This is a genomic window from Micromonospora solifontis, from assembly GCF_003725545.1.
Taxonomy (GTDB): Bacteria; Actinomycetota; Actinomycetes; order Mycobacteriales; family Micromonosporaceae; genus Micromonospora; species Micromonospora solifontis.
On the sequence record NZ_RJLN01000015.1, the window covers coordinates 1 to 57,671 of the forward strand.

Consider the following 57,671-nt stretch of genomic DNA (forward strand, 5'->3'; position numbering starts at 1 on the left):
GGGCGGCCGGTGGAGGCGGAGCGGTGGCTGTCGTCGGGGTGGACTCGGCGCGCGGGGCCGGCAGGGCCGGTTGCCGGTCCAACCCTGGCGTGAGCGGGGTGAGGGCCGGATCCGAGCGGAGGATCCGCCCGTGCAACCCCTGGAGCACCTCGCCGGGCTCGATGCCGTACTCCTCGCGGAGCAGCCCCGCGAACTCCCGGTAGGCGGCCAGCGCCTCCGCCTGCCGCCCGCTGCGGTAGAGCGCCAGCATGAGCTGCTGGCGCAGCCGTTCCCGGACCGGAAACTCACGCACCAGGTCGACCAGTTCACCGACCAGCTCGCCGTGCCGGCCGCTGGCCAGCTCCAGCTCGACCCGGGTCTCCAGGGCGACGGCGCGCAGTTCGACCAGCCGGTGCCGGGCGGAGTCGAAGAACGGCCCGGCGAACCCGGTGAACGGCTCGCCCTGCCACAGCTCCAGGGCGGCGGTCAGCTCCGCCAGCGCCTCGGCGGTACGCCCCGCGGCGTGTCCCTGCCGGGCCCGGTGCACCCCGCGCTCGAAGCGGACCGCGTCCACCGCCTCCGGCGGCACCCGCAACAGGTACCCGGCGTCGGTCAGGGCCAGCACCTGCCCCGGCGTACGCGGGGACCGCTCGGGCTCGAGCACCCGGCGCAGCCCGGCGACGTACTTCTGCACCACGTTGGGGCCGTTCGCGGGCGGCTCCTCCGGCCAGACCGCGTCGACGATCTGCCCGGTGGGCACCGGACGGCCGGCGGAGAGCAGCAGCACGGCCAGCACCGCACGCTGCTTGCCGGGACCGAGGTCGAGCGGGCGGTCGGCGTACCAGGCGCGCTGGGGACCGAGGAGCGCGAAGCGCAGCCCCGCGGGGTCCGGCGGCACCTGCGTACCTGACATGCGACTTTCCGCTCCTGACGCCCCCGACGTGGCCGGACGGCAGGGCCCGGCAGCCGGACCGCAGCATATCGGCAGCCGAACCGCCGTGGCCGCCCGCAGCATCGTCATCGGCAGAGGCCACGGAAGCGAGAAAGAGAACAACGATGACACAGGCAACGGGCAGCACCCGGACCGTCCGACGGACGATGGGCACGGTCGCGGCCGTGCTGGCCGCCACCACCCTGCTCGCCGGATGCGGACCGAAGAGCGACCCGGCCGCCGCGCCGGGGACCCGCCCGGCGGCCAGCCCGAGCGCCGACCCGAAGCAGGCGCTCCTCGCCGCGGTCCCGGACGAGCGCGCCGGTGCCTTCCGGTTCACCGGCAAGGACTCGTCGGGCGACATGAGCGGGCGGATCGACCCGGCGGCGAAGGCCATGGAGTTGCACATGGTCGCGCCGCCCGACAAGGACGGCATCACCGCGAAGATGTCGTTCCTGATCATCGAGGACAGGGTCTGGATGAAGGCGAAGTTCAGCGGCCACCCGGGCCTGCCGAAGTTCCCCGACAAGTGGATGGCGCTGGACCCGGCCAAGCTCACCGACGCCGACGCCGTGCCGAGCTACGACGGCGCCGACCAGGGCAACGCCGGCCCGCTCCTCGACGCGGCCACCTCCGTCGAGCAGCAGGGCCCCGGGAAGTACGCCGGGTTCATCGACGTGACCGGCGGGGAGGCAGCCAAGGCGCTGGACGACGGCGAGGCGGCGGCGCTCGGTGAGGCCGGCCGGCACGTGCCCTTCACCGCCCAGGTGGGGCCGGACGGGCACCTCACCTCGCTGGTGCTGTCGATGCCGGCGGCCGGGAAGCGCGGGGCGTACCGCTACGTCGTGAACTACGCCGACTACGGCAGCACGCCGAAGATCACCGTGCCGACCGGGAGCGCCGCGACGAAGGCGCCGTCCCTGGCGTACGAGCTGCTGAACAGCTGACCCACGACCCGCGGGGACGGCGGCGCACGGGGGCCGTCGCCCCCGGGGCGAAAGCGGGGGCCCCTTGTCGACACACGTGTGTCGACAAGGGGCCCCTCCTTACCTCCTAGCGGCCGAGGACGGAGCCGCCGTTGACGCCGAGCACCTGGCCGGTGACGTAGCCGGCGGCGGGGCTGGCCAGGTAGCGGACGGCGGCCGCGATGTCGTCCGGTACGCCGGCCCGACCGACCAGGGTGGCGGCGACCCGCTTGGCGTGCCCGTCGGGCGTCATCCGGTCGCCGAAGAACTCGGTCTCGGCGACGTACCCGGGGCTGATCACGTTGGCCGTGATCCCGTCCGGGCCGAGCTGGGCCGCCAGGTCGTACGCCCAGCCGTGCAGGGCCGCCTTGGCCGCCGAGTACGGTCCGGCGCCGCCCCGTTGGGCGGCGATCGAGCTGATCAGGAGCACCCGGCCGCCCGGCCGGCGCAGGGCGGGCAGCAGCGCCTCGGTGAGCAGGACCGCGGTGAGCACGTTGGCGTCCAGGTTGGCCCGCCACCAGGCCGCCACGTCGGCCAGCGTGTCGGTGACGCCACCGAGGTAGCCGCCGGCGTTGTTGACCACCACGTCGACGGTCCGCTCCCCCACCGCCGAGACGACCCCGGCGAGTTGCGCCGGATCGGTCAGGTCGGCGGTGACGGCGCTGACCGCCGCCGGCCGCCCGCACTCCGCCGAGATCTGCTCCGCGGCGGACAGCAGCACGTCCGCCCGCCGCCCCACGATGAGCACCTCGAACCCGTCCGCGACGAGCCCCCGGGTGACGGCCGCCCCGATCCCGGTCCCGCCCCCGCTCACCACCGCCAGCCGGTCCCCCATGATTCCTCCCATGCCACCGACACTCCGTCGATCATGAGGTTAGCCGGCCTTTCGTCGGCGTGGCGTGCCGCTAACTTCATGATCGACGGAAAGGGGGTGCGGGGGGTGGGGGTCAGGGGCGGCGGGAGAGGGTGGTCAGGAGGGGGTGTAGGCGGGTACGGAGGCTGGCCAGGCCGCCGGGGAAGAAGTACACCGCCAGGATGAAGACCGTGCCGAGGACGAACAAGGGCTGGGACAGGGGGTGGCTGAGGAAGGCGGGGAGGCTGTTGACCGCGTCGCTGCTGCCGAACGCGGTCAGCCGGTGGTCCAGGTACATGTAGAGGATGCCGCCGAGCACCGGGCCCCAGCGGGTGCCGGGACCGCCGAGCACCACCATGACCAGCAGCGACAGGGTCAGCTCGGACGAGGTCACGTGCGGGGACGCGCCAACCAGTAGGGAGTAGACCACCCCGCCGGCGCTCGCCAGCCCGCCGGCGAGGGTGAACGCGACCAGCTTGAACCGGTACGGGTCGAGCCCGAGCACCCCGATCCGCCGCTCGTCGTCGCGCAGCCCGGCCAGCACCCGTCCGGTCGGCGACATGCTGACCCGGTGCACCACGAAGACCACCAGCGCCAGGTACGCCAGCGCCAGCCAGTAGAGATTGACCGTGTTCGCCACCCCCACCAGGGCCGACGGCAGCCCGGAGACGTCCAGCGTCAGCCCTTCCTCGCCGCCGGTGAGCCCGCCGAAGTTCCGGGCCACCAGGATCGCCCCGACCTGCGCGAAGGCCAGGGTCACCATGGCGAAGGCGATCCCGACGGTACGCAGCGCGACCGCGCCGAGCAGCGCGGCGAGGATCGTCCCGCCGACGACGGTGAACAGCGCCGCCTGCCACAGCGGCAGCCCGACCTTGGTGACCAGGATGGCGGTTCCGTACACCCCGACGGCGAAGAACAGCGCGTGCCCGAAGGAGAGCATGCCGGTCCGCCCGAAGAGCAGGTCGTAGCCGGCGGCCAGGCCGCCGAAGACCAGGCAGATGGCGAGTAGCTGCAGGGTGCCCGGCGAGTTCAGCGGCCCCTCGAAGACGCCCGGCAGGTTGACCGTCGAGTACGGCAGAATCACCGCCACCACCAGGGCGAGCAGCGGCAGGTACGGCCGCAGTCCGTGCCAGCGGGCGTGCCCCGGGGTCAGCTCGTCGGGCACCGCCGCGGGCGGCGCCGGTACCTCGGGACTCTTGACCTCGGTCATGCCGTTGCCACCTTTCCGGCCAGCCCCTGCGGACGCAGCAGCAGCACCACGGCGAGCAGCCCGACCACGCAGAGGTCCCCCAGCCCGGTCGTGCCGTAGTAGTTGACGAACTGTTGCAGCAGCCCCACCACGACCGCCGCGTACGCGGACCCGACCACCGAGCCCATCCCGCCGATCACCACCACGATGAACGCGAAGATCAGCAGCGAGCCGCCCTGCCCGGGCGAGACGGTGCCGAAGTAGACCCCGCCGAGCGCGCCGGCCAGCGCGGCGGCGGCGCCGCCGATCGCGAAGACCAGGGTGAACGCCTTGCGCACGTCGATGCCGAGCGCGGTCACCATCTCCCGGTTCTCCACCCCGGCCCGGATGACCAGGCCGTACCGGGTGAACCGGAGGAAGGCGAGCAGCCCGCCGAGCACCAGCACTGCGGCGATGATCAGGAGCAGCAAGGCGTTGGACACCTTGGCGCCAAGGATCGAGGTGACCTCCCGGGTCCAGGCCGGGCGGTCGAACGGCCGGGCGTCCGCACCCCAGGTGGCCTGGAGCAGGGCCACCCCGGCCAGCGAGAGGCCGACGGTGACCAGCACCTGCTCGATGGTGCGGGAGTAGAGCGGCCGGATCAGCACCAGCTCGACCAGCACCGCCACCACCGTTCCGGCCAGCACACCGAAGGCGACCGCCAGCACGAACCCGAACCCGTCGGGGCCGGCGCCGGGCAGGTTGCCCGCCGCCCACCAGGTCGCGTACGCGCCGACGCCGAGGAACAGGCCGTGCGCGAAGTTGAGCACGTCGGCCAGGCCGAAGACCAGGGAGAGGCCGGAGGCGACCAGGAAGTAGAGCGCCGCCAGGCCGAGCCCGGTCAGCGTCAGCAGGATGACCGTGTTCACGCTGCGCCGTCCTTCGCTCGCGACTGCGGGGCTCGCAGACCCGACTCGCTCCTCGCGCTCGCCGGCACCTCGCCGGAGCCGACGCCGAGCAGCGACTTGGTCAGCGCGGTCTCCAGCAGCAGATCCTGGGCGTTCCCGGTCCAGGCGACCCGGCCGGCGGAGAGCACCACCGCGTCCTTCGCCAGCCGGCGCACCACGGCCAGGTTCTGCTCGACCAGCAGCACCGGCACGGATTCAGCCACCCGTTCCAGCACCTCGGCCACCTCGGTCACCACCTTCGGCGCCAACCCCTTGGTCGGCTCGTCGACCAGCAGCAGCCGGTTGTCGTTGAGCAGCACCCGGCCGATCGCGAGCATCTGCTGCTGCCCGCCGGAGAGCGAACCGGCCCGTTGCCGTCCGCGCCGGTCCAGCTCGGGAAAAAGCGCGAAGACCTTGTCGTACGCCGGGGTGGTGCCCCGCCGTTCGGCGAGCCGCAGGTTCTCCGCGACGGTGAGCCCGGCGAAGACGCAGCGGTCCTCCGGCACGTACCCGAGGCCACCGCGGACCAGCCGGTGGGTGGGGCGGGCCAGCAGGCTCTGCGCACCCATCCGGATGGTGCCGCGGACCTCGCCGTTGCGGGGGGTCAGGCCGACGATCGCGCGCAGCGTGGTGGTCTTGCCGACGCCGTTGCGGCCGAGCAGCACGGTGACCCCGGTCGGCGCGACGTCGAACGACACGCCCTGCAGGATGTGCAGCCCGGCGATCCGCACGGACAGGTTCTCCACGCTGAGAATTGGTTCGACGCTCACAGCGACTCCCCCAGGTACGCCTCCTGGACGGTGGCGTTGGCCATCACCGTGTCCGGGGTGTCGCAGGCCAGCAGCGCGCCGTGGTGCATCACGGCGATCCGGTCGGCCAGTTCCAGGATCACGTCCATGTGGTGCTCCACCATGAGCACCGACCGGCCGCTGTCGCCGGTCAGCGACTTGATGACGCTGACCAGCTCGGGCACGTCCTCGGCGCTGACCCCGGCCATCGGCTCGTCGAGCAGCATCACCCGGGGCTCGCCGGCGAGCAGCAGGGCGATCTCCAGCTTCCGCTTCTCGCCGTGGGCGAGGGTGCCGGCCAGGGCCGTACCCCGGTGGTGCAGGCCGACCCGGTCCAGCGCCGCGTCGGCGGCGGCGGCCACCTCCCGGTCGGCCGCCGCCCGCCGCCACAGCTTCATCGAGCCACCCCGGTGCGCCTGTACGGCGAGCCGGACGTTCTCCCGGACGGTCAGCGAGCCGAAGACCGAGGACGCCTGGAAGGTGCGTCCGAGGCCGAGACGGGCCCGCTTGTGCGTGGGGAGTTCGGTGACGTCCTCCCCGTCCAGCAGGACCCGCCCGTCGGTGGGCCGGCGCAGGCCGGTGATCAGGTTGAACAGCGAGGTCTTGCCGGCGCCGTTCGGCCCGATCACGCCGAGGAACTCCCCGGGCGCCAGGTCGAGGTAGACGGAGTCGACGATGGCGACCTCACCGATCCGCCAGGTCAGACCGCGGGTGGCGAGCACGCGTCAGCCCTTCATCTGGGTGACCGGCGGCGCGGTCTCGTCACCGGTCAGGGTCTTCTGCGCGGTGGCGGTGTACGCGGTGCCGCTGCCGGACAGCTTGGCCTGGTACATCGGCTGGAGCAGCGCGTGGTCCTCGGCCCGGATGGTCATCTGGCCCTTGACGCTGTCGAACTGCCAGCCCTCCAGCGCCTTGATCATCTTGTCCACGTCGTCGCCGCCCTCCTGCGCGGCGCGGACGATCATCTGGGCGGCGGCGAAGCCGTCCGGGTGGAACAGGTCGATCACGCCGCCCGGCAGCTTGGCCTTGGCGGCCTTGGCCGCGTCGTTGTCGCTGGCGCCGTCGAAGTAGTGCGCCAGGAAGGAGATCTTGCCGCCGGCGGCGCCGAAGGTCGGCCACGAGGCCCGGAGGTCCAGCCCGGTGACGACCGTGGTGGAGGCCAGGACGCCCTGCTGGTCGAGGGTCTGCCACATGGCCGGGGCGGTGGTGCCGGCCCAGGCGACGAAGAGCAGGTCCGGCTTGGCGGCCTTGATCTGGCTGGCGAACGGGGTGAACTCGGTGGCGCTGGCCGGGGCCCGGATGCCGGTCACGGTCGCGCCGGCACCGCCGATGACGTTCTTGACGGCGGCCTCGTTGGCGTCGCCGAACGCGCCTTCCTGCGCGAACACGACGACCTTCTTGCCCTTGGCGTCGCCGATGAAGGACTTGGCGGTCACCACGTCCTGGTACGACTGCCGGCCCGAGCGGAAGGTGTACTTGTTGACGCCGGTGATGGCGTCCGTGGCGGCCGGGCCGGAGATGAAGAGCACCTTGTTCTGGGCGGCGATCGGGGCGACCTGCAGCGCCACGCCGGAGGAGCTCGACCCACCGATGATCTTGTAGCCCTTGCCGATCAGGTCCTTGGCCGCGGAGACCGCCTTGGCCGGGTCGCCCGCGTCGTCGACCTCGGTGATCTCGATCTTCCGGTTGCCGACCTTGCCGGTGCCCTTGGTGGCGTAGTCGAGGCCGGCCCGCAGCCCCTCGATGTACTCCTTGCCGTAGCTGGCCAGGGGGCCCGACTGGGCGTAAACCAGGCCGACCTTCACCGGCGCGGCGTCGCCGCCGCCGGAGGCGGTGTCCTGCGGGCTGCCACAGGCCGTGGCCGCGAGCGCGGCCGCCATCACCGTGGCGGCGGAAAGGAACACCCGTCGCGTGTGCCGGATCGTCATTGCGACTCCAGGTGGGGACAGGGGGAATGTCAGTTGTCGGCTCACGCTAGAAGTGACGTCACCCACGGGCTATGTGGCTGGAACACACAAGTGAGCGAGGAGGGGTGGCCGGTTGTTACAACCACCAACTGGCGGTGGGCGGATCCCCCGACCCCGGTGGGCGAAGGCACCATCCACGGAGGTACGGCTGTGTCGCGCCCCGCCACCGCATCCGGTACGCGCGGCGGCCCGGCGGATCACTCCGCCGGGCCGCCGTGGTAGGCGTAGAGATCAGATGTGCAGGCGGCTCCGCATATGGGGAGTAATTCCCTCGGATGGTGGACCGGATCTGCGTCAGCGGCGCCGGAGCGGACCACAGGCGCCGTCGTGGTCGGCCGGCAGCGGGCAGCGCCGGCCGCCGTCGAGCACCCGGTCGCACCAGACCCAGTGGCGTACGGACTGCTCGTCCTCCCTCGACACGGTCGTTCCGCCCCGCTCGACGTCCGCCAGGAAGCCGAGCGTGCGGCAGATGGAGCGGGCGAAACCCCGCGCCCCCGGCGTGAAGCGGGACTGCCAGTTCCGCAGCGCCCGCTTGATCCGGACGTTCTCCTCGGCGGTGCGGGCCACCTCGCGGCGGGCCAGCGCCAGGTCGCCGGCCACCCGGTGCAGGAAGGCGTGCACCTCGACCGGATCGAGCCCGCGCCGCACCGTGCGGAAGTTCCGCTCCCGGACCTGGCCGACGGTGAGCGGCCGGCACGACTCCGAGCGGTACCAGCCACCGTTCGGGGGCCGGCCACCGGCGGCCCGCCGCCGGAACAGATCGAGCACCTTACGCACCACACCCTCCTTCAAGACCTGGAAGGCGGCCCGCCCGCGGACAGGGGACGCGGCCGGGCCGCCGGCCCCGGGACCGCAGCCCTCATCGGCGGTACGACCCCGGAGCCCACCCGAGGTCCGACCCCGCGGTTTGCCGAACCAACCGGAGCCGGACATGCTGAGGCTACCCAAAATGTTTGTGTAGGTTGACCCTCTCGATGCGACACGCCAGTTGTTGCAGTTACTGGTGCAGCCCCGGCATGATCGAGGATGCCGAACCAACCGGAGTCCTCATCATGCCCACAGCCGAACCGCCCTACCGCACGATCGCAAACGACCTCACCGCGAAGATCAAGTCTGGCGAGTTGAAGCCCGGCGACAAGCTGCCCTCCACCCGGGAGCTGGCCGAGGCCTACGGCGTCCACATGAACACCGCCTCGCGGGCCCTGTCGCTGCTGCACGACCGCGAGCTGATCACCGGACATCCGGGGCGCGGCACCTACGTGGCCGAGCGTTCCGGGCAGTGAGCTCTCACCGCCTGCAAACCTGATGACGTGAACGACTCAGCGCTTGAGTCGTTCACGCCATCAACTCGAAAGGCAGCGGGAGGCAACCCCGGCGCCGCCCGCCCGGCACCGGCCCTCGGACCGGTCCGGTCGGCAGTTGCCCGGTTCCTGACCTGCCGGTGCGGCTCGGGACGGAAGATGACCTGGTGCGCCGCCTGCTGCGTCATCCCGTCCGGCTGGTGCCGCTCGGGTTCCTGGCGGTGATCCTGCTCGGCACCGGCGTGCTGATGCTGCCCTGGGCCACCAGCCGGGAGGAGTACACCCCGTTCGTCACGGCGCTTTTCACCTCCACCTCAGCCGTCTCGGTCACGGGGTTGTCGGTCACCGACACCCCGAACTACTGGAACGCGTTCGGCCTGACCACGATCACCGTGCTGACCCAGATCGGCGGCCTGGGCATCCTCACCGGCGCGGCGCTGGTGATCCTGGCGGTGTCCCGGCAGCTCGGCCTGCGCAACCGGCTCCTCGTGCAGGCCGAGACCGCCGAGTTCGGCATCGGCGACGTCCGCTGGCTGCTGATCCGGATCGCCGGCACGGTCTTCGTCACCGAGGCGCTGATGACCGTCGTGGTCGCCGGCCGCCTCTGGCTGCGCTACGACTACGGCTTCCGGTCGGCGCTCGGCAACGCCCTCTTCCACTCGATCGAGGCGTTCAACAACGGCGGCTTCACCCTCTACTCGGACAGTCTGGTCGCCTTCGGCGAGGACCCCTGGGTGGCGCTGCCGCTGAGCCTGGGCGCGATCATCGGTGGACTCGGCTTCCCGGCACTCTTCGAGGCCGTCCGCGAGTGGCGACGGCCGGCCGGCTGGACGATCGCCACCAAGCTGACCATCTGGGGCAGCCTGGCGCTGGTCGGCCTCGGCTTCGGTTACCTGTTGCTCGCCGAGTGGACCAACCCGTACACCATCGGCACCTACAGCGCCTGGGGCAAGGTGCTCGCCTCGTTCGCCCAGATCGCGTTGAGCCGGACCGGCGGCTTCGACGTGATCAACATTGCCAGGCTCAGCGAGGAGAGCTACCCGCTGTTCATCGTGCTGATGTTCATCGGCGGCGGCAGTGCCAGCACCGCGGGCGGGATCAAGGTCTCCACGTTCTTCCTCCTCGCCTTCGTGATCTGGGCGGAGGTGCGGGGCGAACCCGACGTCACCGTCGGCGGCCGGCGGATCGCCAACGCCAGCCAGCGGCAGGCGCTGACCGTGGCGCTGCTCAGCGTGGCCCTGGTGGTCGGCGGCGCGGTGGGGCTGATCCTGCTCACCGAGGGCGTACCCAACTTCGCCGCGATCTTCGAGGTCACCTCCGCGTTCAGCACCACCGGGCTCTCCGTCGGCCTCGCCCCGCGACTGCCGGAACCCGGCAAGTACCTGCTGACCGCGCTCATGTACATCGGCCGGGTCGGCCCGCTCACCCTCGGGTCGGCGATCGCGTTGAACACCCGGCGACGCCTGTACCGCTACCCGGAGGAGCAACCCATTGTCGGCTAGGAAGACGGACGAGAACGACATCGTGGTGATCGGCCTGGGCCGGTTCGGCTCCCACCTGGCCGGCTCCCTGGCGCGGCTCGACCATGAGGTGCTGGCCATCGACCGCAGCCCGGAGCGGGTCCAGCGCTGGTCAGCCGAGCTGGACCGGGTGGTCCAGGCGGACGCCACCGAGGAGGGCGCGCTGCGCCAGCTCGGCGTGGCCGAGTTCCAGCGGGCGGTGGTCGCGATCGGCGCCTCCGTCGAGGCGAGCGTGCTCACCGTGCTGGCCCTCACGGAGCTGGGCGTACCGCAGATCTGGGCCCGGGCCACCTCGGAGAAACACGCGAAGATCCTCGCCTCCGTGGGCGCGCACCACGTGATCTTCCCGGAGGCGGAGACCGGCGAGCGGGTCGCGCATCTGATCATCAGCAAGATGCTGGACTTCATCGAGTTCGACGACCAGTTCGCCATCGCCAAGGTGCGCGTACCCGGAACGATGGTGGGGCGGTCGCTGCGCGACATGCCCCCGGCGGAGCGGTGCGGGGTGATGGTGGTCGGCGCGAAGCTCCCCGGCGAGCCGTTCCGCTACGCGACCCCGGACACGGTGCTCCGCCCCGACAGCGTGCTCATCGTTGAGGGCAGCATCACCCAGGTGCAGCGCTTCGCCTCGCTCGGCTGAGCGTCACTTCTTGCCCTTGCCGCCGTGACCACCCCCCTTCGGCTGCTTCACTTTCCTTTTCCCTTGCCGTCGTCCTTGCCCTTCGGGGGCTTCGCCGGCTTGGCCTTCCCGCCGCCGGGGTTGGGGGGCGAGCCGCTCTTCGCGGTGGTGGTCTTCGTCGGCGGTCTGGTGGTCGGACTGGCGGGCGACACGGTCGTCGGGACCGAGCCCGCGACCCCGGCGACCTGCACGCCGCAGGTGCGGTCGCCGACCTTGAACTCCACCGGCAGCGGGTTCACCCCGGTGTAGCTGCCGGTCAGCGACACCTTCTTCGACGCCCCGGGGGCCAACGCCGCGTCCGCGGCGGGCGGCTGGAGCAGCACGGTACGACCCTGCTGGCGCACCGCCGGCTCGGCCTTCGTGACCGTCTGCTTACCCGGGAAGGTGAAGCTCATCGTCCAGTCCCGCAGCTCCCGGCGCCCGGTGTTGGTGAGGGTCAGGTCGGCGGTGAAGTCCTTGCCGGTGTCCCGGCGCAGCACGTAGTCGACGGCGCACGGGGTCGGCTCCGGCAGCGCCATCCGCGCCTCGGTCGGCTCGACCCCTCCGCTGGCCGAGCTCTTCGAGGTCACCCCCCAGATCGAGGCGGTGACCGCGATCAGGCCCACGGCCGCCACCCCGGCCTCCACCCGGCGCCGCCGCGCCGCCGCCTTGCGGGTACGGGTGCGGACGGCCGAGAAGGGCAGTGCGTCGGTCTCCGACGACCAGGGCAGGATGGTGGTGCCCGCGTTCTCCAGCAGCGCCGGGTCGAACTGGCCGAGCGCCGGGGAGACCGGCACGATCGCCGCGATCCCGGCCGCCTCGGCGAGGGTACGCGCCACCTCGGCGGTCGCCGGGCGGTCCTCGGGGCGCTTGGCCAGGCAGTGCCGGACCAGCTCCTCGACCTCGTCGGGCAGCCCGACCACCGGGGGCATCGGGTCCGGCTCGTTGTACATGTGCGCCCGGAGCATCTGGGTGGTGGTGCTGGCCTGCCAGGGCAGCCGGCCGGTGAGCATCCGGTACAGCAGCAGGCCGACCGCGTACACGTCGGTCGCCGGGGAGACCTGGCCGTTGTCCAGCCGCTCCGGCGCCAGGTACGCGGGCGTGCCGAGCAGCGCCCCGTCCGGCCCCTTCTCGCTCTCCCCGACCAGCGCCGAGATGCCGAAGTCGACGACCTTCACCCCGGTGGGCGTGAGCATGACATTGCCCGGGGTGACGTCCCGGTGCACCACGCCCCGGGCGTGCGCGGTGGCCAGCGCCGAGGCCACCTCCGCGCCGATGGTCACCGCCTCCCGCCAGGGCAGCTGCCCGCCACGGCCGAGCCGGGTGCTCAGCGGACCGCCGTCGACCAGCTCCATGACCACGTACGGCACGGTCAGCCCGACCTGCTCGGACTCGCCGTAGTCGTACACGTTGGTGATGTTGGGGTGGCACAGCCGCGCGGCGGCCTGCGCCTCGATCCGGATCCGGTGCCGGAACGCCTTGTCGCTGGCGAGCCGGGAGGCGAGCACCTTGACCGCCACCTGACGTCCGAGCACCTCGTCGTAGCCGCGCCAGACCACCGACATGCCGCCCGCACCGAGCTGCTCGACCAGCCGGTACCGCTCACCCAGCAGCTGCGCGCCGCCCCGTTCCGCTGTACCCATGGTCGGTCCTGTTGCCCGAGGTCGGCCCTCGTACACCTGGTGGGTCGGAATCGGTCAGAAATGTCACCCGTTCAGGCGGTCGCGAGAAGTTGGTCCACCGGGGCGTAGTCGTCGGTCAGCACCAGCGTGTCCCCGACGAACCCGGCCAGCTCGTCGCCGTGCAGCAGCATGGCCGGCTCGGGCAGCAGCGGCAGCTGGGCCTGGATCCGGGCCAGCGGCAGCGGCGTGTCGGCGGCGACGATCAGGAAGTTCGCGCCGTGCTGCCCGGCGATCGCCCCGGGCGGGGCGATGAGCGCGACGTGCCGGAACTCGGCGGCGACGGTGGCCAGCTCGGCCCGGATGAAGCGGTCCGGCGGCAGGTCGATGACGTTCTGCACGTAGATCCCGCCGGGGCGGAGCACCCGGCGGACCTCGGCGGCCATCTCCCGGGTGGCCAGGTGCCAGGGCACCACCAGGTGCCCGAAGGCGTCCCCGACGATCAGGTCCCGGCTGTCGGTCGGTTCCGCGCCGAGCAGGATCCGGGCGTCCCCGACCCGGGCGCGCAGCCGCGGCCCGGTGCGTACGCCCAACTCCCGCCGGTCCAGGTCGACCAGGCCGCCGTCGATCTCGAAGACCAGGTTGTCGCTGCCGGGTCGGGTCGCGGCGACGTAGCGGGGGATGGTGAAGCCACCGCCGCCCAGGTGCAGCGCGTCCAGGGGCCGGCCCGCCGGCGCGGCCAGGTCGGCGACCAGGCCGATCCACTGGGTGTACGCGTACTTCAGGTGGGTCGGGTCGGCCAGGTCGACGTACGAGTGCTGCGCGGAGTTGAGGTAGAGGTAGCGGCCCTGGGTCCACTGCTCGTCCACCTCGACCCGGGCGCAGTGGTACGCCGTCTCCACGTCGCACGGGTTCGGCGCGACGGCGGAGAGCCCCGCCCCGGCCAGGCCCAGCACCGCCAGGGCGGCCCTGGTCCGGCCCCGACCCGGCAGCCCGGCCCTCGCCCGCCGCCGCAGGTACGCCCCGAGCACCAGCCCGGTCACCCCGAGCACGGCGGCCAGCCCGAGCACGATCGCCGTGCTGGGCAGCGCCGCCACCAGCACGAAGCCGGTGACCAGGGTGGCGGTGATGCCGCCGAGCGTGCCGATACCGGAGAGCCGGCCCACCACCTGCCCGGTCCGGCGCAGGTCGGCGAGCTGGAGCTTGACCACCAGCGGGGTCACCCCGGCGAGCAGCGCCGCCGGCAGCAGCACCGCCAGCGCGGTCAGCAGCAGCACCGCGCCCGCCGCGCCGCCGCGCAGCGCCTCACCGGCGTACCGGACGACGGGCAGGGTGACCGCGGTGGCGATGCCCGCCAGCACCAGCGCCGGGGCGAGCAGCGTGCGCGGGTCCCGGCGGTCGGCGAGCCAGCCACCCATCCACGCCCCGTACGCGATGGCGCCCAGCGCCATGCCGATGACCGAGCTGGTCACCTGGAGGGTCACCCCGACGTACGGGCCGACCAGGCGGAGCGAGACGGTCTCCAGGACCAGCACCGCCCCGCTGGAGAGGAAGACCAGGAACGGGGCCAGCCCGTTCGGCAGGGCCCGGGGCGGGGTCGGCGCGGCCGGCGCGGACTCCGCCAGGACGTCGGACGATGTGCTGCTCACCGTCGCGATGTTACGCAGCGTCGCCGGCCACCCGGGTCAGTACATCGAAATATGAACATGGTTTGTGTGGTCGGCGGCCGGGCTGCCGCCGCCGCTGTACGCCCGCCAGCCGGTGTTCGGCATCCAGATCTGCCGGTACCAGATGACGTACATGATGCCCAGCCGGCTGGCGTTGTTCTTGGCCCAGCTCGCCAGGCTGTCCCCGTACGCCTTGTCCCCGCCGGTGGCCGAGACGTCCTCGAAGCCGTTCTTGGCGGCGGCGAAGTCGCAGGCCCGGCCCTTGGGGTGTTCGCCGTCGCCACCGCTGCGGTGGCAGGAGACGTAGCGCTTGTAGCCGGCCGCCTGGGCCTGCTGGAGCATGTGCAGGGTGCGCGGGGTGATGCAGCCGTCGGCCGGCGTCGGGTCGTTCACCGAGCAGGACTCCGACGGCCAGGAGCCGTCCGGGTTGCGCGGTGCCGGCTTCGCCGACGACGAGCCGCCGCTGAACCCGGACCCGGCCCCGGAACTCACCTTGGCCAGGGCGATCTCGGCGTCCCGCTTCTTCTTGGCCAGGATCGCGAGCTGCTTCTGCTGCTCCCGGACCTCGGTGTCGATGGCCAGCTTGGCCTGGGAGGCCTTGACCTTGGCCTCGTTCAAATCGTGCAGCCGCTTGCTGTCCCGCTGCGCCATCACGTCCAGCTCGGCGGCGCGCTTGAGGAAGTCGTTCGGGCCGGAGCTGGCCAGCAGCACCGACACCGGGGTGAGCCGGCCCACCCGGTACGACTGTGCGGCCACCTCGCCGACCTGCCCGGTCAGCTCGACCAGGCGTACCTCGAGCTGCTTGTACTCCACCGCGAGCGCGGCCTGCCGGCGCTTCGAGTTGTCCAGCTTGTTCTTGGCCTCGATGTGCCCCCTGGCCGCCGCGTCGAGGGCGGCCCGCAGCTGCTTGCTACCGCCCTCGTTGGGCGCGCTCGGGCTGGGTGCCGCGGTGGCCGGCCCGGCCGGGGCGAGGCCCGCGCCGAGCAGCAGAGCCGTCGCGCTGAGCAGCGCGAGCAACGGCCGGCGGACCCGCCGCCGGATGAGCCTGGTCCTGGGCACGAAAGCGTCCTTCCGTCGACCGCCGGCCCCCGGTCGACACTCGGCGCGGCGGCGGCTCCACCGGCGCCGGACGGCGGCCTGCTGGCGGAGACCGCCGGTCACGATACCGGACCACGCGCGCCGCGCCAGGCCCCCGACCTGCGAGGGTGGCCGATGTCGACGCAGCGTGCCGGCGCCCTCCGGCTGGCGTGACGATCATGGGCGGGCGACGGACGACGGGCGACGGGCCCTTGTCGCAGCCTTTCGAGCTGACATCACCAACGACTCACCAGTTCGCCCGCTACGGCGAGCGGGCGGCACGACGCGGCATCGCGGCCGAGTGCCGGCTGTCGACATGGGCGATGAGTCGTTTACGACATCAGCTCGAAAGGCGGCCCCGACCCCAACGACGCCTCGGCGGCTGACGGAAAGAGCGCGCACGGCCGGTCCGGCCGGACGCCGCGCCGCGACCGGTCAGCCGGCGAGCAGCGCGGAGCGGACCTCGTCCCAGATCTCCGGGCTGGCCGCCACCAGCAGGCCCCGGCCGTCGTCGGCCGGGCGGTAGTCGGTGCCGTCGAAGCGCCGGGCCACCCCGCCGGCCTCGCGCACCAGCAGCGTGCCGGGGGCATGGTCCCAGGGAAGGGTGCGCCAGAACAGGACGAACTGCTGGGCGCCGGTGAGGATGTCCAGGTATTCCCGGCCGGCGCAGTGCTGGCCGGGGAGCAGCTCGCCGATCCGCGCGCCGCCCGCCTCCACGGCCCGCCGGGCGTCCGGGGGGAGGAACCGGGTCATCGCGGTGCCGCGCAGCGCGCCGACCTGCGGTGCGGGCCGGTCGTTGCGCACGGTCGCGCCGTCCAGCCGGGTGCCCGCGCCGGTCCGGCACGCGGCCAGCGTGCCGTCCAGCGGGTCGTACACCCAGGAGGCGACCGGCGCGCCGTCGGTCAGCAGGGCCACCATCAGCGCGAACGGCCGCCGGCCGGCGGCGAAGTTGGCGGTGCCGTCCACCGGGTCGACCAGCCAGACGTCGCCCGCGCCCCGCAGGTGGCGCAGCAGGTCCGGGTCCTCGGCGACCGCTTCCTCGCCGACCACCACGGAGCCGGGGCGCAGCTGCCGCAGCCGGGCGGAGATGAACTCCTCGGCCCGGCGGTCGGCGACCGTGACCAGCTCGCCGGGCGCCTTCTCGGTGATGTCCGCGTCGTCGAGCCGCCGGAACATCGGCACCACGACCGTCGCCGCGGCCTCCCGCAGCAGCGCGCCGACGTCGTCCAGCAGCCGGTCAGCCACGCGGCGGCAGCTTGACCACGCTGACGAAGAACTCGTCGATCTGGCGGACCACCGAGATGAAGCGCTCGAAGTCCACCGGCTTGGTCACGTAGGCGTTGGCGTGCAGCTGGTAGCTGCGCAGGATGTCCTCGTCGGCCTGGGAGGTGGTGAGCACCACGACCGGGATCCGGCAGAGCTGCTCGTCCTTCTTGATCTCCTCCAGCACCTCCCGGCCGTCCCGGCGGGGCAGGTTCAGGTCGAGCAGGATCAGGTCGGGGGCCACCGCGTCCGCGTACTGGCCCTCGCGCCGCAGGTAGGCCAGCGCCTCGGCGCCGTCGGAGACGACCGTGAGGCGGTTGCGGAGCTTGTGCTCCTCGAACGCCTCCTGGGTCATCAGCACGTCGCCCGGGTCGTCCTCGACGAGGAGCACCTCGATCGGGCTTTTGCCGTCTGCCGGCGCGGTCATCCCACCGTCTCCTTCATGCCACCCGTTGTTGCCGCAAGCGTGCCATCCTCACCGTCGACGGTCGCCGCCGGCTCCCCGGGGAGCGCCGGCAGGGTGAACCGGATCGCGGTGCCCTCCCCGGCGTCGGTGTCCACCCAGACCCGACCACCGTGGTACTCCACGATCTTCTTGACGATGGCCAGGCCGATGCCGGTGCCCGGGTACGCGTCCTTGGAGTGCAGCCGCTGGAAGATGACGAAGATCTTGTCGGCGAACTCCGGCTCGATCCCGATGCCGTTGTCCTGGCAGGTGATCTCCCACTCGTCCTCTACCAGCCGGGCCGACACGTGCACCCTCGGCGGCACGTCCGGACGGCGGAACTTGATCGAGTTGCTGACCAGGTTGGCCAGCAGGTTGGTCAGCAGCGGCTCCTCGCCCCGGATGACCGGCAGGTTCTCCCAGGTCAGCTCGGCGTCGGCGTACTGCCGGGCGGCGTCGGTCTGGGCAGCCACGTCACCCATCACCTTGTTCAGGTCGACCTCGGTGAAGCCCGTGGTGAGGCGGCCGATCCGGGAGAAGGCGAGCAGGTCGTTGATCAACCGCTGCATCCGCTGCGCCCCGTCGACGGCGAACGAGATGTACTGGTCCGCGCGCTCGTCGAGCTGGCCCGAGTACCGCCGCTGCAGGAGCTGGCAGAAGCTGGCCACCTTGCGCAGCGGCTCCTGAAGGTCGTGCGAGGCGACGTACGCGAACTGCTCCAGGTCACGGTTGGACCGGGTGAGTTCCTCAGCCTGCTTCTGGAGCTGGCTGTTGACCCACTCGATCCGTTCCCGGGCCTCGCGTACCTCGTCCAGCTCGCGGGCGATCTTCTGCCGCATCGCGTCGATGTCGTCGGCGAGCCGGCGGAACTCCGGCGGGCCGTCCCCCTCGATGTGGTGCCGGTAGTCGCCGGCGACGACCTCGCGTACCTGGCCCACCAGGCCGGCCAGCGGCCGGATCAGGATCCGGTCCAGCGAGACCAGGGTGACGACGCCGGCCACCGCCACCACCAGGGCGGCGATGATCAGCAGCGCGACCAGCAGGTTGCTGGTGGCGTTCACCTTGCCGGCGGTCTGCTGCCGGACGGCGAGGATCTCGTCCTGGAGCTTGTCGACCGCGGCCCGGATGCCGTCGAACCGCTGCCGGGTCTGGTCGGTGATGAGCGCCTGGCCGGCGGTCGGCCCGCCCCGCTCGGTCGCGCTGATCACCGGCTGGGCGACCTCGGTCCGCCAGCCGTCCGCGCGCTGTTCGACGACGGCCAGCTCGCGCAGCACGGCCGGGTAGTCGGCGGCCAGCTTCCGCATCTCGCTGACCGTGCCCTGCTCACGCTTCAGGCCGTCCGCGTACGGGGCCAGGTCCTTGCGGTCGGCGTTCACCGCGTACCCGCGCACGGCGGTCTCCTGGTCGAGCAGCGCGCTCATCAGCTCCTGCGCCTGGACCCGCAGCGGACCGGTCCTGAGCAGCACCGCGTCGATGTTCTGCCGGTTCTTCGCCGCGATGGCCGCCTCGGCGGCGGCCAGACCGAGCAGCAGGACCAGCACCACGCCGAGCAGCGCGAGCACCCGGCGGCGCAGGGTCCAGCCGCGCTGGTACGACTTCACCGGCCACCGCCCCGGGTGACCAGCAGCATGGCGACGTCGTCGGCGAGCGGGCCGCCGTTGAGCTGCTCGGCCCGGCCGACCAGCCAGGCGGGCAGCTCGGCCAGGGACACCGACCGGTTGGCGGGGTCGGCGAGCAGCCCGGTGAGGCCGGCGACATCCAACCGGTCGTCACCGGTGCCCACCCGGCCCTCGATGAGGCCGTCGGTGTACATCAGCAGGGACCAGTCATCTGCGTCGAACTCCAGGTCGAAGGCAACGGGCCGGCGGGGCCGTACGCCGAGCAGCAGGCCACCCTTGGCCGGCACCGGGGCGACCTTACCCCCGCTGAGCAGCAGCGGCGGGGGATGACCGGCGAGTCTCACCGTGGCCCGGTTGGCCGCCAGGTGGAGCCGGGCGGTGGCGACCGTGGCGAAGATCTCCTGCAGCCGCCGCTCACTCATCAGCACCTGCTCCAGAGCGGGCAGCACCTCGTCGTCCGGCACCCCGGCCAGGATCAGCGCCCGCCAGGCCACCCGCAGCTCGACGCCGAGCGCCGCCTCGTCCACGCCGTGCCCGCAGACGTCCCCGACGATCAGGTCGATCCGGTCCGGCCGGGTCTGCACCACGTCGAAGAAGTCCCCGCCGATCAGCGCGGCGTGCCGGCCGGGGCGGTAGAAGGTGTGCACCGACACCTGGTCGGTGGTCATCAGCGGCTGGGGCAGCAGGCCCCGCTCCAGGCGGGCCGACTCGGCCTGGCGCAGCTCGACCTCGCGCAGCCGGCGGGCGTTCTCGTCGGCCCGCTTGCGTTCCACCGCGTAGCGCAGGGCGCGGGCCAGCAGCACCCCGTCGACCTGCCCCTTGACCAGGTAGTCCTGGGCACCCTCGGCGACCGCGACGATCCCCAGGTGCTCGTCGGAGCGGCCGGTGAGCACGCAGACGGCGGCGCCGCTGGCCATCTCCAGCACCTGGCGCAGCCCGTCCAGGCCCTGCGCGTCGGGGAGGCCTAGGTCGAGCAGGACGCAGTCGACTCCCACCACCCGCTGCCGGGCCTCGCTGAGGCTGGTGGCGACCAGCAGGTCGATCATGGCGTTGGTCTCGGCGAGCAGCTCACCGACCAGGAAGGCGTCGCCCTCGTCGTCCTCGACCAACAGGACCCGGAGCCGCTCACCGGGCGGCAGGTTGGCGTGCAGCCCGGCACCGGCGTACGGCACGACGGAGGGACCGGCCAGACCGGTCCCCCGGTGCGGCCGGGTCACCGCCGCGAGACGCGGGAGTTCGCTGGTGATGTCGGGCTCCTTCCGAGTGCCCTGCTGATCCTGTATCAGACAACGGTCCCACACAACACGAGTGGCGTCGCCGGCCGGGCGGGGCGTGCCGCCGCCGGTTCCGGGGGTGCAGGATGATGCCACCCCCGAACCACCCCGAGGAGTTCCCGTGGGCGTACCCCCCACCCGCCCCGCCGACCGGGCGCTGGCCCGGCCGCGCCGCCGGCCGCTCGCCGCGGTCGTCGCGCTCGCCGCGCTGCTGGCCGTCGGCGCGGGCGTCCTGGTCGACCTGGCCACCCCGGCGCCGCGCCCGGCGAGCGCGCCGGCGGGCGAGTTCAGCGCCCAGCGGGCGTACGAGAACGTCAAGGTCATCGCGGCCCGCCCGCACGTCGCCGGTAGCGCGGCCAACGACCAGGTACGGGAGCACCTGGTCGGCGTCCTGCGCGGCCTTGGCCTGAAGACCGAGGTGCAGGACGCGGTCGCGCCCGAGGCCGGCCAGCTCAGCGGCGCGGCCGGCGGGGCGACCCTGGCCCGGGTACGCAACGTGGTGGCCCGGCTGCCCGGCACCGATTCGACCGGGCGGGTCTTCCTGGTGGCCCACTACGACTCGGTGCAGTCCGGTCCGGGCGGCAACGACGACGCGGCCGGCACCGCCAGCATCCTGGAGGTGGCCCGGGCGCTCACCGCCGGGCCGCGCCCCCGCAACGACATCGTCCTCGTGCTCACCGACGCCGAGGAGGCCTGCCTCTGCGGCGCCTCCGGCTTCGCCGCCGACCATCCGCTGGCCCGGGACGGCGGGGTGGTGCTCAACCTGGAGGCGCGCGGCTCCACCGGGCCGGTGATCATGTTCGAGACGTCCCGGAACAACGCGAAGCTGGTGGACGTCTTCGGGCGGGCCGCCCCGCACCCGGTGGGCACCTCGTTCGCGGTGGAGATCTACCGGGCGCTGCCCAACGACACCGATTTCACCGCGTTCCTGGATCACGGCTTCGTGGGGCTGAACTCCGCGTACATCGACGGGGGCGCGGTCTACCACACGCCGCTGGACACCCCGGCCACGATGGACCGGGGCAGCCTCCAGATGCACGGCGACAACGCGCTCGGGCTGGCCCGCGAGTTCGGCCGTACCGACCTGCGCGACCTGAGCTCCGGCCACGACGCCACCTACTTCCCGGTGCCGGGCGGGCTGGTCCGCTACCCCGGCTGGCTCACCCTGCCGCTGGCCCTGCTCGCGCTGGTCGCCGTCGGGGCGCTCGGCTGGCTGCTGCGCCGGCGCGGCCGGGCCACCGCCGGGCGGCTCGCGGCGGGCTTCGGGCTGGCCCTGGCGCCGATCGTGGTCGCCCCGCTGGGCGCGTGGCTGCTCTGGACCGCGATCACCACGATCCGCCCCGGGTACGCCGAGCTGCTCGACCCGTACCGGCCGGTCTGGTACCGGCTCGCCGTGGTGGCGCTCGCCGCCGCCGTCCTGTTCACCTGGTACGCGCTGACCCGCCGCCGGGTCGGCCCGGCCGCGCTGGCGTTCGGCGGGCTGGCCTGGCTGGCCCTGTTCGGGGTGCTGCTCGCCGTGCTGGTGCCCGGCGGGGCGTACCTGGCGACCCTGCCCGCGCTGGCCGGCGCGCTCGCCGGGCTGGTGGCGCTGCGCACCCGGCTGGACGGCCCGTGGCCGGTGGTCGCGGTGACGCTGGCCGGCGCGGTGGCCGTGACCATCCTGCTGCCCACCGTGGTGCTGCTCTTCCCGGCGCTGGGCATGGCGATGGGCGGGGTGGCGGCGCTCTTCGCGGTGCTGCTCGGGCTGGCCGCGCTGCCGGTGGTCGACCTGCTGCACCCGCAGGCCGGCGGTCAGCGGGGCCTGGTGGCGCTGCGGGCCCGCCGGCTCGGCGCGGTGCCGGCGCTCGCCGCCGCGCTCGCGGCCGTGGTGCTCGCCGGGGTCGGCCTGGCCGTGGACCGCTTCGACGCCACCCATCCGGTGCCCACCCATCTGATGTACGCCCTCGACGCCGACACCGGAAAGGCGCAGTGGCTCAGCCACGAGGGCGACCCGCAGCCCTGGACCGACGGCTACGTCGACGGCGAGACCGCCGTGCGGGAGAGCTTCCCCGGGCTCGGTGACGGCGAGCTCCGGGCCGGGCCGGCACCGGCGGCGAGCCTGCCCGCCCCGAAGGTGGAGCTGCTCTCGGACACCCGCTCGGGCCAGGAGCGGATCCTTCGGCTGCGGCTCGTCCCGCAGCGCGTGGTGCGGATGACCTCGCTGCACGTCGACTCCGCCACCGCCGTGATCAAGGCGGCCACGGTGGGCGGGCGCGACGTGCCGGTGAAGACGCTGGGCGCCCGCTGGGGCTTCGGGATCGTCTTCCACGCCCCGCCGCCGGAGGGCGTCGAGGTGACCCTCACGCTGACCTCGAACGTCGAGCGGGTGCGGTTCCGGGCGATGGACGCCAGCGACGGCCTGGACCAGCTCCCCGGCTTCCGCCCCCGCCCGCCCGACGTCGGGGTGGTCGGCTCGCACACCTCGGAGATGCTGGCGGTGGCGAGGACGTACGAGTTCTGAGCCCGGTCGAGTATCGGTGAAATCGATCATCCGTACGGCGAGGGCTGACCGATGTTCGGCCCCTTGGGGTCCTTGACCGTTGCCGGTTCAATCGACCGGAGAACATTCGGTGATCAGCAAGTAGCTGGCGGTGAGGCATGTTCACGCTCGAGCAGTACACTCCGCTTCCGCGCCTGCTCGACCAGCTCGCCGACGCGATCGCTCCGCTGCTCACCGCGAACGGCATCCACTGGCAGACGCTCGACGAAGAACAGTGCCGGCAGCTCGCGCTACAGATCCTGAACCTGGTGCCGGTGCTGTGGATCTGGGACAACGTCGAGCCGGTGGCCGGCTTCCCCTCGGTAGCCGACTCGGCCTGGTCACCGGCGGAGCAGCGAAAGCTGGCCGACTTCCTGCGCGACGCGGCGAACACCCGAGCCAAGGTGCTGCTCACCTCCCGCCGCGACGAAAGCCGCTGGCTGGGCGAGCTGCCCGTACGGGTCGAGCTGCCGCCGATGCCGATGCGCGAGCGCACCCAGCTCACCCGGGCCCTGGCCGAGCGGCACGGTCACCGGATCAGCGACGTCGAGGACTGGCGTCCCCTGCTGCGCTACACCGCCGGCAATCCCCTGACCATCACCGTCCTGGTCGGACAGGCACTCCGCGAGGGGTACACCAGCCGGGCCGACCTGGAGCGGTTCGTCGACCGACTGCGCGCCGGCGAGGGTGACCTGAACGACGACCGGACGCAGGGGCGCGACCGGTCGCTGGCCGCCTCGCTGAGCTACGGCTTCGCGACGGCCTTCACCGACATCGAACGCGCGCAGCTGGGCGTGCTCCACCTGTTCCAGGACACCATCGACGTGGAAGCGCTCACCTTCATGGGCAACCGGCGCAATCCGTACCACGTCGCGGTGCTGGCCGGACTCACTCGTGAGGCCGGGGTCGACCTGCTGGACCGTGCCGCCGACATCGGTCTGCTCACCGCCCTCGGCGGTGGCTACTACGCCATCCACCCCGCGCTGCCGTGGTACTTCCGCCACCTGCAGGCCAGCGCCGGCCCGGTCGAGCTGGAGGCCGCGTACACGGCGGTGATGGCCGAACTCGGCGACTTCTACATCAACGAGTACAGCCGGGGCCGGCACCAGGTCGTCAACGCTCTGCTGCCGGAAGAGGCCAACCTGCTGCATGCCCGTCGGCTGGCCCGGCGCGCCGGACGCTGGTCCCACGTCATCAGTTGCATGCAGGGGCTGGCCGCCCTCTACACCCATCTCGGCCGCAAAGCGGAGTGGGCCCGCCTGGTCAACGAGCTCGTCCCGGACCTGGTGGACCCCGCCACCAACGGCCCCCGGCCGGGCCTCGACCTGGAATGGTCGATGCTCACCGGCTACCTCATCCGGATCGCCAGGGACGCCCGGGACTGGGCCACCGCGGAACGCCTCCACCGCTCGGTGCTCCCGTACTACCAGGAACGCGCGGCCGAGGCCCTCAACAAGGCTCCGGACCAGCTCACCCAGGAGGAACAGATGTGGATCCGCACCCTCGCCGTCAGCGAGGAAGGGCTCGGCCACATCTTCCGGGATCAGGGAAGGCCGGAGTGTGTCACCCACTACGAGCGGGCGGCCACCCTCTTCCGCCGCATCGGACGCGGCCGTGAACAGGCCGTCCTGGCGTTCAACCTCGGGCACGCCTACAAGGACGTCGCCGCGTTGCGGGACCTGGATCAGGCAGAGCACTGGTACCGCCGCGCGCTGGAACTGATGGACGAGTCCGACCTGATGGGGCGGGCCAACGCCATGATGCAGTTCGGTTCGATGGCCTACGAGCGGTTCGCCGAGGCCCGTAGGGCCGGCGGGCGCGGCCGGGCCGAGTTCGATCACCTGCAGGCCGCCATCAAGGCGTACCAGCAGGCGCTGGCCATACTTCCCGCGGACGACGTCACCGGCCTCGCGACGATACACAACCAACTCGGCATCATCTATGGCCTGCTCGGCGCCACCGAGGCCGCCCTGAACCACTATCAGCAGTCGATCCGCTACGAGGGGCGGGCGAACAACCGATACGGCGCCGGTCAGAGCCGGTTCAACATCGCCGTCCTGATGAGCCAGCACGACCGCATCGGCGAGGCGCTGCTCTACGCCCGCGCCGCGATGCGTGACTTCGAGGCGTACGGCACGGCCGCCGCGGAGGCGGTCGAGCGGGTCCGGCACTTCATCGGGGAACTCTCCGACGACGACAGCGCCACGGCCTGACCCGAGGGGCCTACCGGCGGGTGCACCCGATCACCGGTTCGGCGGTGCTGTTCGCCACCGCCAGCGATCCCTTGCAGTGCCACTCGGGCGTCACCGCCTCGACGTTCAACGTCGGGTAGTCGACGACCGGCCGCGCCGTCAGCGATACGGTCACCGTGCGGGTCGGGCCGACCAGGGCTGACTCGCGGGCCAGCGACACGCGGCTGCCGTCCGCGCGCACCCCCGTCAGCTCGGTGCGCAGGACCGCATCCGGGTCGACGCCGGTCATACCCACCCGGGCCGTCAACACCGCCTCGGTCCCCGTTCCGGTGAGTCGGAGCGACAGGGTCGGGGCGTCTCCGCTCCGGTCCGTCAGAGCGACGACGGATGCCGTACCGGCGAGCAGCACCGCGATCATGGTCAGGCAGCCGGCCGCGACCACCCCCCACGCCCGGCCGAACTCCCGCCGGTACCACCCTTCGACCTCGGCGAGGTTGCCCAGGGCGACCCGGTGCCGGGGAAGGCGCAGGAGCAGTGCGCCCAGCGCCAGGACCACGGCCGCCACGGCCGCGACCACTGCGGCGACCCCCAGCACCTTCGCCGACCGCGAACCGGCGACCTGCCCGCCCGCCACCAGGCCCAGGCCGGTCACCAGGGTGCCGACCAGGCTGATGGCGGTCACTGCCCGGCGGGCCCGCTCGTCGATCCGGGCCAGTGATTTCGCCGGTACCAGCTCAGCCGCGGCCTCTTCCCACAGCAGGTCCCCGCGGCTGGCCGGCACGCCTACCGCCGGCGCCGGACGGGCGGGGTCCGGCGCGCTCTGCTCCGTGCTCGGGTGATCGGTCACCGGAGATGTCTCACCGGGATTGGACCGTGCCGGTGAAGCTGAGCCGGTGCGAGGACGACCCGGGCCCGCCGGGACACGTCACGATCACCCGGAACTGCTTTCCCTGGCGGCCCATCAACGCCGGCGTACGCTCCGCCAACTGCTCCTGCACCAGCTCCGTGAGGTCCAGGTCGTGATCGGCGCACCGGTACTCCTGCGGCGTCAGGTCCACTCGGCAATGCTCGCACACCACGCGGCCACCGGGTCACTCGCGGACTCACCTCTCCCGCGTCCTGCACTCGCTGAGTCCGAACAGGACGGAAGCGCTGGTCGGGCCCATCGGCGAAAGATCATTAACTTTTAGTTGATCAAAGGAACTTATTGTTATCCGACAACCACCCGCCTGGTTGATCAACAACGTGCGGCCGCCGTGCCAACCTCTGCCGGGCCGCTCTCGTCACGGGGGAGCGTCACGTACGAGTCGAAAGGCACAACCACATGTCGCAGCAGGACCAGGCCCCTCAGCCGGGCACCCCGACCCCTCCGCCGGGGTTCGCTCCCGCACCCCCGCCGAAGAAGGGGATGTCGACGGGCTTGAAGGTCTTCCTCATCATCGCCGGCCTGGCCGTTCTGCTCTGCGGCGGTGGCTTCGTGGCCTGCACGGCGCTGGTCGGCAAGGCGGCGAACGACGTCAGCAAGGAGCAGGACGCGAAGGCCGGGCACGTCAAGCTGACGTCGTGTGAAGGGGAAGCCGCGGGCAGCGACCTCCTGGCGAACGTGAAGTTCGACGTCGAGGTGAACAACGCCAGCAAGAACCAGAACACCTACTTCATCGACGTGTTCGTCCTCGACGCCAAGGGCACCCGGGTCGGCAACACCACCACCATCGTCTCCGACGTGCGGCCGGGCCAGAAGGCCGTCGAGGAGGGCATGGTCGTGCTGAGCCAGAAGGTGACCGGCAAGATCACCTGCAAGGTCGACAAGGTCTCCTGACCTCGACGGCACGCGCGGCCCCGGTGGGTGTGTCCCGCCGGGGCCCGCTCACTTCCAGCGGAAGTGGACGAAGAGACGGCCGAAGTTCTTCGAGTCCTTCTCGACCCGGTGGTAGAGCTGCTTCACGTCCTTCTGGTCGAGGAAGCGCAGCACCTTCTTCTTCAGCTGGCCGGAGCCCTTGCCGGGGATGATCTCCACCAGGGTGGCCTTCTTCGCCACCGCCTCGTTCATGATGTCGCGCAGGGCACGGTCGATCTCGTAGCCCCGGTTGTAGATGTCGTGGAGATCGAGCTTGAGCTTCACGAGCGACCGCCGGCGACCTTGCCCTCCACCCGGCGCAGCGCGGCCGTGTAGTCGGCGTTGGTCGAGTACATGGCCGCCGCGATGCGCAGGTGCCGCAGCGCGTCGGCGGGCCGGTTCATCCGCTCCAGGGTGCGGCCCAGCACGTGGTGCGCGTAGTGGTCGCTCGGGTCCCGGTCGACCAGCTCGCGCAGCTGCTCCTCGGCCCGGTTGAGCTGGGCCGACTGGAAGTACGCACGGGCCAGCAGCTGCCGGACCGAGGAGTTGCCGGGCTCCGCCTCGACGATCGGCTCGAGCAGCCGGGCCGCTCCGGTCGGGTCACCCGCTTCGAAGAACATGGTCGCCCGCCGGTACTCCGCCAGAAGATCCACTCGACCCACCCCCTCGTGTCGCGCCGCCCTTTGTCCGACGCTGACACAACACCAGCCGTATCGCGAGTGTTCCTGCGGCGGAAATCGGACTCACGGGGTCGGGTCGTACCGGTCGCCGACGAGTTCCCAGGCCCGGACACCGCCGACGATCCCGGCCGTGTTCGGCACGACCACGACGTCGTCGCCCATCCGGGCCAGTTGTTCCGGCCGGATCAGCCGGGAGTTCCCGCCGCCGAGGTAGAGCCGGTCCCACCGGAAGACGGGGCGCAGCCCGTCGACCACCTGCCGGATCCGCCGCGACCAGAAGGCGTCCCCCAGCCGCCGCCGTTCCGGCTCGCCCACGTACGTGTCGTAGGTGGTGTTCCAGCGCACCGGCGCGTGGGACAGCTCCAGGTGCGGCGCGAGCACCCCGCCGTCGAAGAGCGCGCTGCCCAGCCCGGTCCCGAGGGTCAGCACCAGCTCGCACCCGGTGCCGGCGACCACTCCCGCGCCGTGCACCTCGGCGTCGTTGAGCACCAGCGCCGGGATGCCGAACGCCTCCGCGAGGGCGCTGCGCGCGTCGTACCCGGACCATTCGGCGACCAGCCCCGGATCGACCTTGCTGCGCGGGCCGGAGCGGGTGACGTAGTGCGGGGTGGCGACCACCACGCCGTGCCGGATCATGCCGGGCATCCCGACGGTGAGCCGGTCCGCGGCCGGCAGCCGGCCGCCCAGTTCGAGCAGCGTCTTGACGAAGAGGGCGGGCGGCAGCGGGTACGGCGTGGGCACGCGCAGCGCCCTGGCCCGCATCGTGCCCGCGGCATCCAGGACGGAGGCCTTGATCCCGCCACCGCCGCAGTCGATCGCCAGAGTGGTCACCACGGGAGTGAGTCTCCCTCACCTCCGTCGTGGCGCGGGGCCCGGTCGATCCGATCCGCGCCTCGGTAGGCTCGGACCCCTCATGAGCGCTACGTTGATCGCCAAGGACCTGACCGCCGGACACGGTGACCGGCTGCTCTTCGCCGACCTGGACCTGATCGTCGCCCCGGGCGACGTGATCGGGCTGGTCGGGGTGAACGGCGCCGGCAAGTCGACGCTGCTGCGTACGCTCGCCGGGCTCCAGCCCCGCGAGGAGGGCTCGGTGTCGTTGAGCCCGCCCACCGCCACCGTCGGCTACCTCCCACAGGAGCCGGAGCGCCGGCCCGGCGAGACCGTCCGCGACTTCCTGGCCCGGCGGACCGGGGTGGCCGCGGCGCAGACCGCCCTGGACGCCGCCACCGAGGCGCTCACCGCCGGGGCCGCGGGCGCCGACGACGCGTACGCCGGGGCGTTGGAGCGCTGGCTCGACCTGGGCGGCGCGGACCTGGACGAGCGCGCCGAGCAGGTCGCCGCGGAGCTGGGGTTGACCGTCGACCTGGACCACCCGATGACCGCTCTCTCCGGCGGCCAGGCGGCCCGCGCCGGGCTCGCCTCCCTGCTGCTCAGCCGCTACGACGTGTTCCTGCTCGACGAGCCCACCAACGACCTGGACCTGGCCGGACTGGACCGGCTGGAACGGTTCGTCACCGGGCTGCGGGCCGGGACGGTGCTGGTCAGCCACGACCGGGAGTTCCTGACCCGGACGGTGACCCGGGTGCTGGAGCTGGACCTGCACCAGGGGCAGGTCCGGCACTACGGCGGCGGCTACGCGGCGTACCTGGAGGAGCGGGAGGTGGCCCGCCGGCACGCCCGCGAGGAGTACGAGGAGTACGCCGACACCCGGGGCGAGCTGGAGGCGCGGGCCCGGATGCAGCGCGCCTGGATGGAGAAGGGCGTCAAGAACGCCCGGCGCAAGGCCACCGACAACGACAAGATCGGCCGCAAGTTCCGCGCCGAGTCGACCGAGAAGCAGGCGGCAAAGGCCAAGCAGACCGCGCGGCTGATCGAGCGGCTGGACGTGGTCGAGGAGCCGCGCAAGGAGTGGGAGCTGCGGATGGAGATCGCCGCCGCGCCCCGCGCCGGCGCCGTCGTGGCCTCGCTCCGGGGCGCCGTCGTACGCCGGGGCGGCTTCACCCTCGGCCCGGTGGACCTCCAGGTCGACTGGGCCGACCGGGTGGCGATCACCGGGGCGAACGGCTCCGGCAAGAGCACTCTGCTCGCGGCCCTGCTGGGCCGACTCCCCGTCGACGAGGGGTACGCGGCGCTGGGGCCGGGGGTGGTGGTCGGCGAGGTCGACCAGGCCCGGGGACTCTTCCTCGGCGACCAGCCGCTGGTGGACGCCTTCGGCGCGGCCGTGCCGGAGCTGACCCCGGCCGACGTGCGGACGCTGCTGGCCAAGTTCGGGCTGCGCGCGGACCACGTGCTGCGGCCGGCGGCGACCCTCTCCCCCGGCGAGCGCACCCGGGCCGCGCTGGCGCTGCTGCAGGGGCGCGGGGTGAACCTGCTGGTGCTGGACGAGCCGACCAACCACCTCGACCTGCCGGCCATCGAGCAGCTGGAGTCGGCCCTGGCCACGTACCCGGGGACCCTGCTGCTGGTGACCCACGACCGGCGGATGCTGGACGCGGTGAGCGTCAACCGGCGGCTCCGGGTCGACGCGGGACGGATCGCCGAGGATTGATCCGTGCCGACCCGGCCGCGCGGGGTGAGAATGACCCCATGCTCAAGTGGGAGTACGCGCTGCTGGTCCGCCGCCGCCAGGCCGCCTCGACCGACATCGGGTGGGAGGTCGTCTTCATCTGGTACGGCCCGGACGGCTCGATGGTCGACGTCACGCCGTACGGCGACACCGCGCTGGCCCACCTGAACCGGGCCGGTGACCAGGGCTGGGAACTGGTCGCGATGAGCGAGGACCCGTCCCTGCCCGGCAACAACGAGCTGCACCGCTACCACCTCAAGCGGCCCAAGGCCGCCGCGCCCCAGCCCCGGCAGCGGATGCGCGGCGGGCGGACCACCCGCCGCACCATCGCCGGCTGACCGGGCACGCCGCGCGCGGCGGCGGCTCCGAGGCGTGCGCTCGGCGACCCCGTTGCGCCCCGGCGACCCCGTCGCGCCCTCCCCCTCGCGCCGACCGGACAAACTCTTTAGAGCGACATGTCGTGGAGACATGAACATGTCTGACAGACATGTCGCTCTCAGGAGTCTCCCCGGCCGGCCTCGTGACGGTCGGTAGCGGACGTGACGGCGGCGGTCCCGCCCGGCCGGCGAGGCCCCGCCGCCGGGCCGGGCGGATGGCTCCGCCAGCGGTGCGGCACTCGCACACGGCGATGCAGCCGCGGATCCAGGCATACCGGGCGTGGATGCGGGTATCGCGCCGCCCGGAGGTGGCGCATGGTGGCGATGGCGCATTCCGCACCCTCGGCCGAGCGGCTGGCCGTGGTCGACGGCTTCCTCGCCGAGGCGTGGGCCGACCTGGCCGCGCACGACGACCGGCTCCGCGGGCTCGCCGTCGAGGTGCGTTTCGACCGGGGGGTGGCGCACCTGGACGGCGAGGTCGCCGAACCGGCCCAGCTCCGGCTGGTCCGGGACCTGGTGGGCCGCCTGGCCGGGGTGCTCGGCGTGTGGTGCCGGGTGGCCGTCGCCGGCCGTGCCCCGGTGGTGGTCGACCTGGGCTGCGGCGCGACCAAGCAGTGGCCGGGCAACCTGGGCCTGGACATCTACCCGGCCGCCGGGGTGGACGCGGTGGCCGACCTGTCCGGCGCGCTGCCGCTGGCCGACGACTCGGTCGACGTGTTCTTCGCGGTGCACATCCTGGAGCACCTGATCGACTTCCTGCCGCTGTTGGACGAGTGCCACCGGACGCTCCGGCCGGGCGGCGTGCTGCACGTGATGAGCCCGTGGTGGCGGCACGTGAACGCGGTGGCCGACCCCACCCACGTACGGCTGCTGGACGTGCAGACGTTCAAGGGCATCTGCGGCCAGCGGCCGCCGGGCACCCCGCGCTGGTATCCGCTGCACGTCGGGTGCGACGGCGCCTCCATCTTCGCCGACCTGACCCCGCTGCCCCCCGACGCGCCGCCCCCACCCAGGGCGCACCTGGCCCGCTTCTTCGACTGATCGGCGGGAGCGCCCCGGCCGGTCAGGAGTGGGCGGGGGCGCTCTCCCGGCGGACGAGACGGTAGGGGGCGATCAGCTCGCGCGGTGGGGCGCCCGCGTCGCCCGCGAGGCGGGTGGCGAGCAGGTCGACGGCGAGACGGGCGATGCCCTCCTTGTCCGGGGAGACCGTGCTGAGGGTGGGGATCGAGAACCGGCCGTCCTCGATGTCGTCGAAGCCGGCCACCGCCACGTCCTCGGGCACCCGGAGCCCGGCCTCGTGCAGGGCGCGCAGCGCGCCGAGGGCGAGGGTGTCGTTGAAGCAGAAGACGGCGTCGGGGCGTACCCCGGTGGTGAGCAGGTGCCGCACGGCGGCCGCGCCGTCCGCGCGGTGCCAGGCCGGCGCGGGCGCGACCAGGCGCTCGTCGTAGCCGATGCCGGCCTCGGCCAGCGCGGCGGCGTAGCCGGCCAGGCGGAGCCGGGCGCTGGCGCCCTCGGGGGTGCGCTGGGAGCCGATCGCGGCGATCCGGCGGCGACCCAGGCCGATCAGGTGGGCGGTGATCTCGCGGGCGGCGGCCACATTGTCGATCATGACGTGGTCGGCCGGGCCGTGGTCGACCCGCTCGCCGAGCAGCACCATCGGCATTCCGTCGAGGCCGGCGAGGTCGTCGGCGGTGAGCGCGAGCGGGCTGAAGATCAGGCCGTCGATCATATGGTCGCCGATCCCGCTGGCCGCCTTCCGTTCCTGCTCCGGCCCGCCGCCGGTCTGGTCGATCAGCACCGTCCAGCCGTGCGCGGCGGCGGCGGTGACCACGTGCCGGGCCAGCTCGGCGAAGTACGGGATGTCCAGCTCGGGCACGGCCAGGGCGATCACGCCGGTCCGGCCCTTGCGCAGGTTCCGCGCGGACAGGTTCGGCCGGTAGTTCAACTCGGCGATGGCCTGTTCGACCCGGGCCCGGGTGTCCGGCCGGACGTGCTCGTAGCCGTTGACCACGTTGGAGACGGTCTTCACCGACACGCCGGCCCGTTCCGCGACGTCCTTGAGCCTGTGTCGCACCCTTCCTCCCCTGTCGGCGCTGCCGGCACTGTACCGCGTCGCACCCTCTTTACAACGTTGGTTACAACGTTGTAGAAACCTGAGGTACGGGGTGACCGAGGTCACCCCGGCCCGGTATGAGGAAAGGTGGCACCCCGTGCGCGACGCACAGCTGACGATCGACCCGGCCTTCGCCATCGGGACGGCCGACCGCCGCCTCTTCGGCTCCTTCGTCGAGCACATGGGGCGCTGCGTCTACGGCGGGATCTACGAGCCCGGGCATCCCACCGCCGACCCGCGCGGCTTCCGGCGGGACGTCCTGGACCTGACCCGTGAGCTGGGCGTCTCGGTGATCCGCTACCCCGGTGGCAACTTCGTCTCCAGCTACCGCTGGGAGGACGGCATCGGCCCGGTCGGCGACCGGCCCCGCCGGCTCGACCTGGCCTGGAAGACGATCGAGACGAACGCGTTCGGGCTGGACGAGTTCATGACCTGGGCGGCCGAGGCCGGCGTCGAACCGATGATGGCGGTCAACCTCGGCACCCGCGGCGTGCAGGAGGCCTGCGACCTGCTGGAGTACGCCAATCACCCCGGCGGCACGCAGCTGTCCGACCTGCGCCGCAAGCACGGCGCGGAGCAGCCGTACGGGGTGCGGCTCTGGTGCCTGGGCAACGAGCTGGACGGCCCGTGGCAGGTGGGGCACAAGACCGCCGACGAGTACGGCCGGCTCGCCGCCGAGACCGCGCGGGCCATGAAGCTGATCGACCCCTCGATCAGCCTGGTGGCCTGCGGCAGCTCCAACCGGGGGATGGCGACCTTCGCCGCGTGGGAGGCGACCGTCCTGGAGCACACCTACGAACACGTCGACTACATCTCCGCGCACACCTACTACGACCCGTCCGACGGGGACCGGGCCAGCATCCTGGCCTCCGCGGTGGACATGGACAACTTCATCCGCGAGGTGGTCGCCACCGCCGACCACGTGGCCGCCAAGCAGCGGCAGCGACGCCGGCTGAAGATCTCCTTCGACGAGTGGAACGTCTGGTACCAGTCCCGCCTCCAGGCCGACCTGGACCGGCGGGGCTGGGTCGAGGCGCCCGCCCTGATCGAGGACGACTACACCGCGGTCGACGCCGTGGTGGTCGGCGACCTGCTCATCACCCTGCTCCGGCACGCGGACCGGGTCGGGGTGGCCTGCCAGGCGCAGCTCGCCAACGTGATCGCCCCGATCCGTACCCGCACCGGCGGGCCGGCCTGGCGGCAGAGCATCTTCCACCCGTTCGCGCTGACCGCCCGGTACGCCCGCGGCACCGTGCTGCGCACCGAGCCCGTCTCCCCCAGCTACGAGACGAAGCGGTACGGCGAGGTGCCGGTGCTGGACACCGTCGCGGTCCGGGACGAGGAGACCGGGGACCTCGCCGTCTTCGCGGTCAACCGCGGTCCGAACGACCTCGCCCTGGACCTCGACCTGCGCGCCCTGCCCCGGCTCTCCGGTCGATCGCACACCACCCTCGCCGCCGGCGCCGAGCCGGCGGCCATGAACACCGAGGCCGAGCCCGAGCGGGTGACGCCCCGGGAGATGAGCACCCCCACCGTCGAGGGTGGTCGCTGCACCGTGGCGCTGCCCGCCTGTTCCTGGAACCTGCTGCGCTTCGCACCGTAGTCGTGACCAGGCAATACTGCATCCCGTCCCCCAAGGAGCACACATGATCCAGCACGAGATGAGCCGGCGTCGCCTGCTCGGCCTCGGCGTCGGACTCGGCGCGGCGGCCACCCTGACCCTGGCCGGCTGCGGCGGCGGCAGCGCCAGCAAGTCCACCTCGGCCGGCAACGGCGGCAAGGACTACACCGGACCCAAGGTCGACCTGAAGCTGTGGAACGGCTTCACCGGCGGCGACGGCGACATCTTCAAGAAGCTCGTCGAGCAGTTCAACAGCGAGCACCAGAACATCGCGATCGCGGTGAGCACGTACCGCTGGGAGGACTACTACGCCAAGCTGCCCGGCGCGGTCTCCAGCGGGGCCGGGCCGGACATCGCGGTCATGCACATGGACCAGCTCGCCACCTTCGTCGCGCGCGGGGTCATCACCGAGCTGGACGACGTGGCGAAGGCCCTCGAACTGAACGAAGGGGACTTCGCCCCGACGGTCTGGAAGGGCGGCCTTTACCACGACAAGCGGTACGGCATCCCGCTCGACATGCACCCGCTGGGCTTCTACTACAACAAGGGGGTCATGCAGAAGGCCGGCCTCGACCCGAACAGGCCGCCGACCATCCGCGAGGAGTACGAGGCGGCGCTGACCGAGCTGAAGAAGTCCGGCGTGCAGGGCTTCTGGGTCAGCCCGTTCCAGTTCACCGGCGGCATGACCTTCTACAGCCTGGTGCACCAGTGGGGCGGGACGCTCTTCGACGCGGACGTGGCGAAGGCGACCTTCAACTCCGACCCGGCGGTCGAGGCGTGCACCTGGCTGGTCAACATGATCAAGCAGGGTCACTCCCCGTCGAACGTCGGCCAGGACGCCGACTACCTGGCGCTGAAGAGCGGCAAGAACGCGTTCAACTGGAACGGCATCTGGCAGATCAACGACCTGGCCAAGAGCACCGACGTGCAGTGGGGCGTCGCGCCGCTGCCCAAGATCGGCAGCCAGCCGGCCGCCTGGGCGAACTCGCACAACTTCACCATCGTCAAGCAGCGCAGCGCCGACGCCAACAAGATCGCCGGTGCCAAGGTGTTCATCAACTGGCTGAGCCAGCACTCCCTGGACTGGGCCAAGGGCGGCCAGGTGCCGGCCCGCAAGGCGGTCCGGGAGAGCGCCGAGTTCAAGGCCCTGCCGCAGATCAGCGCGCTCGCCCCCGAGCTGGAGTACGCGGCCTTCCCGCCCGCCGCGCCCGGGCTCGGCGAGGTGCTCACCACCTTCTACACCGCCTTCAGCGAGGCGGCGCTGGGCAAGAAGTCGCCGACGCAGGCGCTGGACGACGGGGCGGCCAAGGCCACCAAGCAGCTCGAGGACAACCGCAAGAAGTACGGGAGCTGATGCCGGTGGCCGACGTGATCGAGGCCGGGGCGGCGCGCCGTGACGCGCCGCCCCCGGCGGGGCGGACGACCCGCCGGGGCGGTACGCGCCGGGGCAACGCGGCCACCCCGTACCTCTTCCTCGCGCCCTACCTGCTGCTGTTCATCGGGTTCGGGGTGCTGCCGATCGTCTTCGGGCTCTGGCTGAGCGTGCACCAGTGGGACCTGCAACTGCCCAACCGGCCCTTCGTCGGCCTGGACAACTACCAGGCGCTCTTCGACAGCCAGTCGGCGGACTACGCGGACTGGTGGTCGGCCGTCCGGGCCACCGCCATCTTCACCGTCTTCTCGGTGCCGCTGCTGGTGGTGGTCCCGCTCGGGCTGGCGCTGCTGCTCAACGGCGCGTTCCCCGGGCGGACGTTCTTCCGGGCCGTCTACTTCGCGCCGTACGTGCTCGGGGTGGCCGTGATCGGCCTGCTCTGGCGCTTCCTGCTCGACGCCAACCTGGGCCTGGTCAACCGCATGCTCGGCGCGGTGGGGCTGCCCGCCGACACGCCGTGGGTGACCGACGTGCCGTGGGCCTGGGTGTCGCTGGTCGGGGTGACCGTCTGGTGGACCTCGGGCTTCAACGCGGTCATCTACCTCGCCGGCCTGCAGGACATTCCGGCCGAGCTGTACGAGGCGGCGCGGGTGGACGGGGCGAACGGTTGGGAACGGTTCCGCAACGTCACCCTGCCCGGGCTCCGGCCGGTCCTGCTCTTCGTGCTCACCACCACGATCCTGGCCTCGGCGAACGTCTTCGGCCAGGCGTTCCTGATCACGCAGGGCGCGCCCGGACAGCAGACCCGCACGGTGGTGTGGCGGATCGTGGACGAGGGGCTGCGGGACAACGACGCCGGCAAGGCGGCGGCGATGAGCATCCTCTTCGCGCTGGCGCTCGCGGTGATCAGCGTCGTCAACTTCCGGCTGTTCCGCTACCGGGAAGACTGAGGGGGACCGGATGACCGCACTCCGCCGCACCGGCCGCTACGCCCTGCTGGTGGCGCTGGCCCTGGTGTTCCTCACGCCGCTGGTCTGGATGCTGCTCACCTCGCTCAAGACCTACGGGGACGCGCAGAAGATCCCGCCGAGCTGGCTGCCGAACCCGTTCTCGACGTACGGCTTCGACAAGATCGTGCACAACGACGCCAACCCGGTGCTGCGCTGGTTCGTCAACAGCATGCTGGCCGCCGCCCTGCACTCGCTGCTGGTGCTGGCCACCGCCTCGATGGCCGCGTACGCGCTGGCCCGGCTGCGGTTCCGCGGGCGGTCGCTGGGCTTCGCGCTGATCGTGGGCACGCTCTTCATCCCGCCCACCTCGCTGATCATTCCGAACTTCGTGATCGCCGACCGGCTGGGCTGGCTCGACACCCTGACCGTGGTGATCGTGCCGGGCGCGGCGAGCGCCTTCGGGGTGTTCTTCCTGCGGCAGTTCTTCCTCTCCATCCCGGCGGAGCTGGAGGAGGCCGCCGTGCTGGACGGGGCGAACCACTGGCAGGTGTTCACCCGGGTGCTGCTGCCGCTGTCCAAGCCGGCCCTGGCCACCCTGGGGGTGCTGTCGTTCCTCACCAACTGGAACGACTTCCTCTGGCCGATCTACGTGCTGTTCAGCCCGGAGCGACTGACCCTGCCGGCCGGCCTGGGCCTGCTCCAGGGGGCGTACAACACCGACTACCCGGTGATCATGGCGGGGGCGGTGCTGGCCAGCGTGCCGGTCCTGATCCTCTTCGTGCTCGCCCAGCGCCACATCATCCAGGGCGTCTCCCGCAGCGGCCTGAAGGGATGACCGCCAGGCGCGGCGCCACCGCGGTCCTGGCCGCCGCCTGCGGCAGCGACCCCACCCCCGCGACCAGGCCGGAGGATCCCCGCATGTTCACCAACCCCGTGATCCGGACCGACGCGCCGGACCCGCAGGCGATCCGGGTCGGCGAGACCTGGTACCTGTTCCACACCAACTCCGGCGGCCGGAACGTGCCGGTGCTCAGCTCCCCCGATCTGGTGGAGTGGACCCCGGCCGGGGACGCCCTGCCGGAGCTGCCGGACTGGGCCGGCGCCGGCAGGACCTGGGCACCGGAGGTCATCCAGCTGGCCCCGGACCGGTTCGTCCTCTACTACACCGTCGCCGACCGGGACTCCGGGCGGCAGTGCGTGGGGCGGGCGGTGGCGGTCACCCCGTCGGGGCCGTACCGGGACGACTCGACCGGCCCGCTGATCTGCCAGGCGGAGCTGGGCGGGTCCATCGACGCCAGCCCGTACCGGGACACCGACGGCAGCCTCTGGCTGCTCTGGAAGAACGACGGCAACGCGATCGGCGTGGACACCTGGCTCTGGTCGCAGCGGCTCTCCCCCGACGGGCTCCGGCTCACCGGCACCCCGACGAAGCTGCTGAAGCAGACCGAGCCGTGGGAGGGCACGCTCATCGAGGGCCCCTTCTTCCACCGGCACGACGGCCGGCTCCACCTCTTCTTCGCCGCCAACGCCTACGACAAGGCGACCTACGCCGAGGGGTACGCGGTCTGCGAGAGCCCGACCGGCCCGTGCGTGAAGGCCGCCGAGAACCCGATCCTCAAGGGCAACGCGGTGGCCTCCGGGCCGGGGCACGCCTCCATGGTCGAGCAGGGCGGCCGCACCTGGCTGCTCTACCACGCCTGGCCGCCCGGGCAGGAGGGCGCCACCGACCCGGGCCGCCAGGTCTGGCTCGACGAGGTCGTCTGGACCGACGGCAAGCCGGTCGTCCACGGCCCCACCGCGGTTCCGCAGGCCCGCCCTGAGGTGTAAGGAAGGGCCCCTTTTTAACGCCTCAGGTAGAGCAGGGGCCCCTTCTTAACACCGGGTGTTAAGAAGGGGCCCTTCCTTACCGGTCAGCGGGTGGGGGCGGGTTCGGGCGGGGCGGACGACGCCGCCTCGCGGCGGGCCAGGCGGTTCTTGCGGTAGCCGTAGCCGAAGTAGATGAGGCCGCCGAGCAGCATCCAGGCCAGGAACCGGATCCAGGTCTCCACCGACAGGTTGAGCATCAGGTAGAGGCAGGCCAGCGCCGACACGATCGGCAGCACCGGGGAGAACGGCACCGTGAACGGCCGGTCCAGGTCCGGGCGGCGCCGCCGCAGGATCGGCACCGCGATGGACACCAGCACGAACGCGCAGAGCGCGCCGATACTGACCAGGTCGGCCAGGGCGGAGAGCGGGAGCAGGCCGGCGAGCAGCGCGACCCCGACCGTCATGATCGCCGAGATCCGGTACGGCGTGCCCCAGCGCGGGTGCACCTTGGCGATGGACGGCGGGATCAGCCCGTCCCGGGCGATGGCGAAGCCGATCCGGCCCATGGCCACCAGGTCGACCAGGATCACGCTGGTCAGGCCCGCGACGGCGGCGATGGAGACCAGGACGGCGGCCCAGCCGGCGCCGGCCGCCTTGAACGCCGACGCGATCGGGGCGCCCTCGTCGATGTCGGTGTAGTGCACCATCCCGACGACGACCAGCGAGACGCCGATGTACAACACGGTGGAGATGCCCAGCGTGCCGAGCAGGCCCAGCGGCAGGTCCCGGCGGGGCCGGCGGGTCTCCTCACCGAGGTTCGCCACGGCCTCGAAACCGGTGTACGCGAAGAAGACCACCGCGGTGGCGGTGAGCACCCCGGCGAAGCCGAAGACGGAGGGCTCCAGCCCGGCCCTCACCGCCAACCCCTCACCGCGGGTGTCGGGAAGGTCACGAAGCGGACGGTGGCCCGGCTCACCCCTCGGGCGTTCGGCCCCACCTGCGCATCGATCCGTCCTGGGGTCTTGCGCAGCATCGGGATTGATGAAAGTTTTCTACCGGCGGCAGATGTTCTGCGGCGAATCTTGCCGGATGCGCCGGCCGTCCGCCGCCACCGCTCCGGGAGCCCCAACGAAGGGACCGCACCGCATGAAGGCAACTCGGCTCAGAGCCGCCGGGCTGGCCGTGGCGCTGTTCGGCGCACTGCTCGCCGGCACCCCCGCACACGCCGCGGAGAGCGACACGGCGTCCGATACCACCACCACCACCTGCGTCACCGACCCGGCCACGCCCAAGCGGCAGTTCCGGGCCATGTGGATCGCCTCGGTGACCAACATCGACTGGCCCAGCAAGGCCTCGTGGACCGACCCGGACCAGGTCGCCAAGCAAAAGGCCGAATACCTGGGCTGGCTCGACCTGGCGCAGAAGCTCAACCACAATGCCGTCGTCGTCCAGGTCCGGCCGACCGCGGACGCGTTCTGGCCGTCGCCGTACGAGCCGTGGTCGGAGTACCTCACCGGGGTGCGCGGCCAGGACCCGGGCTGGGACCCGCTGGCCTTCCTCGTCGAGGAGTCGCACAAGCGGAACCTGGAGTTCCACGCCTGGATGAACCCGTACCGGGTCTCCATGCCGGCCCCGGGCGGCGCCGGCGCGGACATCGCCAAGCTCGCCCCGAACGCCCCGGCCCGGCAGCACCCGGACTGGGTGTTCGCGTACCCGCCGGCCGGGGTCGCCGGCAGCCGGCTCTACTACAACCCCGGCATCCCGGAGGTCCGCGAGTTCGTGCAGACCGCGATGCTGGACGCGGTCAAGCGGTACGACATCGACGGCATGCACTTCGACGACTACTTCTACCCGTACCCGAGCGGCACGTACCAGTACCCGGACGACGCCACCTTCGCCCAGTACAACCGGGGCTTCACCAACCAGGCCGACTGGCGGCGGGACAACATCAACCTGCTGATCCAGGAGATGAACGCCAAGATCAAGGCGGTCAAGCCGTGGGTGAAGTTCGGCGTCAGCCCGTTCGGCATCTGGCGCAACAAGAGCGCGGACCCGAACGGCTCGGACACCACCGGCAGCCAGTCGTACGACATCATCTCCGCCGACACCCGTAAGTGGATCAAGGAGGAGTGGATCGACTACGTGGTGCCGCAGCTCTACTGGTACATCGGCCAGTACCCGGCCGCCGACTACGCCCGGCTGGTGCCGTGGTGGGCCGAGCAGGTGCGCGGCACGAACGTCCAGCTCTACATCGGCCAGGCCGACTACAAGAGCGGTGAGCCGGCGTACGGGTCGTACTGGATGAACCCGCGCGAGCTGTCCGACCACCTGACGCTCAACCGGTCGTACCCGGAGGTGCTCGGCAACGTGCACTTCTCCGCGGTGCAGGTAAAGGCCAACCGGCTCGGCGCCACCGACATCTACGCCGCCGAGCACTACTCCCGCCCGGCGCTGGTGCCGGCCATGGCGCAGCTCCCGGCCAAGCCGCTGCTCCTCCCGGTGGTCACCGGGGCCGAGCGGCAGGCGGACGGGGTCCGGCTGAGCTGGCGGCAGCCGGCGAACGGCGAGGGCCCCCTGGGCACCGCCACCTCGTACGCGATCTACCGGTTCGACGGCATCGGCCTGCACGACCGGTGCGACTTCGCCGACGCCGCCCACCTGGTCGCCACGGTGCGGGGCACCGACGGCGATGTGCAGTCCTGGGTGGATACGACGGCGGCAGCCGACGGGCGCTATACCTACTACGTGAGCGCCCTGGACCGGTCCTGGAACGAGGGCCCGGTCAGCCCGCCGCGCTTCGTGCGCTGACCCGGCGCGAATGCCCCGGACCGTTCGCGGTCCGGGGCATTCGTCTGTTTGGACGCATGTCACCAACCGGCCTCCCGGGGCATCGCCGCCCGTCGTCCAGTTGATCGAGAATGATCGACATCCGGCTATCCCCCGGAGGCCCTGCCCTCGCCCACCCCGCGGAGGTTCCCGTGTCCCGACGCCTCGCCACCGTACTCGCCGCCGGCACGTTCGCCCTGCTCATCACCCTCGGCCTGGCCTCGCCCGCCGCCGCGGCGGTGAGCACCGCGCAGAAGCTCTCCGTCCTGTCGAGCTGGACCCAGACCAGCGCGACGAGCTACAACGCCTGGAACGCCGGCCGGCTCAACAAGGCGGCCTGGGCCGACTACAACTTCGACTGGTCGACCGACTACTGCTCGTCGAGCCCGGACAACCCGCTCGGCTTCAACTTCAGCCTCTCCTGCTACCGGCACGACTTCGGCTACCGCAACTACAAGGCGATGGGCCAGTTCTCCGCCAACAAGTCCCGCCTGGACAGCGCCTTCTACGCCGATCTGAAGCGGGTCTGCGCCACGTAGAACGTCGTCGTCCGGCCCGCCTGCTACAGCCTGGCCTGGACGTACTACGAGGCGGTCAGCGTCTTCGGCTCGGTCGCCGCGGTCAAGCGGGCCGACCTCGACCGCGCGGCCCGGATCAAGGCCGACGCCGAGCGCCGCGCCCGGCGCTGACCCCCACCCCCGCCTCGTCTATCAGGGAGTTCGCGTCGCCGTCCGCCCGGATGCCGACGCGACCTCCTTGATCAACCAGTGGTGGAGCGGGGGAAGCGAGGGAAGCGGGGGAAGGCGGGGTGGCGCGGGGTCGGGGTGAAGCGGGGGGAGTCGCTCGCCAGGTCGGGGTGCTCCACCCCGAGGGCCAGTGCCGCCGCCTCCTCCAGGGCCAGCTCGCCGCCCGCCGCGTAGGCGGCGTCGAACGCCACGTCGCCCAGCACCCGGCGCAGCTCCGCCTGCCGCGCCAGCCAGTACGGCCCGAAGATGCCCGGGGTGGCGCGCAGGTAGGCCCGGGTGGCCTGGGCCGCCCCGAAGAGCCGCGCCGCGGTCACCGGGTCATCGCCCAGCGCGCAGCGCACCGCGATCGCGTTCAGCGTGTCGCACGCCCGCCCCAGGTAGCCGTGACTCATCCGGGAGCGGAGCGCCACCATCAGGTGCTCGTGCGCGGCGACCAGGTCGTCCCGGTCCAGCGCCACCAGGCCGAGCAGCATGTCCACGGAGCGCCGGCCCCGCTCCACCGGGCGGCCCGCCTCGACCGGGCGGGCCGCCCCGAGCAGCTCGGACGCCTCGTCCAGCGCGCCCCGGCGCCAGAGCAGCTCGGCCAGGTTGTAGACGGCCAGCAGCGCGTCCGAGACCACGTCCTGCGCGTACGCCCAGTCGATGACCTCGCGGCAGACCCGCTCCGCCTCGGCGAACTGCCCCATGTCGACCAGGGGCGCGGCACGCCCCGCCAGCACCCGGGCCAGCAGTCCCAGGTCGCCGGCCTGCCGGGCGGCCGCCTCGGCCCGCTGCGAGTAGCGCAGCTCCTCGGCGAACTCCCCGTCCGCGCCGGCGTGCAACGAGTGCATGTGGTACGCCGCCGCCAGCTCCGCCTCCGGGATCGACTCGCCCGTCTCGGCGATCCGGCCGTAGAGCCGGAACAGCCAGAGCCGGCCCTCCCGGGCCAGCCCCCGCTCCCGCCACCACTGGTCCAGCCCGCCGGCCAGCCGCAGGCCCGAACGGGCACTGCCGCCGGTGGCGCACCAGCGCAGCGCGGCCCGCAACTCCCCCGCCAGTGGGTCGAGCGCGTACAGGGAGAGGGTGACCGGTTGCCCGTCCGGGCCGAGGTGCGCGCGTTCCAACGCGTGCCGGGACCAGGCGACGTGCCGGTCCCGGGCGCTCTGCTCCTCGCCGGCCTCGACCAGCCGGCGGGCCGCGTACGCCCGGATCGGGTCGAGCATCCGGTAGGTGCTGCCCGAGGCGTGCGGCTCGGCCAGCACCATCGACTTGTCCACCAGCACGGAGAGCGGGTCGAGCGGGTCGTCGTCGAGCAGCCACTGCACCGTCGGCAGATCCACCGGGCCGGCGAAGACCGCCAGCCAGCGCAGCAGCCGGGCCGAGCGCCCGCCCAGCGTCCGGTACGACCAGGTCACCGTGGCCTGCATGGTCAGATGACGTGCGCTGGCCGAGCGCTGCACGGACCGGGTCTCCGGAGTCGGCGGGGTGGCCCCGGTCGCGGCGGCCACCAGGTCCACGGTGTCCTGCTGGTTGCCGCTCCAGCCGGCCTCCAGCGGGGGCGGTTCCGGCTCCTCCCGGCCCGCGTCCAGGGTGCCCAGCATGTCGTCGAGGCGCTCGGCGAGCTGCCCGGCCGAGAGCACCCGCAGCCGGGCGGCGGCCAGCTCGATGGCGAGCGGCAGCCCGTCCAGCCGGCGGACCACCCGGCGCAGGTCGGCCTGCTCGGCGGGGTCCGGCGGCCGGCCACCCCGGGCCGCCGCCGTCCGGGCCAGCAGCAGGGCCACCGCGTCGCTCTCCCCGCCGTCGGGACCGGGGTCCACCGAGAGCGGAGGGATCCGCCAGACCACCTCGCCGGGCAGCCCGAAGGACTCCCGGCTGGTGGCGAGCACCCGGACGCCCCGGCCGCCGGCCAGCAGCCGGGAGATCACCTCGGCCGAGGCGGCCGGCTGGGCGTCGCAGGTGTCCAGCACGATCAGCATCCGGCGGGCGGCCGCGTACTCGACCAGGGTGTCCACCATCGGGCGGCCGGGCTCCGGGCGGAGCCCGAGCACGGCGGCGATCTCGAACGCCACCAGGCCCGGGTCGGTCACCGCGGCGACGTCGACGAACCACACCCCGTCCGGGTAGGCCTCGACGATCCCCGAGGCCAGCTCCACCGCCAGCCGCGTCTTGCCGGCGCCGCCCGCGCCCAGCACCGTCACCAGGCGGTACGTGTCGACCAGCCGCCGCAGCTCGGCCCGTTCCGCCTCCCGGCCGACGAACGAGGTGACCTGGGTGGGCAGGTTGTGCGCCACCGCGTCGGCGGTCCGCGGACGCGGGAAGCTCCGCTCCAGACCGGGTGCCACCAGCTGGAACAGCCGCTCCCGGTCGTCGAAGCCGCGCAGCCGGTGCAGCCCGAGGTCCAACAGGGACGCGCCGTCCGGCAGCGGCTCGGCGTGCCGTGCGGTGGCGGCCGAGCAGAGCACCTGTCCACCGTGGGCGGCCGCGGCGACCCGGGCCGCCCGGTGCACCTCGGGGCTGGCGTACTCGCCGTCGCGAGGTTCGGCGTACCCGGTGTGCAGGCCCATCCGCACCCGGGGCGCGGCCTCGGGGGTGGGCCAGTCGTGGCTGGCCAGCGCGCGTTGCGCGGTGAGGCAGGCGGTCACCGCGGCGGCCGCGTCGCCGAACGCGAGGAAGAACGAGTCCCCCTCGGTCAGCAACTCCGCCGCGTCGGTGCCGGCCAACGTGTCGCGCAGCAGCCGACGGTGTTCCCGCAGCACCGGGCGGTAGCCCGGACCGAGCAGCTGGGCCAGCCGCGTCGACCCCTCGATGTCGGTGAACACGAAGGTCACCCATCCGCTCGGGAGGTGGATCCGTGGCGACATGCGTGGAACCTCCGCCCCCTGACGTCGGGTTCATGCTGCCCTATGGTCGTGCCGTCACGCATCGTGAGAACGGCCGGGCAGATTCCGACCCAAGGTGCCAAAGGATCACACCGCCGGCAAGGTACCGATCGACCGGCGAGACGAGGTGGCGCGCGACTCAGCAGCCGCAGGCGCCGCCGCAGCAGCCGCCACCGGCCGGCGGGGCGCCGCCGCCGACCGGTCCGGACCCGCCCCGGCCGGTGACCGCGACGGTGGACAGCAGCTTCACCGTGTCGGCGTGGCCCTGCGGGCAGGACGCCGGCTGGCCGGCCTCCGCCATCGGGCGGTTGACCTCGAAGGTGGCGCCGCAGGAGCGGCAGCGGAACTCGTACCGGGGCATGCTCCCAGCGTACGACCGGGCCTGACGGCGGAGCAGGCATGGGTGATACTCGACGGGTGGTGGACGGCGAGGAGCGCATGACGGTTCGACCCCTGCGACCGGCCGCGCCGCCCGCCGGCGACCCGGGCCACCGGCCCGTCCCGAAACCTCGCCGCACCGCGAGCCCGGAGCCGGCCACCGACGCCGACCCGAAACCGCCGGCCACCGACGAACCGGCCGAGGCGAAGGCCGACGGCACCGTGCCGGCGCCCGACGCCGCGGCGGTGGCCACTCCGGCGGCCGCCGGGAAGGCCGGGCCGGACGCCCTCGTCGAGTCCGGCGCCGGCGTGGGGTCCAGCAACGCGCCGTCGGACGGTACGGCCGGGGCCGACGCGGCCACCGGGGCCGACCCGGAGTCACCCGCGCCGGCCGGCGGTCGGCGGCGCCGCATCCCGTTCGCGCACGCGGTCCGGGTGCCACCGCCCCGGCAGCTCGCCGTCGGCGCGGCCCGAGCCACCCGCGACTGGTCCCGCCGCCCCAGCGGCCGCACCACCCTGCCCGGCCTCTTCCTGCTCGTCCTGGTCGCGGCCACCGCGACGGCGGGCGCGCTGCTGGTGCCGGCCGCCATCCGGAAGCCGGAGCCGGTGGCGGTGGACGCCAGCGCGACGGCCCCCGCGCCGGGCCTGACCGCGAGTGGCGCGGTGCCCGGCGCGCCCGCGCTGACCCCGCCGCCCCTCGGCGGCACCGGCGAGCCGCTGGGGACCCTCACCCCGACCCCGGCCGGCCCGGTCGTCGGGCCGGTGACCGGCCGCCCGTCGGACGCCCTGGCCGGGTGGGCGCAGCAGGTCAGCCAGCGGACCGGCATCCCGGTGGTGGCCCTCCAGGCGTACGGCTACACCGAGCGGGTGCTGGAGCAGACCCACCGGAGCTGCCAGCTCAGCTGGACCACGCTGGCCGCGATCGGGTACGTCGAGTCCCGGCACGGCTCGGCCAACGGTGCCACCCTCCGGCCGGACGGCGTCTCCACGCCGGAGATCGTCGGCCCCCCGCTCAACGGGCAGGGTGGCACCTCCCGGATCCCCGACAGCGACCGTGGCCTGCTCGATCACGACACCACCTGGGACCACGCGATCGGGCCGATGCAGTTCATCCCCGGCACCTGGCAGTCGGTCGGCGCGGACGGCGACAACGACGGGGCGCGCAACCCGCACGACCTCGACGACGCCGCCCTGGCCGCCGGCAACTACCTGTGCCAGGGCGGCCGGAACATGAGCATCCCGGGCGACTGGTGGGGTGCCATCCTCTCCTACAACGACGTGCGCCGGTACGCCCAGGACGTCTTCGACAAGGCCAACGAGTACGGCCGGCTGAGCCGTACGTGACGTGACCGGCCGGATACATTCGAGAACTGAACCCTTCCCCCGGGCAGCGGTTGCCGGCAAGCTAGACGGGTGATGGTGCGCGAGTGGGACCCCCGGACCGCGTCGTCTGACGAGATCGCGTCGCTGCTGGACACGCTGAACGCGGTCCTGGCGGCCGACCTGCCGCAGGATCCGCCGTGGCGGGAGAGTTCCATGCGGGAATATCTCTCCGAGGTGATGCCGGGTGAGCGGCGGATCGCCTGGATCGCCCAGGCCGACCCCGCCCCCGACGCCGCCCCGGGCCCGATCCTGGGCCACGTGAACGTGCTGCTCCTCGGCGGGATCGGGGTGCTGGAGGTGCTGGTCCATCCGGCCGCCCGGCGCACCGGGCTGGGCCGCGAGCTGGTGCGGGTGGCCACCCGCCGGGTCTGGGACGAGGGCTTCCAGTCGATCGGCGTCGAGGTGGTGGGCGGCACCCCGGCCCTGGCGTTCTACGAGTCGCTCGGCTTCACCCGGGAGTACGTCGAGACCCGCAGCGTGCTCGACCTGGGCGCGGTCGACTGGCCGGCGCTGACCGAGATGGCCGGTGGCGTCGGCGCCGGTTACCGCCTGGAGTTCTGCCCGGGCGGCCTGCCGGATGATCTGCTCGCGGCGTACGCGCGGGCCAAGGCCGAGGTGCGCGACGTCGACGACGGCGAGCTGCGCCCCAGTTCGTACGATCCGCAGCGGCTCCGGGACAGCCTCGACACGCTGCACCGGCGGGGCATGAAGCCGTACATCGTGCTCGCCCTGCACGAGCAGACCGGCGAGGTGGCCGGGTTGACCGAGGTGGTGGTGCCGGCGCAGCACCCGACCCGGGCCGACCAGTACGACACCATCGTCGTCCGGGACCACCGCGGTTACGGCATCGACCGGGCCATCAAGGCGCGGATGCTGTTGGAGCTGCGCTCGGCCGAACCGCAGCTGACCGAGGTGCAGACCTGGAACGCGCAGGCCAACGAGGCGATGCTCAAGGTCAACGCGGAGCTGGGTTACCGGCCCGACCGCGACTGGTGTGAATACGGCGTGGACGTCGCCGAGCTGGTGCACCGGCTCGACCCGCATCGCTGAGGGATGTTCATCAAACGGCTGCCCGGGGGATGGACTTCGGACCGGAACGACCCTTAACGTGCGTTAGTTCCTGTCCACCCATCGTGGAGGCTCCATGCGCCCGCGCCGCCCACTCGCCGCGCTCGCGACCACCGCCGTCGTATCCCTGACGGCGGTCGGCCTCGCACCCCCCGCGGCCAGCGCCGCGTCCACCGACCTGTTCATCTCGGAGTACGTCGAGGGCTCGTCCAACAACAAGGCGATCGAGCTCTACAACGGGACCGACGCCCCGGTCGACCTGACCGCCGGCGGCTACCAGCTCCAGTTCTTCTTCAACGGCGCCACCACGTCGACGAACGTCCCGCTGACCGGCACCGTCGCCGCCGGTGACGTCTTCGTCTTCGCCGCCTCCTCGGCCGCGCCCGCGATCCTCGCCCAGGCCGACCAGACGTACGGCGGCTCGCTGTACAACGGTGACGACGCGATCGTGCTGCGCAAGGGCACGACCGTGGTCGACTCGATCGGGCAGGTCGGCTTCGACCCGGGCACCGAGTGGGGCAGCGGGCTCACCAGCACCGCCGACAACACCCTGCGCCGGCTTCCCTCGGTGACCGCCGGCGACACCGACCCGGCGGACGCCTTCGACCCGGCCGTGCAGTGGGTCGGTTTCGCCACCGACACCTTCGACGGGCTGGGCAGTCACACCGTGGACTCCGGCGGCGGTCCGGTCGACCAACCCGCCACCGTGACCTGCGGCGGCACGCTGACCGTCGAGGCCGGCGGCACCGCCACCCGCCAGGTCACCGCCACCGACGCCGACGACATGGTCACCGACCTGGCGGTCACCGCGGTCAACCCGGCGCCGGCCAGCGGCTCGATCAGCCGTACCGCGTTCACCCCGGCCGCCGCGGCCGGCGGCACCGCCACCGCGACGGTGACCGCGACCGGTCTCCCGGCCGGCTCGTACGCGGTCACCGTGACCTCGACGGACGCCGACGGCGGCACCGCGACCTGTACGTTCACGGTGCAGGCCACCGCCCTGCTGTCGGTGGGCCAGGTGCAGGGCGGCGGCGAGCGGTCACCGCTCGCCCCGGCCAGCGGCAACGGCACCAGCTCCGCGCTGTACGACGTGCGCGGCGTGATCACCCAGAAGTCGCTCACCCTCAGCTCCTCCGGCGCCGACCAGAACGGCTTCTACCTGCAGAGCCGCAAGGGCACCGAGGACGGCGACGCGCTCACCTCGGACGGCATCTTCGTCTTCATGGGCTCGTTCACCACGCTGATCGGGGGCTACGCCCCGACGGTCGGCGACGAGGTGGTGCTGCGCGGGCGGGTCTCCGAGTACTTCGACCAGACCCAGCTCTCCAGCACCTCACTGGTCCGCAAGATCGACTCGGGGTTGGACGTGGACGCCGCCGTCCGGGTGGACGACGCGATCCCGCCGGCCGACGCGACCGCCGCCAACCTGTTCTGGGAGCGGCACGAGGGCGAGCGGATGCGGATCCGCTCCGGCAGCGGCGTCTCCGCCCCGCGGCACATCTACGCCTCCACCGCCGACTCCGAGTTCTACGTGCTGGACCGCGAGGACCCGATCATGCAGCGGACCGACCCGTACGCCCGCCGGGTGTTCCGGGACGCGCACCCGCTGGACGACATCCCCGGCACCCTCTTCGACAACGGCAACAACCAGCGCATCCTGATCGGCGCCGGGGGCGTCAAGGCGACCGCCGGTGACGCCCGCGCGCTGCTGCCGGAGGCCCGGACGTACGACACGCTGACCGAGGACGCCTACGGCGCCGTCTCGTACGCGTTCAGCAAGTACAGCGTGCAGCCCGAGCAGGTCACCCTGACCGGTGGCGTGGACCCGTCGGAGAACCACCCACCGCAGCCGGCGAACCGGAACGCCGAGGTCGCGGTCGCCACGTACAACCTGGAGAACCTGTACGACTACCGGGACGACCCGTTCGACGGCTGTGACTTCGCCGGCAACCCGGGCTGCGAGGGGGTCAAGCCGCCGTTCGACTACGTGCCGGCCAGCGAGGCGGCCTACACCGCGCGGCTGAACGTGGAGGCACGGCAGATCGTCAACGCGCTGCACAGCCCCGACCTGGTGCTGGTGCAGGAGGCCGAGGACCAGGACATCTGCTCGGTCACCGGCGGCGTGCTGGTCTGCGGCACCACCGACAACGCCGACGGCGCGCCGGACACCGTGCAGGAATTGGCGCTGGCCATCGCCGCCAACGGCGGTCCCGCGTACGCGGCGGCGTACGACCGGACCGGCGCGGACGCCCGGGGCATCACCTCGGCGTTCCTCTACCGCACGGACCGGCTGACCCTGGCCGCGGCGACCGCCACCGACCCGCTGTTGGGCACCGCCCCGACGGTCCAGTACCGCTCGGCGGGCCTGCCGTCCAACGCGGACGTGCAGAACCCGAAGGCGTTCAACGCGGTGCTGCCGTCCGACGTGGACAGCTCCACCGGGGTGGACGGTTCGAACGTCTACACCCGCGCCGCGCAGCTGGCCAAGTTCACCGTGGCGGCGGCCCCCGGCGCGAGCGAGCACTACACGCTCTGGGCGGTCAGCAACCACTACTCGTCCGGCCCGGACAGCCGGGTCGGGCAGCGGCGGGAGCAGGCCGCGTACGGGGCCGCGCTGACCCAGGCGATCGAGGCGACCGACCGGGACGCCCGGATCATCTACGGCGGTGACCTCAACGTCTTCCCGCGGCCGGACGACCCGATCGCCACCGGGGAGAACCCCACCCCGTCGGACCAGCTCGGCCCGCTGTACCGGGCCGGCATGCACAACCTGTGGGACGACCTGGCGGCGGACGTGCCGGCGGCGGCCTACTCGTACACCTTCAGCGGGCAGGCGCAGACGCTGGACAACCTCTTCGTCAACGGAAACCTCCACGACGACCTGGTGCAGGTCCGGGCGGCGCACATCAACGCCGACTACCCGACCGAGGCCGAGGGCCTGGGCGACCGGGGGGCCAGCGACCACGACCCGCAGGTGGCCCGGTTCCGCTCCCGCGCGTCGCTGAGCGTGGCCGACACCTCGGTGGCCGAGGGCAACAAGGGCGACACCACCATGACGTTCACGGTGACCATCTCCCGGCCGCTCTCCGAGCCGGCGCTGATCTGCGCCACCACCTACGGCACCACGGCATCGGCCGGGTCGGACTACGACGCGTACGTCGGCTGCCGGACCCTGGCCGCCGGCCAGACGTCACTGGCCTTCCCGGTGAGCGTCCGCGGTGACCGGAAGGTCGAGGCCGACGAGCAGCTCAAGCTGTACGTGGCGGGCGTGCCCGGGCTCCGGCTCGCCGACCCGGTCGGCGTCGGGACCATCCTGAACGACGACTGACGCCCCCGTCCCCGTTGCGGCCCGTCGCCCGGCTCACCAGCCGGGCGGCGGGCCGCTTCAGTAGCTCCAGCGCCACCGGCGGGGATCCGGCGGGGGCGGCGTGGCGCGGTACTTCGCCACCCGCACCTCCCACTGGCTCCGTCGCCGCCGCTCCTCGACGTCGATCGGGCACCGGTGGAACGTCTCCGGCGGGCGGGCCAGTCCGTAGATGTCGGCCCACCACTCCCCCGGCTCCGGGTCGATGATCACCTTCAGGTGTGACGGGTAGCGACGGCCGGCGCCGTCGCGGATGCCCTCCCAGTCGGCCATCGGCTGGATCACCCGGCCGTCCTGGTCGACCAGGGCGAGGTAGAGACCGGCGGCGCCGAAGATCCGCTCGAGCACACGCAGACTCGGCGTCAGCTCACCGGACTCGACGCGACCGATGGTGGAGGGCGCGACCCGGGCGAACCTCGCCATCTGGCGCTGGCCCAAGCCGACCCGGCGCCGGGCCTGGCGGACCAGCCCGGCGATGGGAAAGGGGCCGATGGTCGGCCCGGTAGGTCGTGGTGCGAACACGGAAGCCATCCCCGAACCCTGGCCGGCCGGCCACCGCGGCGACAACCCCTGTGGACAGCCCTGTGGACAGCGCTCCGGGCAGCACCCCGGGCGCTGTCTTCGCCGCACCGGGACACCCCTTCGCCACGCCTTTGCTCTGCTTCAACGGACGCAACAGTGGAACGCTCCCAGTGTCGCGTGCGTTGAAGCAGAGCAAAGCGCGTCGAGCGGGTGGTGCCGACCACGTGCGACGTGGGCGGTCGCCCGGCTGCGGTGCCGATGGCGCCGCCCGGAGGCGAGGCACGGCGAAGGGAAGCGGCGGGGGCGATGCGCCCCCGCCGGCCGCGATCAGTAGCGCTGGCGCAGCAGCTGGGCGGCCTCGACCGCCCAGTAGGTGAGGATGATCTGCGCGCCGGCCCGCCGGATCGAGGTGAGCGTCTCCAGCATCACCCGCTCCCGGTCGATCCAACCGTTCGCGGCGGCCGCCTCGACCGTCGCGTACTCACCGGAGACCTGGTAGGCGGCGACCGGGACGTCCACCGCGGCCCGGACCGCGGACACCACGTCGAGGTACGGCAGGGCCGGCTTGACCATCACCAGGTCGGCGCCCTCGGCGACGTCCAGCTCGACCTCGCGCAGCGACTCGCGCAGGTTCGCCGGGTCCTGCTGGTAGGCGCGCCGGTCGCCCTCCAGCGCCGACTCGACGGCGTCCCGGAACGGGCCGAAGAAGGCGGAGGCGTACTTCACCGCGTACGCGAGCACCGAGACGTCCTGGTGGCCGGCGGCGTCCAGGGCCCGGCGGACGACGCCCACCTGGCCGTCCATCATCCCGGACGGCCCGACCATGTGGACCCCGGCGTCGGCCTGGGCGACCGCCATCCGGGCGTACGCCTCCAGCGTGGCGTCGTTGTCCACCGCACCGTCCGGGGTGAGCAGGCCACAGTGCCCGTGCGAGGTGAACTCGTCCAGGCAGAGGTCACTCATCACCACGGTGGCGTCGCCGACCTCGGCGATCACGTCGCGGATGGCGACGTTGAGGATGCCGTCCGGGTCGATGCCGCCCGAGCCGGTCTCGTCCTTCCGCGTCGGCACCCCGAAGAGCATGATGCCGCCCACGCCCGCCTGGACCGCCTCGACGGCGGCCTTGCGCAGCGAGTCCCGGGAGTGCTGGAGCACCCCCGGGAGCGACGCCACGGCGCGCGGCTCCGTCAGCCCCTCCTTGACGAACATCGGCAGGACCAGCTCTGCCGGGTCGACGCGGGTCTCGGAGACCAGCCGCCGCACGGCCGCGTTACGGCGCAGCCGGCGGGGCCGGATCTCGGGGTACGGCATGACGAGCCTCCTGACGACTAGCGGAACCTCAGGGCGGTCGGGCCCTGCACCTTCGAGCCGCGGCGCTGCTTGGCCGGCATGGCGGCCAGCTTCTCGCGCAGCTCGACGGCGTAGGCGGCGAGCGCCTCCACCAGGTCGGGCACCGAGGCGTGCTGAGGCTGCACGTCGACCCGCAGGCCGAACTCCGTCGCGGTCTCCGCCGTCTTGGGCCCGATGACAGCAACCACGGTACGCGCGTGCGGCTTCCCGGCGATGCCGACCAGGTTCCGCACCGTGGAGGACGAGGTGAAGAGCACCGCGTCGAACCCGCCCGACTTGATCGCGTCGCGGATCTCGGCCGGCGGCGGGGCCGCCCGGACGGTCCGGTACGCGGTCACGTCGTCGACCTCCCAGCCCCGCTCGGTGAGCCCGGCGGCGAGGGTCTCGGTGGCGATGTCGGCGCGCGGCAGCAGCACCCGGCCGACCGGGTCGAGGATCTCGTCGTGCGGCGAGAACTCGGCGAGCAGGCCCTCAGAGGACTGCTCCCCGGACGGGATCAGCTCCGGCTGGATGCCGAAGGCGCGCACCGCGTCGGCGGTCGCCTCACCGATGCAGGCGATCTTGACGCCACCGAAGTGCCGGGCGTCCAGGCCGTGCTCGGCGAACTTCTCCCAGACCGCGCGGACCGCGTTCACCGACGTGAAGATCACCCAGGCGTACCGGCCGTCGACCAGGCCCTTGACCGCCCGCTCCATCTGGGCGGGGGTACGCGGCGGCTCGACCGCGATGGTCGGCACCTCGCACGGGATCGCCCCGTACGCGCGCAGCCGCGCGCTCATCGCCCCGGCCTGCTCCTTGGTACGCGGGACGAGCACCTTCCAGCCGTACAGCGGGCGGTTCTCCCACCAGCTCAGCTTGTCCCGCTGGCCGACGCCCTCGCCGAGGGTGAGCACCACCCGGCCGGTGAAGCCGAGCGCCGCCGCGACGAAGGAGTCCACGGTCGACGTGGTGGTGTACTGCGTCTCGCCGGTGCCGTCGCCGGTCACCCCGACGCCGGTGGTGCCGTCCACCCCGGCGGCCAGCAGGCCGTCCCGGACGGCGGCCAGGTCGCCGGCGTCCACGGCCAGGGCCAGCGAGCCCCGGGCGACGGCCGCCGCGAGGGCGTCGAAGTCCAGCGTGCTGACGTCCTCGACGTCGGCGGCGGTCCGCACCCCCGGCAGCGGCACGCCCGCGTAGGTGGCCACGCCCTCGGCCTGGCCGATGCCCGGCACCACCTCGAAGTGCGCGGCGGTACGCGCCACCGCCTGCACCTCCTTGACCACCGAGTCGTGGCCGAACGGGTCCCCGGCGACCAGGTGCACCGCGTTCTGCCCGGCGCGGGCCGCGGAGATCAGCACCTTCGCCACGTCCCCGGGTACGCCCTCGGCGGGGCTGAACTCGGCGTCGGACCTGGCCTGGGCGCGGACGTGCTCGAGCAGCGACTCGGGGACTCCCCGGTCGTACACCACCTGGTCGGCGTCGACCAGGGCGTCCAGCGCCCGGCGGGTCAGCAGGCCCGGGTCGCCGGGACCGGCCCCGACGAACGCGATTCGGCCTACGGGCTTACGGGTGCGGGTCATTCTGTGCTCCCAAATTGCTGGGTCCCCGGGCCGGCGTGAGCTTCTTGGCCGAGGATCGAGTCGGCGCCGAGGTCGAGGAGTTCGGCGGCGAGTGCCTTGCCGATCTCCGCCGCGTCGGCGGGCGTTCCGGTGCGGGACAGCCGGAGGTCACGGGTACCGTCCGGGCTGATCACCGCCCCGCGCAGGTAAATCTCCTCGCCGGCATCACCCTCGGCGAGTTCGCCGTAGGCGGCGACGGGCGCGCTGCACCCGGCCTCCAGGGTGGCCAGCAATGCCCGCTCCGCGATGACCGCGGCGCGGGACGGTGCGTGGTCGAGCACCGCGAGCAGCTCGACCAGATCCTGATCGTCGATCCGGCACTCCACCGCCAGCGCGCCCTGGGCGGGCGCGGGCAGCATCAGCATCGGATCGAGGGTCTCGGTGATCACGTCGGCCCGGCCGAGCCGGTTGAGCCCGGCCCGGGCCAGCACGACGGCGTCGAGGTCAGCGTCCGGGCCGAGCACCCGGCCGAGCCGGGTGTCGACGTTGCCCCGGATCGGGCTGACCTCCAGCTGCATGCCCAACGCGTGCAACTGGGCGATCCGGCGCAGCGCGCCGGTGCCGACCCGCGCGCCGGGCGGCAGCTCGGCGAGGGTCCGCCCGTCCCGGGCGACCAGCGCGTCCCGGGGGTCCTGCCGCTGCGGCACCGCCGCGATGTGCAGGCCGGGGGCCGCCGCGGTGGGCAGGTCCTTGTACGAGTGGACGGCGAAGTCGATGGTGCCGGCGGTCAGCGCGTCCCGCAGCGCGGAGACGAAGACGCCGACGCCGAGCCGGTGCACCGGGGCCGAGGAGCGGTCGCCGGCGGTCACCACCTCGACCAGCTCGACCGGGCGGCCGGTGGCCGCGGTGAGGGCCTCGGCGACGTGGCCGGACTGGGCCATCGCCAGGGCGCTGCCCCGGGTGCCGAGGCGCAGGGGGGCGGTCATCGCGCACCTCCGGTGGGCGGGACGTCTGCGGCGTCGAACGACGGACGGCCCTCGACGGTGACGCCGTCCGGCTCGACCACATCGGGAACGGTGTCGACCGGGGAGGTCTGCGGGACCTCCAGGTCGAACAGCTCGCGCAGCAGGGCGGCGTACTGGTCGCCGCCCGGCTCGGCGGCGAGCTGGCGGACCCGTACGGTCGGCTGGTGCAGCAGGCGCTGCACCACCCGGTGCACGGTGCGGGCGACCTCGGCGCGCTGGTCGTCGCTGAGGTCCGGACGGCGCTGGGCGAGCCGGCGCAGCTCGGCGGTGACCACGTCGTCGGCGCGCCCGCGCAGCGCGGCGACGGTGGGCGCCACGTCGGCGCCGCGCAGCCAGCTGAGGAACGCCTCGACCTCGCCGGTCACGATCCGGGTCACCTCGGCGGCGTCGGCGGCGGCCGGGCCGTCGGCGAGGATCGCGGCCATCCGGTCGATGTCGATCACCTCGACGCCCGCCAGCGCGGCCACGCCCTCCTCGACGTCCCGCGGGACGGCCAGGTCGAGCAGGACCAGCGGGCCGCGGTCGGCGTCCCGCCGGGCCAGCGCCCGGGTCACCACGTCCCGGGTGAGGACCGGCTCGGTGGCCGCGGTGGCGGCCACCACGACGTCCACCGTGGAGAGCGCCTCGACCAGTCCGGCCATCGGTACGGCGCTGGCGCCGTACGACTCGGCCAGCCGGACGGCCCGCTCGGCGCCCCGGTTGGTGACCGTGAGCGGCCCGGCGCCCAGCCGGGAGAGGGTGGCCACGCTCAGCGACCCCATCGCGCCGGCGCCGACCACCATGGCGGGTCGGCCGGTCAGGTCGCCGTCGAGCAGCTCGGCGGCCAGGTCGAGGGCGGCGCTGACCACGCTCTGGCCGGCCCGGTCGATGTTGGTCTCGGCGTGGGCCCGCTTACCCACCCGCAGCGCCTGCTGCATCAGCTCGTGCAGCAGCCGGCCGGCGGAGTCGGCCCCGGCGGCCGAGTGGTACGCGTCCCGGAGTTGGCCGAGGATCTGCGCCTCGCCGACCACCATCGAGTCGAGCCCGGCCGCGACCCGGAAGACGTGGTCCACGGCCGCCGCGTCGTAGTGCACGTAGAGGTGGTTGGCGAGCGCCGCGGGCGGGCAGGCGGCCTGCTCGGCCAGGACGGCGCAGATGTCTCCGAGGCCGCCGTGGAACCCGGACACGGCCGCGTACACCTCCACCCGGTTGCAGGTGGAGACGAGCACGGCCTCGGCGACGTACGGCTGGGCGACCAGGCGGTCCAGGGTGCGGGTGAGGTCCGCGGGCGGGACCGCCAGCTGCTCCAGCGTCGCCACCGGGGCGGTGCGGTAGGACGCGCCGACGACGAGCAGTTTCACGTGCCGATCGCCTCCTGGGTGTCGGTGGCCGCGAGCCCGCCGGGCAGGGCGGTGAGGGCGGACCCGCCGGTGGCGGGGAGCGCGGTCAGCGACGCCTTGCGGTGCTCGTGGAAGGACAGGATCTGCAGCTCGATCGCGAGGTCGACCTTGCGCACGTCGACCCCCTCCGGAACCGAGAGTACGCACGGAGCGAAGTTGAGGATGCTCGTCACGCCGACGGCGACGAGCTGATCCGCCACCGCCTGGGCGGCCGGCGCCGGGGTGGCGATCACGCCGATCGAGATCGACTCCTCGGCGGCGACCCGGGGCAGCTCGTCGATGTGCCGGACGACCAGGCCGTTGATCTCCTCCCCGACCCGTTCCGGATCGGCGTCCAGCAGCGCGGCGATCCGGAAGCCGCGGCTGGCGAAGCCGTCGTAGCCGGCCAGGGCGTGACCGAGATTACCCACGCCGACCAGCGCGACGGCCCGCCGCTGGGTGAGCCCGAGCACGAACTCGATCTGGTCGACCAGCAGCCCGACGTCGTAGCCGACGCCGCGGGTGCCGTACGAGCCGAGGTGGGAGAGGTCCTTGCGCAGCTTCGCCGAGTTCACCCCGGCGGCGTTGGCCAGCCCTTCGCTGGAGACCGTCTCGTGGCCGGCCTCGGCGAGCGCGTGCAGCGCACGGAGGTATTCCGGCAGCCGTGCCACGGTCGCCTCGGGCAGGTCCGGAAGCGCCGGTACGGCACCGGCGCGGCCGGGCGCGCCAGGGTGACGGTGCTGACTCATGAGACTCCGTGCGGTGCGATCCTCGACCAGCGACGGTGGCCGGTCGTTCCGGGACTCCCGCTGGCGACCGATGTTGCCGGCTGTGCTAGCAGGGCGCGTCGGAACTACAGAGTAGGCGCTTGTGAAGACGTGCACAAATCGCGATCTTGCTGGCCCGCGACGCGCCTCCACCTGCACCTCCACCCCGACAAGATCGATAGACCGCGCTCCCTCGGCGCCGCTCGGCGATTATTGCTCAATCCCGACTTCTCTGACCAATCGCGCGCGGTCGACTGCGCTGTGTCACGGCCCGGGGAGGCGCGGATCACCCCCGGGGTAGGGACAACCCCACCCCGGAGAGGCCCGCAAACGGGATGGGGCCGGAGCGGTGCGGGCCCATAGCCTCGGAGCATGACCGCCGTACCGCTGGCCACCCGGCCCACTCCGACCA

50 protein-coding genes and 1 pseudogene (1 of these 51 running past the window's edge) are annotated in these 57,671 nt (G+C 72.8%); 21 read left to right on the forward strand and 30 right to left on the reverse strand.

Features of this window, described 5'->3' with window-relative positions:
- Positions 1-892, reverse strand: an 892-nt coding sequence (locus tag EFE23_RS07555) for an AfsR/SARP family transcriptional regulator (RefSeq protein ID WP_148058419.1), incomplete at its 3' end; no start/stop codon positions are given.
- Between the two features lie 143 nt (positions 893-1,035).
- Between EFE23_RS07555 and EFE23_RS07560 the strand changes: the two genes are divergently transcribed.
- Positions 1,036-1,857, forward strand: a complete 822-nt coding sequence (locus EFE23_RS07560) for a hypothetical protein (RefSeq protein WP_148058420.1) — start codon at positions 1,036-1,038, stop codon at positions 1,855-1,857.
- Between the two features lie 106 nt (positions 1,858-1,963).
- Here the strand turns inward: EFE23_RS07560 and EFE23_RS07565 are convergent, their stop codons facing one another.
- The 7 genes from EFE23_RS07565 to EFE23_RS29715 all read right to left on the reverse strand — a co-directional run bounded on the left by EFE23_RS07565 (position 1,964) and on the right by EFE23_RS29715 (position 8,375).
- Positions 1,964-2,710 carry an SDR family NAD(P)-dependent oxidoreductase gene (locus tag EFE23_RS07565; protein WP_123240187.1) on the reverse strand — a complete coding sequence of 249 codons (747 nt, stop codon included), beginning with the start codon at positions 2,708-2,710 and terminating at the stop codon, positions 1,964-1,966.
- A 112-nt stretch (positions 2,711-2,822) separates the two neighbouring features.
- Positions 2,823-3,938 carry a branched-chain amino acid ABC transporter permease gene (locus EFE23_RS07570; RefSeq protein ID WP_123240188.1) on the reverse strand — a complete coding sequence of 372 codons (1,116 nt, stop codon included), beginning with the start codon at positions 3,936-3,938 and terminating at the stop codon, positions 2,823-2,825.
- On the reverse strand, positions 3,935-4,825 hold the full coding sequence (locus tag EFE23_RS07575) for a branched-chain amino acid ABC transporter permease (RefSeq protein ID WP_123240189.1): 891 nt from the start codon (positions 4,823-4,825) through the stop codon (positions 3,935-3,937). The genes EFE23_RS07570 and EFE23_RS07575 overlap by 4 nt, the downstream gene beginning before the upstream one ends.
- Positions 4,822-5,613 carry an ABC transporter ATP-binding protein gene (locus EFE23_RS07580; RefSeq protein ID WP_123240190.1) on the reverse strand — a complete coding sequence of 264 codons (792 nt, stop codon included), beginning with the start codon at positions 5,611-5,613 and terminating at the stop codon, positions 4,822-4,824. Before EFE23_RS07580 ends, EFE23_RS07575 begins: the two co-directional genes overlap by 4 nt.
- On the reverse strand, positions 5,610-6,353 hold the full coding sequence (locus EFE23_RS07585; protein ID WP_123240191.1) for an ABC transporter ATP-binding protein: 744 nt from the start codon (positions 6,351-6,353) through the stop codon (positions 5,610-5,612). The genes EFE23_RS07580 and EFE23_RS07585 overlap by 4 nt, the downstream gene beginning before the upstream one ends.
- Before the next feature lie 3 nt (positions 6,354-6,356).
- Complete coding sequence (locus EFE23_RS07590; RefSeq protein ID WP_123240192.1) at positions 6,357-7,559, reverse strand: substrate-binding domain-containing protein; 1,203 nt, start codon at positions 7,557-7,559, stop codon at positions 6,357-6,359.
- Positions 7,560-7,892: 333 nt separating this feature from the next.
- Complete coding sequence (locus tag EFE23_RS29715) at positions 7,893-8,375, reverse strand: DivIVA domain-containing protein (protein WP_158675840.1); 483 nt, start codon at positions 8,373-8,375, stop codon at positions 7,893-7,895.
- A gap of 275 nt (positions 8,376-8,650) precedes the next feature.
- Here EFE23_RS29715 and EFE23_RS07600 point away from each other — a divergent pair, with 275 nt between their 5' ends.
- From EFE23_RS07600 to EFE23_RS07610, 3 genes are all read left to right on the forward strand, one after another.
- Positions 8,651-8,881 (forward strand): GntR family transcriptional regulator, encoded by a 231-nt coding sequence (locus tag EFE23_RS07600; RefSeq protein WP_123240193.1) that lies wholly within the window; start codon positions 8,651-8,653, stop codon positions 8,879-8,881.
- Positions 8,882-9,066: 185 nt separating this feature from the next.
- Positions 9,067-10,401, forward strand: a complete 1,335-nt coding sequence (locus EFE23_RS07605) for a TrkH family potassium uptake protein (RefSeq protein WP_123240194.1) — start codon at positions 9,067-9,069, stop codon at positions 10,399-10,401.
- Positions 10,391-11,059, forward strand: a complete 669-nt coding sequence (locus EFE23_RS07610; protein WP_123240195.1) for a potassium channel family protein — start codon at positions 10,391-10,393, stop codon at positions 11,057-11,059. The genes EFE23_RS07605 and EFE23_RS07610 overlap by 11 nt, the downstream gene beginning before the upstream one ends.
- A 47-nt stretch (positions 11,060-11,106) precedes the next feature.
- Here the strand turns inward: EFE23_RS07610 and EFE23_RS07615 are convergent, their stop codons facing one another.
- From EFE23_RS07615 to EFE23_RS07645, 7 genes are all read right to left on the reverse strand, one after another.
- Positions 11,107-12,720 (reverse strand): serine/threonine-protein kinase, encoded by a 1,614-nt coding sequence (locus EFE23_RS07615; RefSeq protein ID WP_123240196.1) that lies wholly within the window; start codon positions 12,718-12,720, stop codon positions 11,107-11,109.
- Positions 12,721-12,791: 71 nt separating this feature from the next.
- Positions 12,792-14,345: a fused MFS/spermidine synthase gene (locus EFE23_RS28430; RefSeq protein ID WP_163599547.1), complete on the reverse strand. Its 1,554-nt coding sequence runs from the start codon at positions 14,343-14,345 to the stop codon at positions 12,792-12,794.
- 36 nt (positions 14,346-14,381) lie between these two features.
- Positions 14,382-15,422, reverse strand: coding sequence for a coiled-coil domain-containing protein (locus EFE23_RS07625; protein ID WP_123240197.1), 1,041 nt, complete (start codon positions 15,420-15,422; stop codon positions 14,382-14,384).
- Positions 15,423-15,875: 453 nt separating this feature from the next.
- On the reverse strand, positions 15,876-16,685 hold the full coding sequence (locus EFE23_RS07630; protein ID WP_123240198.1) for an inositol monophosphatase family protein: 810 nt from the start codon (positions 16,683-16,685) through the stop codon (positions 15,876-15,878).
- Positions 16,678-17,130, reverse strand: coding sequence for a response regulator (locus tag EFE23_RS07635; protein WP_123240199.1), 453 nt, complete (start codon positions 17,128-17,130; stop codon positions 16,678-16,680). Before EFE23_RS07635 ends, EFE23_RS07630 begins: the two co-directional genes overlap by 8 nt.
- Positions 17,127-18,749, reverse strand: coding sequence for a sensor histidine kinase (locus tag EFE23_RS07640; protein ID WP_123240200.1), 1,623 nt, complete (start codon positions 18,747-18,749; stop codon positions 17,127-17,129). The genes EFE23_RS07635 and EFE23_RS07640 overlap by 4 nt, the downstream gene beginning before the upstream one ends.
- Positions 18,746-19,984: a PP2C family protein-serine/threonine phosphatase gene (locus tag EFE23_RS07645; protein WP_199736961.1), complete on the reverse strand. Its 1,239-nt coding sequence runs from the start codon at positions 19,982-19,984 to the stop codon at positions 18,746-18,748. Before EFE23_RS07645 ends, EFE23_RS07640 begins: the two co-directional genes overlap by 4 nt.
- Positions 19,985-20,162: 178 nt before the next feature.
- Between EFE23_RS07645 and EFE23_RS07650 the strand changes: the two genes are divergently transcribed.
- Together EFE23_RS07650 and EFE23_RS07655 are read left to right on the forward strand one after the other, a co-directional pair.
- A complete protein-coding gene (locus tag EFE23_RS07650) occupies positions 20,163-22,541 on the forward strand; it encodes a M28 family peptidase (protein ID WP_123240201.1) in 2,379 nt (792 codons plus the stop codon).
- Positions 22,542-22,678: 137 nt separating this feature from the next.
- Complete coding sequence (locus tag EFE23_RS07655) at positions 22,679-24,772, forward strand: tetratricopeptide repeat protein (protein WP_123240202.1); 2,094 nt, start codon at positions 22,679-22,681, stop codon at positions 24,770-24,772.
- 10 nt (positions 24,773-24,782) lie between these two features.
- Here EFE23_RS07655 and EFE23_RS07660 read toward each other — a convergent pair whose 3' ends face one another.
- Both EFE23_RS07660 and EFE23_RS07665 read right to left on the reverse strand, forming a co-directional pair.
- On the reverse strand, positions 24,783-25,598 hold the full coding sequence (locus EFE23_RS07660; RefSeq protein WP_123240203.1) for a hypothetical protein: 816 nt from the start codon (positions 25,596-25,598) through the stop codon (positions 24,783-24,785).
- A 10-nt stretch (positions 25,599-25,608) separates the two neighbouring features.
- Positions 25,609-25,809, reverse strand: coding sequence for a hypothetical protein (locus EFE23_RS07665; RefSeq protein WP_123240204.1), 201 nt, complete (start codon positions 25,807-25,809; stop codon positions 25,609-25,611).
- 350 nt (positions 25,810-26,159) lie between these two features.
- Between EFE23_RS07665 and EFE23_RS07670 the strand changes: the two genes are divergently transcribed.
- Positions 26,160-26,570: an FxLYD domain-containing protein gene (locus tag EFE23_RS07670; RefSeq protein ID WP_123240205.1), complete on the forward strand. Its 411-nt coding sequence runs from the start codon at positions 26,160-26,162 to the stop codon at positions 26,568-26,570.
- A 48-nt stretch (positions 26,571-26,618) separates the two neighbouring features.
- On the opposite strand, the gene EFE23_RS07675 is transcribed toward EFE23_RS07670, so the two are convergent.
- From EFE23_RS07675 to EFE23_RS07685, 3 genes are all read right to left on the reverse strand, one after another.
- Positions 26,619-26,873, reverse strand: a complete 255-nt coding sequence (locus tag EFE23_RS07675) for a Smr/MutS family protein (protein WP_123240206.1) — start codon at positions 26,871-26,873, stop codon at positions 26,619-26,621.
- Positions 26,870-27,241, reverse strand: coding sequence for a tetratricopeptide repeat protein (locus EFE23_RS07680; RefSeq protein ID WP_123240207.1), 372 nt, complete (start codon positions 27,239-27,241; stop codon positions 26,870-26,872). The genes EFE23_RS07675 and EFE23_RS07680 overlap by 4 nt, the downstream gene beginning before the upstream one ends.
- Positions 27,242-27,331: 90 nt before the next feature.
- Positions 27,332-28,102: an ROK family protein gene (locus EFE23_RS07685; RefSeq protein WP_123240208.1), complete on the reverse strand. Its 771-nt coding sequence runs from the start codon at positions 28,100-28,102 to the stop codon at positions 27,332-27,334.
- A 79-nt stretch (positions 28,103-28,181) separates the two neighbouring features.
- On the opposite strand from EFE23_RS07685, the gene EFE23_RS07690 reads away from it, so the two are divergent.
- From EFE23_RS07690 to EFE23_RS07700, 3 genes are all read left to right on the forward strand, one after another.
- Positions 28,182-29,819 carry an ABC-F family ATP-binding cassette domain-containing protein gene (locus tag EFE23_RS07690; RefSeq protein WP_123240209.1) on the forward strand — a complete coding sequence of 546 codons (1,638 nt, stop codon included), beginning with the start codon at positions 28,182-28,184 and terminating at the stop codon, positions 29,817-29,819.
- 38 nt (positions 29,820-29,857) lie between these two features.
- Complete coding sequence (locus EFE23_RS07695) at positions 29,858-30,175, forward strand: hypothetical protein (protein ID WP_123240210.1); 318 nt, start codon at positions 29,858-29,860, stop codon at positions 30,173-30,175.
- Between the two features lie 354 nt (positions 30,176-30,529).
- Entirely contained in the window at positions 30,530-31,255 is a 726-nt protein-coding gene (locus EFE23_RS07700) for a methyltransferase domain-containing protein (protein ID WP_123240211.1), read from the forward strand.
- 22 nt (positions 31,256-31,277) lie between these two features.
- Here EFE23_RS07700 and EFE23_RS07705 read toward each other — a convergent pair whose 3' ends face one another.
- Positions 31,278-32,288: a LacI family DNA-binding transcriptional regulator gene (locus EFE23_RS07705; protein WP_123240212.1), complete on the reverse strand. Its 1,011-nt coding sequence runs from the start codon at positions 32,286-32,288 to the stop codon at positions 31,278-31,280.
- Between the two features lie 136 nt (positions 32,289-32,424).
- Between EFE23_RS07705 and arfA the strand changes: the two genes are divergently transcribed.
- The 5 genes from arfA (at position 32,425) to EFE23_RS07730 (ending at position 38,097) form a co-directional block, all read left to right on the forward strand.
- Positions 32,425-33,930, forward strand: coding sequence for an arabinosylfuranosidase ArfA (gene arfA, locus EFE23_RS07710; RefSeq protein WP_123240213.1), 1,506 nt, complete (start codon positions 32,425-32,427; stop codon positions 33,928-33,930).
- A gap of 43 nt (positions 33,931-33,973) precedes the next feature.
- Positions 33,974-35,302: an ABC transporter substrate-binding protein gene (locus EFE23_RS07715; RefSeq protein WP_123240214.1), complete on the forward strand. Its 1,329-nt coding sequence runs from the start codon at positions 33,974-33,976 to the stop codon at positions 35,300-35,302.
- Positions 35,302-36,270, forward strand: coding sequence for a carbohydrate ABC transporter permease (locus EFE23_RS07720; protein WP_204334431.1), 969 nt, complete (start codon positions 35,302-35,304; stop codon positions 36,268-36,270). Before EFE23_RS07715 ends, EFE23_RS07720 begins: the two co-directional genes overlap by 1 nt.
- 10 nt (positions 36,271-36,280) lie before the next feature.
- On the forward strand, positions 36,281-37,105 hold the full coding sequence (locus EFE23_RS07725; protein ID WP_123240215.1) for a carbohydrate ABC transporter permease: 825 nt from the start codon (positions 36,281-36,283) through the stop codon (positions 37,103-37,105).
- Between the two features lie 83 nt (positions 37,106-37,188).
- A complete protein-coding gene (locus tag EFE23_RS07730; protein ID WP_233600909.1) occupies positions 37,189-38,097 on the forward strand; it encodes a glycoside hydrolase family 43 protein in 909 nt (302 codons plus the stop codon).
- A gap of 83 nt (positions 38,098-38,180) precedes the next feature.
- Here EFE23_RS07730 and EFE23_RS07735 read toward each other — a convergent pair whose 3' ends face one another.
- Entirely contained in the window at positions 38,181-38,993 is an 813-nt protein-coding gene (locus tag EFE23_RS07735; RefSeq protein WP_233600910.1) for an amino acid permease, read from the reverse strand.
- A 229-nt stretch (positions 38,994-39,222) separates the two neighbouring features.
- Here EFE23_RS07735 and EFE23_RS07740 point away from each other — a divergent pair, with 229 nt between their 5' ends.
- On the forward strand, positions 39,223-40,884 hold the full coding sequence (locus EFE23_RS07740) for a glycoside hydrolase family 10-like protein (RefSeq protein ID WP_123240217.1): 1,662 nt from the start codon (positions 39,223-39,225) through the stop codon (positions 40,882-40,884).
- A 170-nt stretch (positions 40,885-41,054) separates the two neighbouring features.
- Positions 41,055-41,591, forward strand: a pseudogene (locus EFE23_RS07745) (phospholipase).
- 71 nt (positions 41,592-41,662) lie between these two features.
- On the opposite strand, the gene EFE23_RS07750 reads toward EFE23_RS07745, so the two are convergent.
- A complete protein-coding gene (locus EFE23_RS07750) occupies positions 41,663-44,488 on the reverse strand; it encodes an ATP-binding protein (RefSeq protein ID WP_123240218.1) in 2,826 nt (941 codons plus the stop codon).
- Between the two features lie 157 nt (positions 44,489-44,645).
- The gene (locus tag EFE23_RS07755; protein WP_123240219.1) at positions 44,646-44,867 is read right to left on the reverse strand and encodes an FmdB family zinc ribbon protein; all 222 of its coding nucleotides are present in this window, start codon (positions 44,865-44,867) and stop codon (positions 44,646-44,648) included.
- 56 nt (positions 44,868-44,923) lie between these two features.
- Between EFE23_RS07755 and EFE23_RS07760 the strand changes: the two genes are divergently transcribed.
- The 3 genes from EFE23_RS07760 to EFE23_RS07770 all read left to right on the forward strand — a co-directional run bounded on the left by EFE23_RS07760 (position 44,924) and on the right by EFE23_RS07770 (position 50,663).
- The gene (locus EFE23_RS07760; protein ID WP_123240220.1) at positions 44,924-46,228 is read left to right on the forward strand and encodes a lytic murein transglycosylase; all 1,305 of its coding nucleotides are present in this window, start codon (positions 44,924-44,926) and stop codon (positions 46,226-46,228) included.
- Between the two features lie 72 nt (positions 46,229-46,300).
- Positions 46,301-47,317: a GNAT family N-acetyltransferase gene (locus tag EFE23_RS07765; RefSeq protein ID WP_123240221.1), complete on the forward strand. Its 1,017-nt coding sequence runs from the start codon at positions 46,301-46,303 to the stop codon at positions 47,315-47,317.
- Positions 47,318-47,411: 94 nt separating this feature from the next.
- Complete coding sequence (locus EFE23_RS07770) at positions 47,412-50,663, forward strand: lamin tail domain-containing protein (protein WP_123240222.1); 3,252 nt, start codon at positions 47,412-47,414, stop codon at positions 50,661-50,663.
- Positions 50,664-50,720: 57 nt separating this feature from the next.
- On the opposite strand, the gene EFE23_RS07775 is transcribed toward EFE23_RS07770, so the two are convergent.
- The 6 genes from EFE23_RS07775 to EFE23_RS07800 form a co-directional block, all read right to left on the reverse strand.
- Entirely contained in the window at positions 50,721-51,230 is a 510-nt protein-coding gene (locus tag EFE23_RS07775) for a helix-turn-helix domain-containing protein (protein ID WP_123240223.1), read from the reverse strand.
- Between the two features lie 318 nt (positions 51,231-51,548).
- Positions 51,549-52,532 (reverse strand): porphobilinogen synthase, encoded by a 984-nt coding sequence (hemB, locus tag EFE23_RS07780; protein ID WP_123240224.1) that lies wholly within the window; start codon positions 52,530-52,532, stop codon positions 51,549-51,551.
- A gap of 17 nt (positions 52,533-52,549) precedes the next feature.
- Positions 52,550-54,130 carry a bifunctional uroporphyrinogen-III C-methyltransferase/uroporphyrinogen-III synthase gene (locus EFE23_RS07785; protein WP_123240225.1) on the reverse strand — a complete coding sequence of 527 codons (1,581 nt, stop codon included), beginning with the start codon at positions 54,128-54,130 and terminating at the stop codon, positions 52,550-52,552.
- Positions 54,127-55,095 (reverse strand): hydroxymethylbilane synthase, encoded by a 969-nt coding sequence (hemC, locus tag EFE23_RS07790; RefSeq protein WP_123240226.1) that lies wholly within the window; start codon positions 55,093-55,095, stop codon positions 54,127-54,129. The genes EFE23_RS07785 and hemC overlap by 4 nt, the downstream gene beginning before the upstream one ends.
- Complete coding sequence (locus EFE23_RS07795; RefSeq protein WP_123240227.1) at positions 55,092-56,474, reverse strand: glutamyl-tRNA reductase; 1,383 nt, start codon at positions 56,472-56,474, stop codon at positions 55,092-55,094. The genes hemC and EFE23_RS07795 overlap by 4 nt, the downstream gene beginning before the upstream one ends.
- Positions 56,471-57,241, reverse strand: coding sequence for a redox-sensing transcriptional repressor Rex (locus EFE23_RS07800; protein ID WP_123240228.1), 771 nt, complete (start codon positions 57,239-57,241; stop codon positions 56,471-56,473). The genes EFE23_RS07795 and EFE23_RS07800 overlap by 4 nt, the downstream gene beginning before the upstream one ends.
- Positions 57,242-57,631: 390 nt before the next feature.
- Here EFE23_RS07800 and EFE23_RS07805 point away from each other — a divergent pair, with 390 nt between their 5' ends.
- Positions 57,632-57,671: the 5' portion of a sensor histidine kinase gene (locus EFE23_RS07805; RefSeq protein WP_123240229.1), read on the forward strand. 1,265 nt of this gene lie beyond the right edge of the window; the window shows 40 of its 1,305 coding nt (coding positions 1-40); its start codon is at positions 57,632-57,634; its stop codon lies off the right edge, out of view.

Bases quoted from the DNA above. Each gene is read 5' to 3' on its own strand.
- EFE23_RS07720 (WP_204334431.1), top strand. From the start codon at position 35,302: ATGCCGGTGGCCGACGTGATCGAGGCCGGGGCGGCGCGCCGTGACGCG.
- EFE23_RS07600 (WP_123240193.1), top strand. From the start codon at position 8,651: ATGCCCACAGCCGAACCGCCCTACCGCACGATCGCAAACGACCTCACC.
- EFE23_RS07775 (WP_123240223.1), bottom strand. From the start codon at position 51,230: ATGGCTTCCGTGTTCGCACCACGACCTACCGGGCCGACCATCGGCCCC.
- EFE23_RS07715 (WP_123240214.1), top strand. From the start codon at position 33,974: ATGATCCAGCACGAGATGAGCCGGCGTCGCCTGCTCGGCCTCGGCGTC.
- EFE23_RS07770 (WP_123240222.1), top strand. From the start codon at position 47,412: ATGCGCCCGCGCCGCCCACTCGCCGCGCTCGCGACCACCGCCGTCGTA.
- EFE23_RS07670 (WP_123240205.1), top strand. From the start codon at position 26,160: ATGTCGACGGGCTTGAAGGTCTTCCTCATCATCGCCGGCCTGGCCGTT.
- EFE23_RS07765 (WP_123240221.1), top strand. From the start codon at position 46,301: ATGGTGCGCGAGTGGGACCCCCGGACCGCGTCGTCTGACGAGATCGCG.
- EFE23_RS07690 (WP_123240209.1), top strand. From the start codon at position 28,182: ATGAGCGCTACGTTGATCGCCAAGGACCTGACCGCCGGACACGGTGAC.
- hemC (WP_123240226.1), bottom strand. From the start codon at position 55,095: ATGACCGCCCCCCTGCGCCTCGGCACCCGGGGCAGCGCCCTGGCGATG.
- EFE23_RS07695 (WP_123240210.1), top strand. From the start codon at position 29,858: ATGCTCAAGTGGGAGTACGCGCTGCTGGTCCGCCGCCGCCAGGCCGCC.
- EFE23_RS07785 (WP_123240225.1), bottom strand. From the start codon at position 54,130: ATGACCCGCACCCGTAAGCCCGTAGGCCGAATCGCGTTCGTCGGGGCC.
- EFE23_RS07730 (WP_233600909.1), top strand. From the start codon at position 37,189: ATGTTCACCAACCCCGTGATCCGGACCGACGCGCCGGACCCGCAGGCG.
- EFE23_RS07560 (WP_148058420.1), top strand. From the start codon at position 1,036: ATGACACAGGCAACGGGCAGCACCCGGACCGTCCGACGGACGATGGGC.
- EFE23_RS07725 (WP_123240215.1), top strand. From the start codon at position 36,281: ATGACCGCACTCCGCCGCACCGGCCGCTACGCCCTGCTGGTGGCGCTG.
- EFE23_RS07750 (WP_123240218.1), bottom strand. From the start codon at position 44,488: ATGTCGCCACGGATCCACCTCCCGAGCGGATGGGTGACCTTCGTGTTC.
- EFE23_RS07635 (WP_123240199.1), bottom strand. From the start codon at position 17,130: ATGACCGCGCCGGCAGACGGCAAAAGCCCGATCGAGGTGCTCCTCGTC.
- EFE23_RS07655 (WP_123240202.1), top strand. From the start codon at position 22,679: ATGTTCACGCTCGAGCAGTACACTCCGCTTCCGCGCCTGCTCGACCAG.
- EFE23_RS07590 (WP_123240192.1), bottom strand. From the start codon at position 7,559: ATGACGATCCGGCACACGCGACGGGTGTTCCTTTCCGCCGCCACGGTG.
- EFE23_RS07740 (WP_123240217.1), top strand. From the start codon at position 39,223: ATGAAGGCAACTCGGCTCAGAGCCGCCGGGCTGGCCGTGGCGCTGTTC.
- EFE23_RS07800 (WP_123240228.1), bottom strand. From the start codon at position 57,241: ATGAGTCAGCACCGTCACCCTGGCGCGCCCGGCCGCGCCGGTGCCGTA.
- EFE23_RS07755 (WP_123240219.1), bottom strand. From the start codon at position 44,867: ATGCCCCGGTACGAGTTCCGCTGCCGCTCCTGCGGCGCCACCTTCGAG.
- hemB (WP_123240224.1), bottom strand. From the start codon at position 52,532: ATGCCGTACCCCGAGATCCGGCCCCGCCGGCTGCGCCGTAACGCGGCC.
- EFE23_RS07700 (WP_123240211.1), top strand. From the start codon at position 30,530: ATGGTGGCGATGGCGCATTCCGCACCCTCGGCCGAGCGGCTGGCCGTG.
- EFE23_RS07615 (WP_123240196.1), bottom strand. From the start codon at position 12,720: ATGGGTACAGCGGAACGGGGCGGCGCGCAGCTGCTGGGTGAGCGGTAC.
- EFE23_RS07565 (WP_123240187.1), bottom strand. From the start codon at position 2,710: ATGGGGGACCGGCTGGCGGTGGTGAGCGGGGGCGGGACCGGGATCGGG.
- EFE23_RS07570 (WP_123240188.1), bottom strand. From the start codon at position 3,938: ATGACCGAGGTCAAGAGTCCCGAGGTACCGGCGCCGCCCGCGGCGGTG.